53 protein-coding genes are annotated in these 56,339 nt (G+C 62.3%); 42 read left to right on the forward strand and 11 right to left on the reverse strand.

Going from position 1 to position 56,339, the window contains the following annotated elements:
- Nucleotides 1–109 precede the first annotated feature (109 nt).
- Genes dapC through map form a run of 3 tightly spaced genes read right to left on the reverse strand, consistent with a single transcriptional unit; the run spans nucleotide 110 to nucleotide 4,859 of the window.
- Nucleotides 110–1,306, reverse strand: a complete 1,197-nt coding sequence (gene dapC / locus AC5PZ0_RS21710; protein ID WP_186675975.1) for a succinyldiaminopimelate transaminase — start codon at nucleotides 1,304–1,306, stop codon at nucleotides 110–112.
- 30 nt (nucleotides 1,307–1,336) lie between these two features.
- A complete protein-coding gene (locus AC5PZ0_RS21715) occupies nucleotides 1,337–4,039 on the reverse strand; it encodes a [protein-PII] uridylyltransferase (protein WP_099428485.1) in 2,703 nt (900 codons plus the stop codon).
- Between the two features lie 37 nt (nucleotides 4,040–4,076).
- Nucleotides 4,077–4,859 (reverse strand): type I methionyl aminopeptidase, encoded by a 783-nt coding sequence (gene map, locus AC5PZ0_RS21720; RefSeq protein ID WP_027595791.1) that lies wholly within the window; start codon nucleotides 4,857–4,859, stop codon nucleotides 4,077–4,079.
- 346 nt (nucleotides 4,860–5,205) lie between these two features.
- Between map and rpsB the strand changes: the two genes are divergently transcribed.
- The 23 genes from rpsB (at nucleotide 5,206) to ispD (ending at nucleotide 31,329) form a co-directional block, all read left to right on the forward strand.
- A complete protein-coding gene (gene rpsB, locus AC5PZ0_RS21725) occupies nucleotides 5,206–5,943 on the forward strand; it encodes a 30S ribosomal protein S2 (protein WP_027595792.1) in 738 nt (245 codons plus the stop codon).
- 186 nt (nucleotides 5,944–6,129) lie between these two features.
- Nucleotides 6,130–6,993 (forward strand): translation elongation factor Ts, encoded by an 864-nt coding sequence (tsf, locus tag AC5PZ0_RS21730; RefSeq protein WP_027595793.1) that lies wholly within the window; start codon nucleotides 6,130–6,132, stop codon nucleotides 6,991–6,993.
- A 180-nt stretch (nucleotides 6,994–7,173) separates the two neighbouring features.
- Complete coding sequence (gene pyrH / locus AC5PZ0_RS21735; RefSeq protein WP_009686950.1) at nucleotides 7,174–7,917, forward strand: UMP kinase; 744 nt, start codon at nucleotides 7,174–7,176, stop codon at nucleotides 7,915–7,917.
- Nucleotides 7,914–8,471: a ribosome recycling factor gene (gene frr / locus AC5PZ0_RS21740; protein ID WP_027595794.1), complete on the forward strand. Its 558-nt coding sequence runs from the start codon at nucleotides 7,914–7,916 to the stop codon at nucleotides 8,469–8,471. The genes pyrH and frr overlap by 4 nt, the downstream gene beginning before the upstream one ends.
- 15 nt (nucleotides 8,472–8,486) lie before the next feature.
- Nucleotides 8,487–9,242, forward strand: a complete 756-nt coding sequence (uppS, locus tag AC5PZ0_RS21745) for a polyprenyl diphosphate synthase (RefSeq protein ID WP_027595795.1) — start codon at nucleotides 8,487–8,489, stop codon at nucleotides 9,240–9,242.
- Nucleotides 9,242–10,057: a phosphatidate cytidylyltransferase gene (locus tag AC5PZ0_RS21750; RefSeq protein WP_027595796.1), complete on the forward strand. Its 816-nt coding sequence runs from the start codon at nucleotides 9,242–9,244 to the stop codon at nucleotides 10,055–10,057. The genes uppS and AC5PZ0_RS21750 overlap by 1 nt, the downstream gene beginning before the upstream one ends.
- Nucleotides 10,054–11,244 carry a 1-deoxy-D-xylulose-5-phosphate reductoisomerase gene (ispC, locus tag AC5PZ0_RS21755; protein WP_027595797.1) on the forward strand — a complete coding sequence of 397 codons (1,191 nt, stop codon included), beginning with the start codon at nucleotides 10,054–10,056 and terminating at the stop codon, nucleotides 11,242–11,244. Before AC5PZ0_RS21750 ends, ispC begins: the two co-directional genes overlap by 4 nt.
- 60 nt (nucleotides 11,245–11,304) lie before the next feature.
- Nucleotides 11,305–12,657: an RIP metalloprotease RseP gene (gene rseP / locus AC5PZ0_RS21760; protein ID WP_252826947.1), complete on the forward strand. Its 1,353-nt coding sequence runs from the start codon at nucleotides 11,305–11,307 to the stop codon at nucleotides 12,655–12,657.
- Nucleotides 12,658–12,727: 70 nt separating this feature from the next.
- Entirely contained in the window at nucleotides 12,728–15,091 is a 2,364-nt protein-coding gene (bamA, locus tag AC5PZ0_RS21765; protein ID WP_265968616.1) for an outer membrane protein assembly factor BamA, read from the forward strand.
- A gap of 44 nt (nucleotides 15,092–15,135) precedes the next feature.
- On the forward strand, nucleotides 15,136–15,639 hold the full coding sequence (locus tag AC5PZ0_RS21770; RefSeq protein ID WP_027595800.1) for an OmpH/Skp family outer membrane protein: 504 nt from the start codon (nucleotides 15,136–15,138) through the stop codon (nucleotides 15,637–15,639).
- A gap of 1 nt (nucleotide 15,640) precedes the next feature.
- A complete protein-coding gene (gene lpxD / locus AC5PZ0_RS21775; protein ID WP_027595801.1) occupies nucleotides 15,641–16,696 on the forward strand; it encodes a UDP-3-O-(3-hydroxymyristoyl)glucosamine N-acyltransferase in 1,056 nt (351 codons plus the stop codon).
- Between the two features lie 113 nt (nucleotides 16,697–16,809).
- The gene (gene fabZ, locus AC5PZ0_RS21780; protein WP_003252314.1) at nucleotides 16,810–17,250 is read left to right on the forward strand and encodes a 3-hydroxyacyl-ACP dehydratase FabZ; all 441 of its coding nucleotides are present in this window, start codon (nucleotides 16,810–16,812) and stop codon (nucleotides 17,248–17,250) included.
- A complete protein-coding gene (gene lpxA, locus AC5PZ0_RS21785; RefSeq protein ID WP_099428489.1) occupies nucleotides 17,247–18,023 on the forward strand; it encodes an acyl-ACP--UDP-N-acetylglucosamine O-acyltransferase in 777 nt (258 codons plus the stop codon). The genes fabZ and lpxA overlap by 4 nt, the downstream gene beginning before the upstream one ends.
- Before the next feature lies 1 nt (nucleotide 18,024).
- A complete protein-coding gene (gene lpxB, locus AC5PZ0_RS21790; RefSeq protein ID WP_027595803.1) occupies nucleotides 18,025–19,152 on the forward strand; it encodes a lipid-A-disaccharide synthase in 1,128 nt (375 codons plus the stop codon).
- 1 nt (nucleotide 19,153) lies between these two features.
- The gene (gene rnhB, locus AC5PZ0_RS21795; protein WP_085272748.1) at nucleotides 19,154–19,777 is read left to right on the forward strand and encodes a ribonuclease HII; all 624 of its coding nucleotides are present in this window, start codon (nucleotides 19,154–19,156) and stop codon (nucleotides 19,775–19,777) included.
- Nucleotides 19,778–19,964: 187 nt separating this feature from the next.
- Nucleotides 19,965–23,489, forward strand: coding sequence for a DNA polymerase III subunit alpha (dnaE, locus tag AC5PZ0_RS21800; protein ID WP_493855720.1), 3,525 nt, complete (start codon nucleotides 19,965–19,967; stop codon nucleotides 23,487–23,489).
- A gap of 105 nt (nucleotides 23,490–23,594) precedes the next feature.
- Nucleotides 23,595–24,542, forward strand: coding sequence for an acetyl-CoA carboxylase carboxyltransferase subunit alpha (locus tag AC5PZ0_RS21805; protein ID WP_099428491.1), 948 nt, complete (start codon nucleotides 23,595–23,597; stop codon nucleotides 24,540–24,542).
- A gap of 158 nt (nucleotides 24,543–24,700) precedes the next feature.
- Complete coding sequence (gene tilS / locus AC5PZ0_RS21810; RefSeq protein WP_099428492.1) at nucleotides 24,701–25,984, forward strand: tRNA lysidine(34) synthetase TilS; 1,284 nt, start codon at nucleotides 24,701–24,703, stop codon at nucleotides 25,982–25,984.
- A 268-nt stretch (nucleotides 25,985–26,252) separates the two neighbouring features.
- A complete protein-coding gene (gene pyrG / locus AC5PZ0_RS21815) occupies nucleotides 26,253–27,881 on the forward strand; it encodes a CTP synthase (protein WP_493855721.1) in 1,629 nt (542 codons plus the stop codon).
- Between the two features lie 3 nt (nucleotides 27,882–27,884).
- On the forward strand, nucleotides 27,885–28,730 hold the full coding sequence (gene kdsA, locus AC5PZ0_RS21820; protein WP_027595809.1) for a 3-deoxy-8-phosphooctulonate synthase: 846 nt from the start codon (nucleotides 27,885–27,887) through the stop codon (nucleotides 28,728–28,730).
- Between the two features lie 154 nt (nucleotides 28,731–28,884).
- Entirely contained in the window at nucleotides 28,885–30,174 is a 1,290-nt protein-coding gene (gene eno / locus AC5PZ0_RS21825) for a phosphopyruvate hydratase (protein WP_454242393.1), read from the forward strand.
- Nucleotides 30,175–30,343: 169 nt separating this feature from the next.
- Nucleotides 30,344–30,625, forward strand: coding sequence for a cell division protein FtsB (gene ftsB, locus AC5PZ0_RS21830; protein WP_004375443.1), 282 nt, complete (start codon nucleotides 30,344–30,346; stop codon nucleotides 30,623–30,625).
- A complete protein-coding gene (gene ispD, locus AC5PZ0_RS21835; protein ID WP_238216380.1) occupies nucleotides 30,622–31,329 on the forward strand; it encodes a 2-C-methyl-D-erythritol 4-phosphate cytidylyltransferase in 708 nt (235 codons plus the stop codon). The genes ftsB and ispD overlap by 4 nt, the downstream gene beginning before the upstream one ends.
- A gap of 157 nt (nucleotides 31,330–31,486) precedes the next feature.
- Here ispD and AC5PZ0_RS21840 read toward each other — a convergent pair whose 3' ends face one another.
- Nucleotides 31,487–32,383: a LysR substrate-binding domain-containing protein gene (locus tag AC5PZ0_RS21840; protein WP_493855722.1), complete on the reverse strand. Its 897-nt coding sequence runs from the start codon at nucleotides 32,381–32,383 to the stop codon at nucleotides 31,487–31,489.
- A gap of 107 nt (nucleotides 32,384–32,490) precedes the next feature.
- On the opposite strand from AC5PZ0_RS21840, the gene AC5PZ0_RS21845 reads away from it, so the two are divergent.
- The 8 genes from AC5PZ0_RS21845 to rpoS all read left to right on the forward strand — a co-directional run bounded on the left by AC5PZ0_RS21845 (nucleotide 32,491) and on the right by rpoS (nucleotide 39,631).
- Nucleotides 32,491–33,603, forward strand: a complete 1,113-nt coding sequence (locus AC5PZ0_RS21845) for an S-(hydroxymethyl)glutathione dehydrogenase/class III alcohol dehydrogenase (protein ID WP_027595813.1) — start codon at nucleotides 32,491–32,493, stop codon at nucleotides 33,601–33,603.
- Between the two features lie 8 nt (nucleotides 33,604–33,611).
- Nucleotides 33,612–34,466, forward strand: coding sequence for an S-formylglutathione hydrolase (gene fghA, locus AC5PZ0_RS21850; protein WP_493855723.1), 855 nt, complete (start codon nucleotides 33,612–33,614; stop codon nucleotides 34,464–34,466).
- 65 nt (nucleotides 34,467–34,531) lie between these two features.
- The gene (gene ispF, locus AC5PZ0_RS21855) at nucleotides 34,532–35,005 is read left to right on the forward strand and encodes a 2-C-methyl-D-erythritol 2,4-cyclodiphosphate synthase (protein WP_027595815.1); all 474 of its coding nucleotides are present in this window, start codon (nucleotides 34,532–34,534) and stop codon (nucleotides 35,003–35,005) included.
- Entirely contained in the window at nucleotides 35,002–36,060 is a 1,059-nt protein-coding gene (gene truD, locus AC5PZ0_RS21860; protein ID WP_493855724.1) for a tRNA pseudouridine(13) synthase TruD, read from the forward strand. Before ispF ends, truD begins: the two co-directional genes overlap by 4 nt.
- Nucleotides 36,048–36,797, forward strand: coding sequence for a 5'/3'-nucleotidase SurE (gene surE / locus AC5PZ0_RS21865; RefSeq protein ID WP_099453148.1), 750 nt, complete (start codon nucleotides 36,048–36,050; stop codon nucleotides 36,795–36,797). The genes truD and surE overlap by 13 nt, the downstream gene beginning before the upstream one ends.
- Before the next feature lie 35 nt (nucleotides 36,798–36,832).
- A complete protein-coding gene (locus tag AC5PZ0_RS21870; RefSeq protein WP_172960402.1) occupies nucleotides 36,833–37,471 on the forward strand; it encodes a protein-L-isoaspartate(D-aspartate) O-methyltransferase in 639 nt (212 codons plus the stop codon).
- A gap of 186 nt (nucleotides 37,472–37,657) precedes the next feature.
- Nucleotides 37,658–38,515, forward strand: coding sequence for a peptidoglycan DD-metalloendopeptidase family protein (locus AC5PZ0_RS21875; RefSeq protein WP_493855725.1), 858 nt, complete (start codon nucleotides 37,658–37,660; stop codon nucleotides 38,513–38,515).
- A gap of 108 nt (nucleotides 38,516–38,623) precedes the next feature.
- The gene (gene rpoS, locus AC5PZ0_RS21880) at nucleotides 38,624–39,631 is read left to right on the forward strand and encodes an RNA polymerase sigma factor RpoS (protein ID WP_027595820.1); all 1,008 of its coding nucleotides are present in this window, start codon (nucleotides 38,624–38,626) and stop codon (nucleotides 39,629–39,631) included.
- A 646-nt stretch (nucleotides 39,632–40,277) separates the two neighbouring features.
- On the opposite strand, the gene fdxA is transcribed toward rpoS, so the two are convergent.
- Nucleotides 40,278–40,601: a ferredoxin FdxA gene (gene fdxA / locus AC5PZ0_RS21885; RefSeq protein ID WP_027595821.1), complete on the reverse strand. Its 324-nt coding sequence runs from the start codon at nucleotides 40,599–40,601 to the stop codon at nucleotides 40,278–40,280.
- 140 nt (nucleotides 40,602–40,741) lie between these two features.
- The gene (gene mutS, locus AC5PZ0_RS21890; RefSeq protein WP_027595822.1) at nucleotides 40,742–43,315 is read right to left on the reverse strand and encodes a DNA mismatch repair protein MutS; all 2,574 of its coding nucleotides are present in this window, start codon (nucleotides 43,313–43,315) and stop codon (nucleotides 40,742–40,744) included.
- A gap of 132 nt (nucleotides 43,316–43,447) precedes the next feature.
- Here mutS and AC5PZ0_RS21895 point away from each other — a divergent pair, with 132 nt between their 5' ends.
- The 4 genes from AC5PZ0_RS21895 (at nucleotide 43,448) to recX (ending at nucleotide 46,769) form a co-directional block, all read left to right on the forward strand.
- Entirely contained in the window at nucleotides 43,448–44,569 is a 1,122-nt protein-coding gene (locus tag AC5PZ0_RS21895) for a hypothetical protein (protein WP_493855726.1), read from the forward strand.
- A 54-nt stretch (nucleotides 44,570–44,623) separates the two neighbouring features.
- On the forward strand, nucleotides 44,624–45,106 hold the full coding sequence (locus AC5PZ0_RS21900; RefSeq protein ID WP_085272752.1) for a CinA family protein: 483 nt from the start codon (nucleotides 44,624–44,626) through the stop codon (nucleotides 45,104–45,106).
- Nucleotides 45,107–45,209: 103 nt separating this feature from the next.
- On the forward strand, nucleotides 45,210–46,277 hold the full coding sequence (recA, locus tag AC5PZ0_RS21905; protein ID WP_027595825.1) for a recombinase RecA: 1,068 nt from the start codon (nucleotides 45,210–45,212) through the stop codon (nucleotides 46,275–46,277).
- Nucleotides 46,278–46,298: 21 nt separating this feature from the next.
- Entirely contained in the window at nucleotides 46,299–46,769 is a 471-nt protein-coding gene (gene recX, locus AC5PZ0_RS21910; RefSeq protein ID WP_027595826.1) for a recombination regulator RecX, read from the forward strand.
- A gap of 270 nt (nucleotides 46,770–47,039) precedes the next feature.
- Here the strand turns inward: recX and AC5PZ0_RS21915 are convergent, their stop codons facing one another.
- Nucleotides 47,040–48,158, reverse strand: coding sequence for an LOG family protein (locus AC5PZ0_RS21915; protein WP_085272753.1), 1,119 nt, complete (start codon nucleotides 48,156–48,158; stop codon nucleotides 47,040–47,042).
- Nucleotides 48,159–48,462: 304 nt separating this feature from the next.
- Here AC5PZ0_RS21915 and AC5PZ0_RS21920 point away from each other — a divergent pair, with 304 nt between their 5' ends.
- On the forward strand, nucleotides 48,463–48,675 hold the full coding sequence (locus AC5PZ0_RS21920; protein WP_274884071.1) for a hypothetical protein: 213 nt from the start codon (nucleotides 48,463–48,465) through the stop codon (nucleotides 48,673–48,675).
- A gap of 2 nt (nucleotides 48,676–48,677) precedes the next feature.
- On the opposite strand, the gene AC5PZ0_RS21925 is transcribed toward AC5PZ0_RS21920, so the two are convergent.
- Complete coding sequence (locus tag AC5PZ0_RS21925) at nucleotides 48,678–49,097, reverse strand: quorum-sensing-regulated virulence factor family protein (protein WP_027595829.1); 420 nt, start codon at nucleotides 49,095–49,097, stop codon at nucleotides 48,678–48,680.
- A 217-nt stretch (nucleotides 49,098–49,314) separates the two neighbouring features.
- On the opposite strand from AC5PZ0_RS21925, the gene AC5PZ0_RS21930 reads away from it, so the two are divergent.
- From AC5PZ0_RS21930 to AC5PZ0_RS21940, 3 genes are all read left to right on the forward strand, one after another.
- Nucleotides 49,315–50,025, forward strand: coding sequence for a tRNA-uridine aminocarboxypropyltransferase (locus tag AC5PZ0_RS21930; protein WP_027595830.1), 711 nt, complete (start codon nucleotides 49,315–49,317; stop codon nucleotides 50,023–50,025).
- A 222-nt stretch (nucleotides 50,026–50,247) separates the two neighbouring features.
- Nucleotides 50,248–50,898 (forward strand): response regulator transcription factor ErdR, encoded by a 651-nt coding sequence (erdR, locus tag AC5PZ0_RS21935; RefSeq protein ID WP_027595831.1) that lies wholly within the window; start codon nucleotides 50,248–50,250, stop codon nucleotides 50,896–50,898.
- Between the two features lie 73 nt (nucleotides 50,899–50,971).
- Nucleotides 50,972–51,334, forward strand: a complete 363-nt coding sequence (locus tag AC5PZ0_RS21940; protein WP_027595832.1) for a diacylglycerol kinase — start codon at nucleotides 50,972–50,974, stop codon at nucleotides 51,332–51,334.
- Here the strand turns inward: AC5PZ0_RS21940 and finR are convergent.
- Nucleotides 51,331–52,257 (reverse strand): LysR family transcriptional regulator FinR, encoded by a 927-nt coding sequence (gene finR, locus AC5PZ0_RS21945; RefSeq protein ID WP_027595833.1) that lies wholly within the window; start codon nucleotides 52,255–52,257, stop codon nucleotides 51,331–51,333. The two genes, AC5PZ0_RS21940 and finR, sit on opposite strands and share 4 nt — an antisense overlap.
- 120 nt (nucleotides 52,258–52,377) lie before the next feature.
- Here finR and fpr point away from each other — a divergent pair, with 120 nt between their 5' ends.
- Nucleotides 52,378–53,157, forward strand: coding sequence for a ferredoxin-NADP reductase (fpr, locus tag AC5PZ0_RS21950; RefSeq protein WP_016501130.1), 780 nt, complete (start codon nucleotides 52,378–52,380; stop codon nucleotides 53,155–53,157).
- Between the two features lie 142 nt (nucleotides 53,158–53,299).
- Here fpr and AC5PZ0_RS21955 read toward each other — a convergent pair whose 3' ends face one another.
- Together AC5PZ0_RS21955 and AC5PZ0_RS21960 are read right to left on the reverse strand one after the other, a co-directional pair.
- Complete coding sequence (locus tag AC5PZ0_RS21955) at nucleotides 53,300–53,794, reverse strand: SprT family zinc-dependent metalloprotease (RefSeq protein WP_027595834.1); 495 nt, start codon at nucleotides 53,792–53,794, stop codon at nucleotides 53,300–53,302.
- 139 nt (nucleotides 53,795–53,933) lie between these two features.
- Nucleotides 53,934–54,533 carry a Yip1 family protein gene (locus AC5PZ0_RS21960; protein ID WP_027595835.1) on the reverse strand — a complete coding sequence of 200 codons (600 nt, stop codon included), beginning with the start codon at nucleotides 54,531–54,533 and terminating at the stop codon, nucleotides 53,934–53,936.
- Nucleotides 54,534–54,795: 262 nt separating this feature from the next.
- Between AC5PZ0_RS21960 and ttcA the strand changes: the two genes are divergently transcribed.
- Entirely contained in the window at nucleotides 54,796–55,620 is an 825-nt protein-coding gene (gene ttcA / locus AC5PZ0_RS21965; RefSeq protein WP_027595836.1) for a tRNA 2-thiocytidine(32) synthetase TtcA, read from the forward strand.
- Nucleotides 55,621–55,624: 4 nt separating this feature from the next.
- On the forward strand, nucleotides 55,625–56,296 hold the full coding sequence (locus AC5PZ0_RS21970; protein WP_265968601.1) for a DNA-3-methyladenine glycosylase I: 672 nt from the start codon (nucleotides 55,625–55,627) through the stop codon (nucleotides 56,294–56,296).
- The last annotated feature ends 43 nt before the right edge of the window (nucleotides 56,297–56,339 follow it).

Here is a 56,339-nt window from a genome sequence, read left to right on the forward strand (position 1 = left end):
AGCCCGCCACAGGGTCCTCACAAGGTCTGAGCCTGCGCAGTTACCTGTAGGAGCTGGCTTGTCGGGGCGCCGAACCGCTGCGATGGGGCGCAAAGCGCCCCCTGCCTAATCAGCGGTTCTGCAGGAACGCGCGAATCCGCTCGGCGGCCTCGATGCACTCGGCCAGCGGCGCAACCAGCGCCATGCGCACCCGGCCAGCGCCAGGATTCACGCCATCCACGTCACGCGACAGGTACGACCCCGGTACCACGGTCACATGCTGGGCTTCGAACAGGTCGCGGGTGAACGCGGCGTCGCAGCCCGGTACCTTGGCCCACAGGTAGAAGCTGCCATCCGGGCGTTGCACATCCATCACCGGCTGCAGGATATCCAGCACGGCATCGTACTTGGCGCGGTACTGGTCACGGTTTTCGCGCACGTGCGCCTCGTCCTGCCAGGCAGCGATGCTGGCCAGCTGGGTCTGCACGGGCATGGCGCAGCCGTGGTAGGTGCGGTACAGCAAAAATGGCTTGATGATCTCGGCATCGCCCGCGACAAAGCCCGAACGCAGGCCAGGCAGGTTGGAACGCTTGGACAGGCTGTGGAACACCACGCAGCGTTTGAAATCGCTGCGGCCCAGTTCGGCGCAGGCGCTGAGCAGGCCCGGTGGTGGGGCGTCTTCGTCGAAGTACAGCTCGCTGTAGCATTCGTCGGCGGCGATCACGAAATCATGCTCGTCGGCCAGGGCAATCAGCTTCTTCAGGGTGTCCATCGGCACCAGTGCGCCGGTAGGGTTGCCTGGCGAGCACAGGAAGAGGATTTGGCAACGCTGCCAGACATCTGCCGGCACGGCGTCGAAGTCAGGGTTGAAGCCGTTGTTTTCAAGGCACGGCAGGTAGTGCGGGGTGGCGCCTGCCAGCAGCGCCGCACCTTCGTAGATCTGGTAGAACGGATTAGGGCTGACCACCAGGCCATCATCGGCCCGGTTGACCACGGCCTGGGTGAAGGCGAACAGCGCTTCACGGGTGCCGTTGACCGGCAGGATGTGACGGTCGGCATCCAGCCAGCCGGTTGGCACGCCGAAACGGCGCTCGCACCACTGGCCGATGGCCTGGCGCAGCCCTGGCAGGCCGAGGGTGCTGGGGTACACCGCCAGCTTGTCGAGGTTGTCGGCCATGGCCTGGGCGACGAACGCCGGCGATGTGTGCTTCGGCTCACCGATCGACAGCGCGATGGCGCGCTTGTCTGCCGCTGGTTTCACACTGCCCAGCAGGGCGCGCAGTTTCTCGAACGGGTAGGGCTGAAGCTGGGTCAGGGCATGGTTCATCGGCGCAAGGTCTCGTCAATCGTCTAATCGTTAAAAGGTCACGCGGGTCGGGCTGGCGTCGCTCGCCTGGCCAGCCTGCAGCTGCTGGACGATAGCCTCCTGCAGGCGGCTGCACAGCTGCGGGTCGGACAGCGGCTGGTTGTCGGCATCGGTGATGAAGAACACGTCTTCCACGCGCTCGCCGAGGGTGGCGATTTTGGCGTTCTGCAACGACAGGTCGAACTCCAGGAAGATGCGGCCGATCCGGGCCAGCAGGCCCGGCCGGTCGGGCGCGGTGATCTCAAGGATGGTCACCGGCCGCTGGGCATCGTTGAGGATGGTCACCTGCGGCGGGAAATTGAAGTGCTTGAGCTGGCGTGGCACCCGGCGCTGAATGATCGTCGGGTAGTCCTCGGGGTTGCGCAGCGCTTCGGTGAGGCCATCGCGAATCTGCTTGACCCGCTGCGGGTTGTCGCCAATCGAGCCGCCGTCATTGTCGAGCACGATATAGGTGTCGAGGGTGAACTGGCTGCTCGAGGTGATGATGCGCGCGTCATGGATGTTCAGGTTCAACTGCGACATGGCCGCCACGGTCACGGCGAAGAAGTCGTGCTGGTCGGGGGCATAGATGAAGATCTGCGTACCGCCCTCGAACTCGCGCTGGGTGGTTTCCTTGATCAGCACCAGCGGCCCGCCGTCGGCCGGCTGCTGGAGGATGGCGTCGGTGTGCCAGGCCACATCGGCCGCGTTGTGCTTGAGGAAGTAGTCGTCACCCAACTGCGACCAGAGTTGCTCGACGTCGTCCGGGTCGACGCCCTCGCGCACGAGGATGTCCAACGCGGCGCTTTGGGTCTGGCGGATCTGCTCTTCGCGGTCCAGTGGGTTTTCCAGGCCACGGCGCAGGGCGCGCTTGGTCTCGGTGTACAGCTGGCGCAGCAGGCTGGCGCGCCAGGAATTCCACAGGCTGGGGTTGGTGGCGTTGATGTCGGCCACGGTCAGCACATAGAGGTAATCCAGGCGGGTCTCGTCCCCCACATGCAAGGCAAAGTCGTTGATCACCTGTGGGTCGGACAGGTCTTTGCGCTGTGCGGTGGTGGACATCACCAGGTGGTTCAGCACCAGCCAGACGATCAGGCGGCTGTCCCAGGCTGGCAGTTGGTGGCGCTCGCAGAACGTCTGTGCGTCCACCGCGCCCAGCTCCGAGTGGTCACCCTGGCGGCCCTTGCCGATGTCGTGGTAAAGCCCGGCCAGGTAGATCAGCTCGGGTTTGGGCAGGCGGCCCATGAGCTTGCTGGCCAGCGGGAATTTCTCGGAAACCGGCGTGTACTGCAGTTTGCGCAGGTGCTTGATCAGGTTGAGCGTGTGCGCATCGACCGTATAGATGTGGAACAGGTCATGCTGCATCTGCCCGACGATCAGGCCGAATTCCGGCAGGTAGCGGCCGAGGATGCCGTAGCGGTTCATCCGGCGCAGGTTGCGGTGGATGCCGATCTCGCACTTGAACAGCTCGATGAACAGGCTGGTGTTGCGGATATCGTGACGGAAGGTTTCGTCGATCAGGTGCCGGTGCTCGCGCAGCAGGCGCACGGTATCGGCGCGTACCCCTTTGATCTCCGGGTGCTGGGCCATCAGCACGAAGATCTCCAGCATGGCGAACGGCGTGCGTTTGAATACGTTCGGCTTGGCGGCTTCTATATAGCCGTCATGCAGGCGGAAGCGCGCATTCAAAGGTTGGGTGGTGCCACTGTCATCGTCGGCGAGGATGACTTCCTCGAAGTGCTGGATGATCAGGTCGCACAACTGGCTGATGCTCATCACCACCCGGTAGTACTGCTGCATGAACTGCTCGATCGCGCGCTTGGGGTTCTCGTCGCTGTAGCCCAGCAGGGCGGCGATGCTGCGCTGGTGATCGAACAGCAAACGGTCTTCCGAGCGCCCGGCCAGCATGTGCAGGGCATAGCGCACCTTCCACAGGAAGTCCTGGGAGGAGGCCAGCAGTTCGTTCTCGCTTTCCAGCAAAAAACCTTCGCCGGCCAGGGCGTGCAGGTTCAGCGTGCCGTATTGGCGGCGCGCCACCCACAACACGGTCTGAATGTCGCGTAGGCCACCAGGTGAGCCCTTGACGTTGGGCTCAAGGTTGTACTCGGTGTCGTTGTACTTGTGGTGGCGGGCCTTGAGCTCGGCGCGCTTGGCCAGGAAGAACTCCTTGCTCGGCCACATGTGCTCGGTGCTGGTGACGTCCAGCATGCGCTGGCGCAAGGCTTCGGGGCCGGCGACGGTGCGGCTTTCCATCATGTTGGTGATGACCGTCAGGTCGGCACGCGCCTGCTCGGCACATTCGTCGACGGTGCGCACACTCTGGCCCACTTCCAGGCCGATGTCCCAGAGCAGGGTGAGGAAGCGCTCGATGGCCTCGCGGTACTGCTCGTGTTCGGCAGCACCCAGCAAAATCAGCAGGTCGATGTCGGAATGCGGGTGCAGTTCACCGCGCCCGTAACCGCCCACCGCGACCAGGGCGATGCCGCTATGGTCGCCCCAGTCGAACTGGTTCCAGGCCTGCTGCAGGATGTTGTCGACGAGCCAGGCGCGGTCCTCGATCAAACGGCGGATTTCGCGGCCTTCGCGAAAACGCCGGTCGAGCACCTCGCCCGCCTGGCGGATGGCTTTCTTGAAGGCGGCGATAGGGCTCGCCTTGAGGGCCAGTTCCGCCTGGAACTGGCCGCGGTCGAACAGCTCGGGATCCACCTGGGGCATTGCGTCGCGTTCCTGTCGTGGGGTGCCTGGCGCGGACTCAGGCCGAGGTGCGCGCGATGGTATCGTCCTTGCGCAGGGTGAAGATCTCGTAACCGGTCGCCGTCACCACCAAGGTGTGCTCCCACTGGGCCGAGAGCTTGCGGTCCTTGGTGATGGCGGTCCAGCCGTCGCCCAGGACCTTGGTGTCGGCCTTGCCCTGGTTGATCATCGGCTCGATGGTAAAGGTCATGCCTTCTTTGAGCTCCATGCCAGTGCCGGCGCGGCCGTAGTGGAGGATCTGCGGTTCTTCGTGGAACACTTTGCCGATGCCGTGGCCGCAGAACTCGCGCACCACCGAGAAGCCGTTCTTTTCAGCGTGCTTCTGGATCACTTCGCCGATGTCGCCCAGGCGGCAGCCCGGCTTGACCAGCTCGATGGCCTTGTACATGCATTCCTGGGTGACCTTGGATAGGCGCTCGGCCCAGACCGGCACGTTGCCGACGTGGAACATGCGGCTGGTGTCGCCGTGGTAGCCGTCCTTGATCACGGTGACATCGATGTTGAGCGTGTCACCGTCCTTGAGCGGCTTGTCGTTGGGGATGCCGTGGCAGACCACATGGTTGATCGAGGTGCAGATCGACTTGGGGTAACCCTTGTAGTTGAGCGGCGCCGGGATGGCCTGCTGGACGTTGACGATGTAGTCGTGGCACAGGCGGTCCAGTTCTTCGGTGGTGACACCGGGCTTGACGTGCTCTTCGATCATTTCCAGCACCTCGGCGGCCAGGCGGCCGGCGATGCGCATCTTCTCGATGTCTTCTGCGGTCTTGATGGTGACGGTCATTACAGGCTCTCTACGGCGCCGTGCACGGCGCGAACAAACGGGAAAGGCCGGATTCTAGCAGAGCAGGGCGGCAATCGGTCGGGATAAAGCCGGCCATCCTGCTGTCTATAGAGGGCATTTTGGCCTGAAAGCCTGGGTGCTGCAAAAACCGCTGACGGACGCGACAGTATTCGGGTTCCGTTCGCTCGCGGTCTGTGGTATAAAATGCGCCGCTTTCGGGGTCGACCCCGTAAGCCCTAAACCCACACACGTGTCGACACGATGACCTGGGTGCCCCGGATTCTAGAATCTGTGGGTTGGTCATTGGGATGCGTGGAGGCCCAACCCGACTTATCAAGGAACTATCATGTCCCAAGTCAACATGCGCGATATGCTGAAGGCCGGTGTGCACTTCGGCCACCAGACCCGTTACTGGAACCCGAAAATGGGCAAGTACATTTTCGGCGCGCGTAACAAGATCCACATCATCAACCTGGAAAAAACCCTGCCAATGTTCAACGAAGCTCTGGCTTTCGTAGAGCGTCTGGCCCAGGGCAAGAACAAGATCATGTTCGTTGGCACCAAGCGTTCCGCCGGCAAGATCGTCGCCGAGCAAGCTGCTCGTGCCGGTTCGCCATACGTTGACCACCGCTGGTTGGGCGGCATGCTGACCAACTACAAAACCATCCGTGCTTCGATCAAGCGTCTGCGCGACCTGGAAACTCAGGCCGAAGATGGCACCTTTGCCAAGCTGACCAAGAAAGAAGCCCTGATGCGTTCGCGCGATCTGGAAAAGCTGGACCGCAGCCTGGGTGGTATCAAGGACATGGGCGGCCTGCCTGATGCCCTGTTCGTGATCGACGTTGACCACGAGCGCATTGCTATCACCGAAGCCAACAAGCTGGGCATCCCGGTTATCGGCGTTGTCGATACCAACAGCAGCCCGGAAGGTGTTGACTACATCATCCCAGGTAACGATGACGCCATTCGCGCTATCGAGCTGTACATGACTTCGATGGCCGACGCCATCATCCGCGGCCGCAACAACGTTGCTGGCGGCACCGAAGTCTACGCTGAAGAAGCGGCTGCACCTGCTGCTGAGTAATTGACGCCTGGCGTCTACTTGGCACGCAAAAAGGGGGCTTTGCCCCCTTTTTGCCACCTTGAAATCCTGCTGTCAGCAACCGCCCCGCACTATGGGCCTGCTGAGATAAACACAGCGGATTTGCAGAATTGAACGCCCGTGATGAGCGGGTGGAATGGTTGAAAAACTTTCCAAGAGGATTTTGAAATGGCAGCAATTACTGCAGCGCTGGTCAAAGAACTGCGCGAGCGTACCGGCGAAGGCATGATGGATTGCAAAAAGGCCCTGGAAAAGGCCGGCGGCGACATCGAAAAAGCCATTGACGACATGCGTGCCTCGGGCGCCATCAAGGCCGCCAAAAAGGCTGGCAACGTCGCTGCTGAAGGCGCTATCGCCGTCAAGACCGACGGCAAAGCCGCCGTTCTGCTGGAAGTCAACTCGCAGACCGACTTCCTGGCCCTGCAAGACGACTTCAAAAACTTCGTAGCCGAAAGCCTCGAAGAAGCCTTCGCCCAGAAGCTGACCGACGCTGCACCGCTGATCGCCTCGCGCGAAGCAGCCCGTGAAGCCCTGGTCGCCAAGTGCGGCGAAAACGTCAACATCCGCCGCCTGGCGCGCGTTGAGGGTGACGTTGTTGGTGCTTACCTGCACGGCAACAAGATCGGTGCCGTTGTTGTCCTGAAAGGCGGCGACGTCGAGCTGGCCAAGAACATCGCCATGCACGTTGCTGCTTCGAACCCGGAGTTCCTGGATGCATCGGAAATCTCCGCCGAGGCCATCGAGCGCGAGAAGAATGTCTTCCTGCAGCTGAACGCCGACAAGATCGCCGGCAAGCCGGAAAACATCGTTGAGAACATGATCAACGGCCGTATCACCAAGTTCAAGGCTGAAGCTTCGCTGAAAGAGCAAGCCTTCGTCATGAACCCGGAAGTCAAGGTTGGCGAGCTGGCCAAGAAAGCCGGTGCTGAAATCGTTTCCTTCACCTACTTCAAGGTCGGCGAAGGCATCGAGAAGCCAGTCGACAACTTCGCTGAAGAAGTTGCCGCTCAGGTAGCTGCTGCCAAGCAGTAAGACAGACACGTCTGTCGCCCCAAAGAGGCTGCCCGCTCACGCGCGCAGCCTCTTTGTCAAAGCGGGAGCGGTTTTCCAAACCGCTGTTCGCTGACGCAGTCGCTGCGTCACGTTAGAGTTACACGCAGGCTCAAGCAGCCCGCCAGAATTTTTTTACAAACGCCGCAGGAGAGATTCGCAATGGCTCAGCAGGGCAGTGGTCATCAGGCTCGCTATAAACGCATTCTACTCAAACTTAGCGGCGAGGCCCTGATGGGCTCGGAAGAGTTCGGGATCGACCCCAAGGTCCTGGATCGCATGGCGCTGGAAGTCGGTCAACTGGTCGGCATCGGTGTGCAAGTCGGTCTGGTGATCGGCGGTGGCAACCTGTTCCGTGGTGCGGCGCTCAGTGCAGCCGGCATGGACCGCGTCACCGGTGACCACATGGGCATGCTGGCGACCGTCATGAATGCCCTGGCCATGCGCGACGCGCTGGAGCGGGCAAACATTACCGCCATCGTCATGTCGGCGATTTCCATGGTAGGCGTGACCGATCACTATGATCGCCGCAAAGCCATGCGCCACCTGAACGCCAAAGAAGTCGTAATCTTCGCTGCCGGTACCGGCAACCCGTTCTTCACCACCGACTCCGCCGCTTGCCTGCGCGCCATCGAAATCGATGCCGACGTGGTATTGAAGGCAACCAAGGTCGATGGTGTATACACTGCAGATCCATTCAAGGACCCGCATGCCGAGAAGTTCGATCATCTGACCTACGATGAAGTGCTGGATCGCAAGCTGGGTGTGATGGATCTGACGGCAATTTGCCTTTGCCGCGACCACAAGATGCCGCTGCGCGTCTTCAACATGAACAAGCCGGGCGCCCTGCTGAACATCGTGCATGGCGGCGCGGAAGGAACCCTGATCGAGGAAGTTCAAAAATGATCAACGCTATCAAGAAAGATGCCCAGGACCGCATGGGCAAGTCCATCGAGGCGCTGGGTCGCCACCTGGCTGCCATCCGCACCGGCCGTGCCCACCCAAGCATCCTGGACAGCGTCAGGGTCACTGCCTGGGGTAGCGAAATGCCGCTGAACCAGGTGGCCGCGATTACCGTCGAGGACGCGCGCACCCTGAAGATCGTTGCGCACGACAAGAACCTCAGCGCTGCCATCGAAAAAGCCATCCTGACCTCCGACCTGGGCCTGAACCCGTCCAGCGCCGGTACCACCATCCGCGTCCCGATGCCGGCCCTGACCGAGGAAACCCGCAAGGGTTACACCAAGCAGGCCAGCGGCGTTGCCGAAGATGCCAAGGTAGCCGTGCGTAACGTGCGCCGTGACGCACTCGCCGACCTGAAGAAGCTGACCAAGGACAAGGAAATCAGCGAAGACGAAGAACGTCGCGCCGCTGACGAGATCCAGAAGCTGACCGACAAGTTCGTCGCCGAAATCGACGCTGCGTTCAAGGCCAAGGAAAAGGACCTGTTGGCCGTCTAAGGCCGAGGTTTTTTAATGGAAAAGACCAAGCCAGCGGCGCCGTCCTCGGTGCCGCGACACGTCGCGATCATCATGGATGGCAACAACCGCTGGGCGAAGAAGCGCTTGCTGCCCGGCGTTGCCGGGCACAAGGCTGGCGTCGATGCCGTGCGTGCGGTCATCGAAGTCTGCGCCGAATCGGGGGTCGAGGTACTGACCCTGTTCGCCTTCTCCAGCGAAAACTGGCAGCGCCCCGCCGAAGAGGTCGGTGCGCTGATGGAGTTGTTCTTCTCGGCCCTGCGCCGTGAGGCGCGTCGCCTCAACGAGAACAACATCAGCTTGCGCATCATTGGTGATCGCTCGCGCTTTCACCCTGAGCTGCAGGCTGCCATGCGTGAGGCCGAGGCACTGACCGCCGGCAACAACCGCTTCATCCTGCAGATCGCGGCCAACTACGGTGGCCAGTGGGATATCGCCCAGGCTGCCCAGCGCCTGGCGCGGGAAGTACAGGCGGGCCATCTGCGTCCGGACGATATCACGCCGGGTCTGCTGCAGACGTGCCTGTCCACCGGTGAGTTGCCGTTGCCGGACCTGTGCATCCGCACCGGGGGCGAACGCCGCATCAGCAATTTCCTGCTGTGGCAGCTGGCCTATGCCGAGCTGTATTTCTCCGACCTGTACTGGCCGGACTTCAAACACGAGGCCATGCGCAATGCCCTGGCCGATTTCGCTTCGCGCCAGCGCCGCTTCGGTAAGACCAGCGAGCAGGTCGAGGCTGGAGCTCGTGCTTAATGCTTAAACAACGCATCATTACCGCGCTGATCCTGCTGCCGGTCGCGCTGGGTGGCTTCTTCCTGCTCAACGGTGGGGATTTCGCCCTGTTCATCGGCTTCGTGGTCACCCTCGGCGCCTGGGAGTGGGCGCGCCTGGCGGGGTTGATGACCCAGCCACTGCGCATTGCCTACGCCGCAGTCGTCGCCGGAGCGCTGATGCTGCTGCACCTGATGCCCGACCTGGCACCCTGGGTGCTGGGTGCGTCAGTGATCTGGTGGGGGCTGGCCACCTGGCTGGTGCTGACCTATCCGCGCAGCAGCGAGCTATGGGCCAGTGCGGCCTGCCGCTTGCTGATCGGCCTGCTGGTGTTGCTGCCGGCGTGGCAAGGCCTGGTGCTGCTCAAGCACTGGCCGCTCGGCAACTGGCTGATTCTGTCGGTCATGGTGCTGGTGTGGGCCGCCGACATCGGTGCCTACTTCTCCGGCCGTGCTTTCGGCAAGCGTAAGCTGGCGCCGCAGGTCAGCCCTGGCAAAAGCTGGGAAGGCGTCTATGGCGGCCTGGCTGTCAGCTTGGTCATTACGCTGGTGGTCGGTATCAGTCGCGACTGGGGTGTTGGCCAGATCCTGCTGGGCCTGATGGGCGCGGCACTGGTGGTCATGGCCTCGGTGATCGGTGACCTGACCGAAAGCATGTTCAAGCGCCGCTCGGGCATCAAGGACAGCAGCAACCTGCTGCCCGGCCATGGTGGCGTGCTTGACCGCATCGACAGCCTGACGGCGGCCATCCCGCTCTTTGCCGTGCTGTTGTGGGCTGCCGAATGGGGTGTGATGTGAGTACGTTGCAGCGCATTACCGTGCTGGGCGCCACGGGCTCCATTGGCCTGAGCACGCTGGATGTGATTGCACGTCACCCTGAGCGTTATTCGGTATTCGCCCTGAGCGGTTACTCGCGCATCGACGAGCTGCTGGCGTTGTGCGTTCGGCATCGCCCGGAGTACGCGGTAGTGCCGAATGCCGAAGGCGCTGCGCGCTTGCGCGACGGCCTGGCGGCCGTCGGCTGCGCTACCCAGGTGCTGGAAGGCGAGGCGGGGCTTTGCCAGGTTGCCGCAGCGCCTGAGGTGGATGCGGTGATGGCCGCCATCGTGGGTGCGGCAGGGCTGCGACCGACCTTGGCTGCCGTCGAGGCGGGCAAGAAAGTGTTGCTGGCCAATAAAGAGGCGCTGGTGATGTCTGGCGCGCTGTTCATGGAGGCGGTGCGGCGCAGTGGTGCCGTGCTGCTGCCGATCGACAGCGAGCACAATGCAATCTTCCAGTGCCTGCCCGGCGACTATGCCCGCGGCCTGAGCCAGGTGGGGGTGCGCCGCATCCTGCTGACGGCATCGGGTGGCCCGTTCCGCGAAACACCGTCCGCCGCATTGGCCGATGTCACGCCGGAGCAGGCGTGCGCGCACCCTAACTGGTCCATGGGGCGCAAGATTTCCGTGGATTCGGCCAGCATGATGAACAAAGGGCTCGAGTTGATCGAGGCCTGCTGGCTGTTCGATGCCTCGCCCGCCAAGGTCGAGGTGGTGGTGCACCCGCAGAGCGTGATCCACTCGCTGGTGGATTACGTGGACGGCTCGGTGCTCGCCCAGTTGGGTAACCCAGACATGCGCACGCCGATCGCCAATGCGCTGGCCTGGCCAGAGCGCATTGATTCTGGCGTCGCACCGCTGGACCTGTTTGCCATCGCACGCCTGGATTTCCAGGCACCCGACGAACAGCGCTTCCCGTGCCTGCGCCTGGCGCGGCAGGCTGCCGAGGCCGGCAACAGTGCACCTGCCGTGCTCAATGCGGCCAACGAAGTGGCTGTCGAGGCATTTCTCCAGCGGCGTATCCGCTTCCCGGAGATCGCGGGTATGATCGAACAAGTGCTCGATCAGGAGCCTGTAGTGCCACTGGCCTCGTTGGACGCGGTATTTGCCGCCGACCAGCGTGCCCGGGAGCTGTCCCGTGAGTGGTTGCGGCGTCACGGTCGATGATGCAGGCCTGCCAGGGCTTGTGCGAAAAGTCGTTCTGCTGAACGTCATCTGGAGAAAGATATGACTGCGCTCTACATGATTGTCGGCACCCTGGTGGCCTTGGGTGTTCTGGTCACGTTCCACGAATTCGGCCACTTCTGGGTGGCCCGACGCTGCGGCGTCAAGGTGCTGCGTTTTTCGGTGGGCTTCGGTACGCCGTTGTTGCGCTGGCATGACCGCCAGGGCACCGAATTCGTGGTGGCGGCGATTCCGCTGGGCGGCTACGTCAAGATGCTCGATGAGCGTGAAGGCGATGTGCCGCCTGCGTTGGCCGACCAATCGTTCAACCGAAAAAGCGTGCGTCAGCGTATCGCCATCGTCGCCGCCGGCCCGATTGCCAACTTCTTGCTGGCCATCGTGTTCTTCTGGCTGTTGGCCATGCTCGGCACCCAGCAGATTCGCCCGGTCATCGGTGCAGTCGAAGCGGGCAGCCTGGCAGCGTCGGCAGGCCTGACCGCAGGTCAGGAAATTGTATCCATCGATGGCAAGGCGACCAGCGGTTGGTCTGCGGTCAACCTGCAACTGGTTCGCCGTCTGGGCGAGAGCGGCACCCTGCAGGTAGGCGTGCGCGACGAAGGCGCCAGCGCCGAGCAGCACTTGCAGATCAAGCTGGACCACTGGCTGAAAGGCGCCGACGAGCCAGACCCTATCCAGTCCCTGGGTTTGCGCCCATGGCGCCCGGTGATCGTGCCGGTGCTGGCCGAAATCGATTCGAAAGGGCCGGCCGCTGCCGCCGGCTTGAAGACAGGCGACAAGCTGCTGGCCCTCGATGGCGTGGCAGTGAACGACTGGCAGCAGGTGGTCGACACCGTGCGCGCCCACCCGCAAGCCAAGGTCGTGGTGCGTGTCGAACGCGATGGTGCTGCGCTGGATGTACCGGTAACCCTGGCCCGCAAGGGTGAGGGCAAGGCCGCGGGCGGTTACCTGGGCGCGGGGGTAAAAGGTGGCGAATGGCCTGCCAACATGCTCCGCGAAGTCAGCTATGGCCCGCTGGACGCGGTAGGTGAGGGCTTGTCGCGTACCTGGAACATGAGCGTCCTGACGCTCGAGTCGCTGAAGAAAATGCTGTTCGGAGAGCTCTCGGTAAAAAACTTGAGCGGACCGATAACCATTGCTAAAGTGGCGGGCGCTTCAGCCCAGTCCGGCGTGGGGGATTTCCTGAATTTCCTGGCCTACCTGAGCATAAGCCTGGGGGTTCTTAACCTGCTGCCCATTCCAGTACTGGATGGGGGGCATTTGCTGTTTTACCTGGTCGAGTGGGCGCGCGGTCGTCCGCTGTCAGATCGGGTGCAAGGTTGGGGGGTCCAGATCGGTATCAGTTTGGTCGTAGGGGTGATGTTGCTCGCCCTGATCAACGATCTGGGTCGACTATAAAGCTTCGCATTGCGAACCTGCCGCCACTTCGCGGCGGGTTGTTTATTGCCAGTTGGAATAAAAGGACTTCATGAAACGTCTGCTGCTAACTGCGGTCCTCTCCGCACTGATGATCGCTGAAGTTCACGCCGAGTCCTTCACCATCTCCGATATTCGTGTCAACGGCCTGCAGCGGGTTTCCGCCGGCAGCGTCTTCGGTGCCTTGCCGCTCAACGTCGGCGATCAGGCCGATGATCGGCGCCTGGTGGATTCGACCCGTTCCCTGTTCAAGACTGGCTTCTTCCAAGACATCCAGCTGAGCCGCGATGGCAATGTCCTGATCATCAACGTGGTCGAGCGCCCGTCGGTTTCCAGCATCGAGATCGAAGGCAACAAGGCGATCAGCACCGAAGACCTGATGAAGGGTCTGAAGCAGTCTGGCCTGGCCGAAGGTGAAATCTTCCAGCGCGCCACCCTTGAAGGTGTGCGTAACGAGCTGCAGCGCCAGTACGTGGCCCAGGGTCGCTACTCGGCCGAGGTCGACGCCGAAGTCGTGCCGCAGCCGCGCAACCGCGTCGCGCTGAAAATCAAGATCAACGAAGGCACCGTCGCTGCCATTCAGCACATCAACGTGGTGGGCAACAACGTCTTCGACGACGAAGAGCTGTCGCAGCTGTTCGAGCTGAAAACCACCAACTGGCTGTCGTTCTTCAAGAACGACGACAAGTACGCCCGTGAAAAACTCTCCGGTGACCTGGAGCGTCTGCGTTCCTACTACCTGGACCGTGGCTACATCAACATGGATATCGCCTCTACCCAGGTATCCATCACGCCAGACAAGAAACACGTCTACATCACCGTCAACATCAACGAAGGCGAGAAGTACACCGTCCGTGACGTGAAGCTCTCCGGTGACCTCAAGGTGCCGGAAGACCAGGTCAAGTCGCTGCTGCTGGTGCAGCCGGGCCAGGTATTCTCGCGCAAGGTGATGACCACCACGTCCGAGCTGATCACCCGTCGTCTGGGTAACGAAGGCTACACCTTCGCCAACGTCAACGGCGTGCCACAGCCGAACGACCAGGACCACACCGTCGATATCATGTTCGTGGTCGACCCGGGCAAGCGTGCCTACGTCAACCGCATCAACTACCGCGGCAACACCAAGACCGAAGACGAAGTGCTGCGTCGCGAAATGCGCCAGATGGAAGGCGGCTGGGCGTCGACCTACCTGATCGACCAGTCCAAGACCCGTCTGGAGCGCCTGGGCTTCTTCAAGGAAGTCAACGTCGAGACCCCGCCGGTGCCTGGCACCGATGACCAGGTCGACGTCAACTACAGCGTCGAGGAACAAGCGTCCGGCTCCATCACGGCGTCGGTCGGTTTCGCTCAGAGCGCCGGTCTGATCCTGGGTGGTTCGATCAGCCAGAGCAACTTCCTGGGTACCGGTAACAAGGTCTCCATCGGCCTGACTCGTTCCGAATACCAGACCCGCTACAACTTCGGCTTCGTGGACCCCTACTTCACGGCTGACGGTGTCAGCCTGGGTTACAACGCCTTCTACCGCAGCACCGACTACGACGACCTCGATGTCGACGTTGCCAGCTATGCGGTCGACAGCCTGGGCGCCGGTGTCAGCCTGGGTTACCCGATCAGCGAAACCTCGCGCCTGACCTATGGCCTGAGCGTTCAGCAGGACAAGATCAAGACCGGTAAATACACCGTTGACGAGATCTTCGACTTCCTCGATCAAGAGGGTGACAACTTCCTGAACTTCAAGGCGTCGATCGGCTGGTCCGAATCGACCCTGAACAAAGGCGTGCTGGCGACTCGCGGTCATTCGCAAAGCCTGACCCTGGAATCGACCATTCCGGGCAGCGACCTGTCGTTCTTCAAGCTCGACTACCGTGGTCAGCTGTTCAAGCCGATCACCAACGACTACACCCTGCGCCTGCACACTGAACTGGGCTATGGTGATGGCTACGGCAGCACCTCGGGCCTGCCGTTCTACGAGAACTACTACGCGGGCGGCTTCAACTCTGTCCGTGGCTTCAAGGACAGCAGCCTGGGCCCACGCAGTACGCCTAGCCGTGGTGAAGGTAACGAAGGCGGCAAGCCGGGTACCATCCGCGACCCGGATCAGGATCCGCTGCCGTTCGGTGGCAACGTGTTGGTCCAGGGTGGTGTCGAGTTGCTGTTCCCACTGCCGTTCGTCAAGGACCAGCGTTCGCTGCGCACGTCGGTATTCTGGGACGTGGGTAACGTGTTCGATACCAACTGCGGCAGCAAGCCAGATTGCGAGAAGGTCGGTTTCTCGGGTATGGCCAGTTCGGTGGGTCTGGGTGTGACCTGGATCACTGCACTGGGCCCGTTGAGCTTCAGCCTGGCGATGCCGGTCAAGAAGCCGGACGATGCCGATACCCAGGTGTTCCAATTCTCTCTGGGCCAGACCTTCTAAGGTCGGCCCTTGCATAACGACAACGGTTTATCCAGGAGTGCATCGTGCGTAAGTTGACTCAACTGGCCATTTTGGCCGCGGCGCTGGTCGCCACCCCGGCTTTCGCCGAAATGAAGGTTGCCGTCCTGAACTATCAGATGGCCCTGCTGGAATCGGATGCCGCCAAGAAGTATGCGGTTGATGCAGAGAAAAAATTCGGCCCGCAACTGACCAAGCTGAAAAGCCTGGAAAGCAGCGCCAAGGGCATCCAGGACCGCCTGATCAAAGGTGGCGACAAGATGCAGCAGCAGGAGCGTGAGCGCCTGGAGCTCGAGTTCAAGCAAAAGGCCCGCGACTTCCAGTTCCAGTCCAAGGAATTGAACGAAGCCAAGGCCGTTGCGGACCGTGACATGCTCAAGCAACTCAAGCCGAAGCTGGACGGCGCTGTCGAGGAAGTGATCAAGAAGGGCGGTTTCGACCTGGTTCTCGAGCGTGGCGCGGTCATCGATGTCAAACCTCAGTACGACATCACCCGCCAAGTCATCGAGCGCATGAACCAAGCCCGTTGATATGACCTTGAACATGACGCTTGGCCAGTTGGCCGAAGCCCTCGGCGCCACCCTCAAGGGGCCCGAGGCGCTGCAGATTACCGGGCTGGCCACCTTGCAGGAGGCCGGCCCCGGTCAATTGAGCTTCCTCGCCAACCCGCAGTACCGCAAATTCCTGGATAACAGCCAGGCGGCAGCGGTGCTGCTCAAGGCTGCGGATGCTGAAGGCTTTGCTGGCAATGCACTGATCGTCGCTGATCCGTACTTGGCCTATGCGCGCATTTCCCACCTGTTCGATCCCAAGCCCAAGGCTGTGGCGGGAATTCATCCCAGCGCCGTAGTGGCTGAAGATGCCCAGGTGGATGCCAGTGCGAGCATCGGCCCGTTCGTCGTCATCGAAAGTGGTGCGCAGGTTGCTGCCAATGTCAGCATCGGTGCCCACTGCGTGGTCGGTGCCCGTTGCGTCATCGGTGAGGGCGGCTGGCTGGCGCCACGGGTCACCCTGTACCATGACGTGACCATCGGCAAGCGTGTGGTGATCCAGTCTGGCGCAGTGATCGGTGGCGAGGGCTTCGGCTTCGCCAACGAGAAGGGCGTATGGCGCAAGATTGCCCAGATCGGCGGCGTGACCATCGGCGATGATGTAGAAATCGGTGTCAACACGGCAATCGACCGTGGTGCGCTGTCGGACACGCGCATTGCCGACGGGGTCAAGCTCGACAACCAGATCCAGATCGCCCATAACGTTCAGATCGGTGAGCACACGGCCATGGCCGCCTGTGTCGGGATTTCCGGCAGCACGCGCATTGGCAAGCACTGCACCATTGCTGGCGGTGTCGGCATGGTGGGTCATATTGATGTCTGTGATAACGTTTTCGTGTCCGGGATGACCATGGTGACCCGATCGATCACCGAACCGGGTGCCTATTCTTCCGGCACAGCCATGCAGCCATTGGCTGACTGGCGCAAGAGCGCCGCGCGTATCCGCCACCTGGACGACATGGCCAAGCGTCTCCAGCAGGTGGAAAAGCGCATCGATACCGTGACCTCAGGTGGCCAGCCGGCATCAGAAGGCTGATACCATTCCCTGAGCAAGAGTGAACAGACGCTAGCTGGCTCCTCTTTGGACTGCAAAAGGAGCGCGTGGTCAGCACCTGCGCTCCCTATTCTTATTACAGGCTTCCCCCCGAAATGATGGACATCAACGAGATTCGCGAATACCTGCCTCACCGTTACCCGTTCCTGCTGGTGGATCGCGTGACGGATCTGGACTTCGAGGCCCAGAGCATTCGTGCCTACAAGAATGTCAGCATCAACGAGCCGTTCTTCAATGGCCACTTCCCGGCCCACCCGATCATGCCGGGCGTTCTGATCATCGAGGCCATGGCCCAGGCGGCCGGCATCCTCGGTTTCAAGATGCTCGATGCCAAGCCGGCGGATGGCACCCTGTACTACTTTGTCGGGTCCGACAAATTGCGTTTCCGTCAGCCGGTATTGCCGGGTGACCAGCTTGTGCTGGAAGCCAAGTTCCTCAGCCGCAAGAGCATGATCTGGAAATTCGAGTGCCGCGCCCTGGTCGACGGCAAGCCTGTCTGCTCGGCAGAAATCACCTGCGCGGAACGCTCCCTATGAATTTGATTGATCCTCGGGCCATCATCGACCCGTCGGCCAAGCTGGCCGACGGTGTCGAGGTGGGCCCCTGGTCGATCGTTGGCCCTGATGTCGAAATCGGGGAGGGCACCGTCATTGGCCCGCATGTGGTGCTCAAGGGGCCGACCCGTATCGGCAAGCACAACCGCATCTACCAGTTTTCCTCGATCGGCGAAGACACCCCTGACCTCAAGTACAAGGGTGAGCCGACGCGCCTGGTGATCGGTGATCACAATGTGTTCCGCGAAGGTGTGACCATTCACCGCGGTACCGTTCAGGACCGTGCAGAAACCACCGTCGGCGATCACAACCTGATCATGGCCTACGCCCACATCGGTCACGACAGTGTCATCGGCAATCATTGCATTCTGGTGAACAACACCGCGTTGGCGGGGCATGTTCATGTGGGTGACTGGGCAATTCTGTCCGGGTACACCCTGGTGCACCAGTACTGCCATATCGGTGCACATGCGTTTTCCGGCATGGGCACGGCGATCGGCAAAGACGTACCGGCTTTCGTCACGGTGTTCGGCAGCCCGGCCGAAGCACGCAGCATGAACTTCGAAGGCATGCGTCGTCGGGGTTTCAGCGACGAGGTCATTCATATCCTGCGTCGTTGCTACAAGATCGTCTACCGTCAGGGCCTGACCGTCGAAGATGCGATCAAGGCGCTGGACGAACTGGCAGCCCAGCACCCTGAGGTCGATCTGTTCCGTCAGTCGATCCTGAATTCTGCCCGCGGCATCACCCGCTGACATGGCCCAGCTTTGCGTAGCCCTGGTCGCGGGTGAGGCCAGCGGCGATATTCTCGGGTCTGGCTTGATGCGCGCCCTCAAGGCGCGCCATCCCGACGTCCGCTTTATCGGCGTTGGCGGCCCCTTGATGGAAGCCGAAGGCCTGCAATCCTACTTCCCCATGGAACGTCTGGCGGTCATGGGCCTGGTCGAGGTACTGGGACGGCTGCGTGAGCTGCTCAAGCGCCGCAAGTTGTTGATCCAGACCCTCATCGCCGAAAAGCCCGATGTGTTCATCGGCATCGACGCCCCGGATTTCACCCTCAACATCGAATTGAAACTGCGTCAGGCCGGTATCAAGACCGTGCACTACGTCAGCCCATCCGTATGGGCGTGGCGGCAGAAGCGCGTGCTGAAGATCCGCGAAGGCTGCGACCTGATGCTGACGCTGTTGCCGTTCGAAGCCCGGTTCTACGAGGAGCAGGGGGTGCCGGTGCGTTTCGTCGGCCACCCACTGGCCGATACCATTCCGCTCGAGGCCGACCGACTGGCAGCACGCACTGCGCTTGGCCTGGGCCCAGGCCCGGTGGTCGCGTTGATGCCTGGCAGCCGCGGCGGCGAAGTCGGGCGCCTGGGGGCGCTGTTCCTCGATGCCGCCGAGCGCTTGCGCGAACGAGTACCGGGTGTGCGCTTCGTGCTGCCCTGCGCCAACGCCGCACGGCGTGCCCAGGTCGAGCAGATGCTCGAAGGGCGCGCGCTGCCGCTGACCCTGCTCGACGGCCAGTCGCACCAGGCCCTGGCGGCCTGCGATGCGGTGCTTATCGCGTCGGGTACCGCCACCCTGGAGGCACTGCTGTACAAGCGCCCCATGGTGGTGGCTTATCGCCTGGCGCCGTTGACCTACTGGATTCTCAAACGCCTGGTCAAAAGCCCTTACGTGTCGTTGCCCAACCTGCTGGCCCAGCGCGAACTGGTGCCTGAACTGCTGCAGGATGACGCCACCAGCGAAGCCCTGGCGCAAACCTTGGCCCCCTTGGTGGCCGATGGCAGCCAGCAGACCGAACGTTTCGACGAGATTCACCGCACCCTGCGCCGGGATGCTTCCAACCAGGCCGCCGAGGCGGTACTGGCCTTGCTCAAGGACCGCTGAGATGCAAATAGGACTGGATTTCAACCTGGTCGAAGACCTGGTCGCCGGGGTCGATGAAGTCGGCCGTGGCCCGTTGTGTGGCGCGGTGGTGACGGCTGCAGTGATCCTCGACCCGGCACGGCCGATCCTCGGCCTCAACGATTCGAAGAAACTCACCGAAGCCAAGCGCGAGGCGTTGTTCGACGAAATCTGCGAGAAGGCGCTGAGCTTTTGCATTGCCCGCGCCGAGGTCGAAGAAATCGACCGCCTGAACATTCTTCAGGCCACCATGCTGGCCATGCAGCGTGCGGTCGAGGGGCTGCATGTCACGCCCAAGCTGGCACTGATCGACGGCAACCGCTGCCCCAAGCTGGCGGTGCCCGCGGCACCAGTCGTAAAAGGTGACAGCCAGGTACCGGCCATCGCGGCTGCGTCGATCCTGGCCAAGGTGACGCGTGATCGGGAGATGAGTGCGTTCGAGCTGATCTACCCCGGTTACGGCATCGGTGGGCACAAGGGTTATCCGACGCCGGTGCACCTTGAAGCCCTGGCCCGGCTTGGGCCTACGCCCATTCACCGACGCTCCTTTGCGCCGGTACGGGCGGCCTGGGAGGCCCGTGAGGGTGTTGTTGACTCCTTGATTTAGCCTAATTGGGGCCGCTGTGCGGCCCATTCGCGGGCAAGCCCGCTCCCACAGGGCGCGCACAGTATTCAAGCTGGGTGCAGAACCTGTGGGAGCGGGCTTGCCCCGCGAATGGGCTGCACAGCAGCCCCAAAATCCCCCCGCTTTTACGCTACAATCCCGCCCTTGTCGTTCTGCTACAGGATCACCCATGTCGGTTCCCTTCGTTCACCTTCGCGTGCACTCCGAATTCTCGCTGGTCGACGGCCTGGTGCGGATCAAACCGCTGGCCAAGGCACTGGCGGGGATGAACATGCCGGCGGTGGCGATCACCGACCAGAGCAACATGTGCTCGCTGGTGAAGTTCTACAAGACCGCCATGGGCGCCGGGATCAAGCCGATCTGTGGTGCCGACCTGTGGCTGGCCGGGCCTGACCCGGAAGCCCCGTTGTCGCGTATCTGCTTCCTGGCGATGAACCCCCAGGGCTATCGCAACCTCACCGAGCTGATTTCGCGTGGTTGGGTTGAAGGCCAGCGCAATGGCCTGGTGATTTTGCAGCGCGAGTGGATCGCCCCCGCCAGCGAAGGCCTGATCGCCTTGTCCGCTGGCAAGGAAGGCGACATTGGCGCCGCGCTGCTCTCTGGCCGGGTTGAAGAAGCCGAAGCGCTGTTGCGCGACTGGATGGGCATGTTCCCCGAGCGCTTCTACGTTGAAGTGCAGCGCACCAACCGCGCCCGCGACGAAGAATACGTGCACGCTGCTGTGGCCCTGGCCGACAAGGTCGGCGCGCCGCTGGTGGCGACCAACGATGTGCGCTTCATCAAGCAGGCCGACTACGATGCCCACGAAACCCGTGTCTGCATTGGCGAGGGCTGGACCCTGGACGACCCGCGTCGCCCGCGCAACTACAGCGATCAGCAGTACCTCAAGAGCGCGGACGAAATGGCCGAGCTGTTCAGCGACTTGCCCGACGCCATCGCCAACACTGTCGAGATCGCCAAGCGCTGCAACATCCAGGTTCAATTGGGCAAGCACTTCCTGCCCGATTTCCCGACGCCCAATGGCATGGGCATCGACGATTACCTGCGCCATGTCTCCCATGAAGGCCTGGAGGAGCGCCTGGCGGTGCTCTGGCCCAAAGAGACCACGCCAGACTATGAGGAAAAGCGCCAGGTCTACCTGGACCGCCTGAAGTTCGAGCTGGATATCATCATCCAGATGGGCTTCCCCGGCTACTTCCTGATCGTTATGGACTTCATCAAGTGGGCCAAGAGCAACGGCGTGCCGGTCGGCCCAGGCCGAGGCTCGGGTGCCGGTTCGCTGGTCGCCTACGTGTTGAAGATCACCGACCTCGACCCGCTGGCCTATGACCTGCTGTTCGAGCGCTTCCTCAACCCTGAACGGGTATCCATGCCCGACTTCGACGTCGACTTCTGCATGGATGGCCGTGACCGGGTCATCGAATACGTGGCTGATGCCTACGGGCGCAACGCGGTCAGCCAGATCATCACCTTCGGTACCATGGCCGCCAAGGCGGTGGTGCGCGACGTGGCGCGGGTGCAGGGCAAGTCCTACGGCCTGGCCGATCGCCTGTCGAAGATGATCCCCTTCGAAGTCGGCATGACCCTGGAAAAAGCCTACGAGCAGGAAGAGATCCTGCGCGACTTCCTCAAGGGCGACGAAGATGCCCGCGAGATCTGGGAGATGGCCCTCAAGCTCGAAGGTGTCACGCGGGGTACCGGCAAGCACGCCGGTGGTGTGGTCATCGCCCCGACCAAGCTCACCGACTTCTCGCCGATCGCCTGTGACGAAGAGGGCGGCGGCCTGGTAACCCAGTTCGACAAGGACGATGTCGAGGCCGCCGGGCTGGTCAAGTTCGACTTCCTCGGCCTGCGTACGCTCACCATCATCAAGTGGGCGATGGAGACGATCAACCGCGAGCAGGCCAAGCAGAACCTGCCGGACTTGAACATCGACTTCATTCCGCTGGATGACCGCAAGACCTACGAGTTGCTGCAAAAAGCCGAGACCACGGCGGTGTTCCAGCTCGAATCGCGCGGCATGAAGGAGCTGATCAAGAAGCTCAAGCCGGACTGCCTGGAAGACCTCATCGCACTGGTGGCGCTGTTCCGCCCAGGCCCGCTGCAGTCGGGCATGGTGGACGACTTCATCAACCGCAAGCACGGCCGCGCCGAGCTGGCCTACCCGCACCCGGACTACCAGTATGACGGCCTGCAGCCGGTATTGGCGCCGACCTACGGCATCATCCTGTATCAAGAGCAGGTGATGCAGATTGCCCAGGTCATGGCCGGCTATACCCTGGGCGGTGCCGACATGCTGCGGCGGGCCATGGGTAAGAAAAAGCCTGAAGAGATGGCCAAGCAGCGCGGCGGCTTCATCGAAGGTTGCGCGAACAACGGCATCGATGGCGATCTGGCAGGTAACATCTTTGACCTGGTAGAGAAATTCGCCGGTTACGGCTTCAACAAATCTCACTCTGCCGCCTATGGCCTGGTGTCCTACCAGACCGCCTGGCTGAAAACCCACTACCCGGCGCCGTTCATGGCCGCGGTACTGTCGGCGGACATGCACAACACCGACAAGGTGGTGGTGCTGATCGAGGAAGTGCGCAGCATGAAGCTGCGCCTCGATGCGCCCGATGTGAACACTTCCGATTTCAAGTTCACCGTCAATGACGATGGCCGTATCGTCTATGGCCTGGGTGCGATCAAGGGCGTGGGCGAGGGGCCGGTGGAGGCCATCGTCGAAGTGCGTGCGCAGGGCGGGCCGTTCAAGGACCTGTTCGATTTCTGCGAGCGCGTCGACCTCAAGCGCGTCAACAAGCGCACCCTCGATGCGTTGATCCGCAGTGGTGCACTGGACCGTCTGGGCCCGTACTTCCATGACGAGATCAAGGCCTACCAGGCCAACATCGACCGTAACCGTGCAACCTTGCTGGCGGCACTGGAAGAGGCGATCAAGTCGGCTGAGCAGACCGCGCGTACCGCCGACAGCGGCCATGTCGACCTGTTTGGCGGCTTGTTCGTCGAGGCAGACTCGGACGTCTATGCCAACCACCGCAAGGTCCGCGAGCTGACCCTCAAAGAGCGCCTCAAAGGCGAGAAGGACACGCTGGGCCTGTACCTGACCGGTCACCCGATCGACGAGTACGAAAGCGAGATTCGCCGTTTTGCCCGGCAGCGCATCATCGACCTGAAGCCGTCCCGTGAGTCTCAGACGATCGCCGGCATGATCATTGCGTTGCGGGTCATGAAGAACAAGAAGGGGGACAAGATGGGCTTCGTCACCCTCGATGACCGCTCGGGGCGCATCGAGGCGTCGCTGTTTGCCGACTCCTTCATGGCGGCCCAGTCATTGCTGCAGAACGACGCCATGGTCGTGGTCGAAGGGGAGGTCAGTAACGATGACTTCTCGGGCGGCCTGCGCCTGCGGGTGAAGCAGGTAATGACCATGGAAGACGCGCGCACGCGCCTGGCCGAAAGCCTGCGCTTGAAAGTCGCCCATGACGCGCTCAAGGGCGACCGCCTGAACTGGCTGGGTGAGCTGATCACCCGTCACCGCGGCGGCTGCCCGATTACCCTGGAATACACCGGCAGTGACGCCAAGGCCATGCTGCAGTTTGCCGATGAGTGGTCAATCGACCCGGCTGACGGCCTGATTCAGGCACTGCGTGACCAGTTCGGACGTGAGAACGTCTTCCTGCAATATCGTTGAATCGACGAATTTTAATCTCGACCTGAATGCGCCCGATCCCTTAAGGTAGGGCGCCAAACGGATCAACCGGCCGGCCGCCTGGCCGTAGACCCAAGACGGATGCCTATGAACCCGAATTTCCTCGATTTCGAACAGCCGATTGCCGACCTGCAAGCCAAGATCGAAGGCCTGCGCCTGGTGGGTAACGACAACTCGCTGAACATCAGCGATGAAATTGCCCGTCTGCAAGACAAGAGCAATACCCTGACCGAAAGCATCTTCGGCAACCTGACCAGCTGGCAGATCGCCCGCCTGGCGCGTCACCCGCGTCGTCCTTACACCTTGGACTACCTGCAGCACATCTTCACTGAATTCGAAGAGCTGCACGGTGACCGCCATTTCTCCGATGATGCCGCGATCGTGGGCGGTACCGCCCGCCTGGATGGCAAGGCAGTGATGGTCATCGGCCACCAGAAGGGCCGCGAAGTACGTGAGAAGGTGCGCCGCAACTTCGGCATGCCGCGCCCTGAGGGCTATCGTAAGGCGTGCCGCCTGATGGAAATGGCCGAGCGCTTCAAAATGCCGATCCTGACGTTCATCGATACCCCAGGTGCCTACCCAGGTATCGACGCCGAAGAGCGCAACCAGAGCGAGGCGATTGCCTGGAACCTGCGTGTCATGGCGCGCCTGAAGACGCCAATCATCGCCACCGTGATCGGTGAGGGTGGTTCTGGCGGTGCACTGGCCATTGGTGTGTGCGACCAGCTGAACATGCTGCAGTATTCCACCTACTCGGTGATTTCGCCGGAAGGCTGCGCCTCGATCCTGTGGAAGACCGCCGACAAGGCTGCCGATGCCGCCGAGGCCATGGGTATCACGGCCGAACGCCTGAAGAGCCTGAACATCGTCGACAAGGTCATCTCGGAGCCGCTGGGCGGCGCCCACCGTGACCCGGCCGCCATGGCTGAAAGCATCCGTGCCGACCTGGTGCAGCAACTGGACATGCTGGGCAAGCTCGACAATGACGCGCTGCTGGCACGCCGTTACGAGCGCCTGATGAGCTACGGCCTCTGATACACCCCGGGGCCGCTCTGCGGCCCCTGTGGGAGCGGGCTCGACCCGCGAAGAGGCCGGCTCTGGCAACGGAGTCGTATGGCAAGGGCTTCGCCCTTGTTCGCGGGGCAAGCCCGCTCCCACAGTGCCCCGGCGATTCCGAATCATGTGAGGCGCCCTTGATCAACCTCACCCCCTGGCTCCAAGCCCCCGCCTGGCACATCGCCTTCTCTGGCGGCCTGGACTCCACCGTACTGCTGCACCTGCTGGCCGATTACGCCCGCACCCATCCCGCGCCCCCGTTGCGCGCCATCCATATCCATCACGGCCTGCAGCCCGCCGCTGACGCGTGGCCAGCCCACTGCGAGCACGTCTGCGCCAACCTCGGCGTCGAACTTCGTGTGGTCCACGTCCAGGTTGCCCCCGGCGCCAGTCTCGAACAGGCGGCCCGCGATGCCCGTTACGCGGCATTCACGAAGGTAGTCGGCCCCGGTGAGGTGCTGTTCACCGGCCAGCACCGCGATGACCAAGCCGAAACCCTGCTGTTTCGTTTGCTGCGCGGTGCCGGGCTACGTGGCCTGACCGCGATGCCGGCGCAGCGTCCGCTGGGGCAGGGCAGCCTGGCCAGGCCGTTGCTGGCGATAGCCCGCCAGCAGCTGCACGCGTATGCCCAGGCCCAAGGCTTGACCTGGATCGAAGACCCCTCGAACAGCGACACCGCCTTTGCCCGCAACTATTTGCGCGGCGAAGTGTTCCCGGTGTTGCAGCAGCGTTGGCCCCAAGCCAGCCAGAACCTTGCCCGTTGCGCAGAGCACCTGGGCGAAGCGCAGAGTTTGCTGGACGAGGTGGCTCAGGCTGATCTGGCCAAGGCCGAGGAGGGGGCTGCCGCTGCATGGGTGGGGCTGGACTCCCTGGCGCTTGCGGTGCTCGCGGCGTTGTCACCCGCTCGTCAGCGCAATGCCCTGCAATACTGGCTCAGCCATCGCACCCGGCTGCCGGATGCGCGCCATTGGGCTGGCTGGGCCGACCTGCGCGATGCCGCAGCCGACGCCCAGCCGACCTGGCGCTTAGCCGACGGCCGGTTGCTGCGCAGCAACGGCCGTATCTGGTGGCTGAGCGGTGACTGGCTGCAGGCGCCGCAAGGCGAATTCGCCTGGGCAGACTCGGCTTGCGAGCTGGCCTTGCCGGGCAACGGCAGCGTTCGGCTGACTGCGCCCAAGCCCCTGGCGGGCCTGACTGTCCGCTATCGCCAGGGCGGTGAAGTGCTTGAGCTTGCCGGGCGCGGTCGACGCGACCTCAAGCGCCTGCTCAACGAGCTGCAGGTGCCGCCTTTCGTGCGTTCGCGCCTGCCATTGCTGTATCAGGGCGAGCGCTTGCTGGCCGTGGCCAACCTGCCGGCGCTGGGGCAGGCAGATTGCCAACTGCACTGGCAGTTACCGACGAACGCGCAAGGTTTGAGCTGAAGGGTACATTCCGGTAGACTACCCTCCCTTCTTGATACAACTTCTGTGGGTTCCTCGAAAACACAGCAGTTGCCGATTACCACGCAGTTTTTTGCTGGGCTGATTCTGGAAATGACGAGCGAGCTCCATGCCGGGGATACCCTGGTTTGTACAGACGCGGCAGTTTTTCGAGATGCACTGTGATTGACGCAGGTGATCGGGGGCTTCGGCCTTCCTTCGCTTTCTCCGGCGGCGCTGGCCGCCTTAACGCAGACTTCTAGGGTTTTTCATGACGCGCTACATATTCGTCACGGGCGGTGTTGTTTCTTCATTGGGGAAAGGCATTGCCTCGGCTTCCCTGGCGGCCATCCTGGAAGCGCGGGGACTCAAGGTCACCATGCTCAAGCTGGATCCGTACATCAACGTCGATCCTGGCACCATGAGTCCGTTCCAGCACGGTGAAGTCTTCGTCACCCAGGACGGCGCCGAGACTGACCTTGACCTGGGCCACTACGAGCGGTTCATCCGCACGACCATGACCCAGAACAACAACTTCACCACCGGCCGTATCTACGAGCACGTGCTGCGCAAGGAGCGCCGTGGTGACTACCTGGGCGCGACCATCCAGGTCATCCCGCACATCACCGACGAGATCAAGCGTCGCATCATCAAGGGCGCCGGCGATGCCGACGTGGCCCTGGTTGAAATCGGCGGTACGGTCGGCGACATCGAGTCGCAGCCGTTCCTCGAGGCCATCCGCCAGTTGCGTTTCGAAGTCGGCGCCAAGCGCGCGATGCTGATGCACCTGACCCTGGTCCCGTACATCGCTACCGCAGGTGAAACCAAGACCAAGCCAACCCAGCACTCGGTCAAGGAGCTGCGCTCCATCGGCCTGCAGCCTGACGTGCTAGTGTGCCGCTCCGATCACCCCATCGATAGCTCGTCACGCCGCAAGATCGCCCAGTTCACCAACGTCGAAGAGCGTGCGGTGATCGCCCTGGAAGACGCAGATACCATCTACAAGATTCCGGGCATCCTGCATGCCCAGGGCCTGGATGATTTCGTCACCGAGCGCTTCGGCCTGCAGTGCGACAGCGCCGACCTGTCCGAGTGGGACAAGGTCGTCGATGCCAAGCTCAACCCAGAGCACGAAGTGACCATCGCCATGGTCGGCAAGTACATGGAGCTGCTGGATGCGTACAAGTCGCTGATCGAAGCGATGAGCCACGCCGGCATCACCAACCGTACCAAGGTCAACCTGCGCTACATCGACTCCGAAGACATCGAGAACCAAGGCACCAGCCTGCTCGAAGGCGCCGACGCCATTCTGGTACCGGGCGGTTTCGGCCTGCGCGGTGTCGAAGGCAAGATCACTGCGGTGCAATACGCCCGTGAGAACAAAGTGCCTTACCTGGGTATCTGCCTGGGCATGCAAGTTGCCGTGATCGAGTTCGCCCGTAACGTGATGGGCTGGAAAGACGCCAACTCCACCGAGTTCGACCGCAACAGCGGCCACCCGGTTGTCGGCCTGATCACCGAGTGGGCCGACTCTACCGGCGCCGTCGAGACCCGTACCGAAGCTTCCGACCTGGGCGGCACCATGCGCCTGGGCGCGCAGGACTGCCAGATCGTCTCGGGCTCCAAGGTTCACGATTGCTACGGCAAGGACGTGATCACCGAGCGTCACCGTCACCGCTACGAAGTGAACAACAACCTGCTGCCACAACTGATCGATGCTGGCCTGGTGGTTTCCGGTCGTTCCGAAGACGGCGCGCTGGTTGAGGTGGTCGAGTCCAAGGACCACCCATGGTTCGTCGCTTGCCAGTTCCACCCAGAGTTCACCTCGACCCCGCGTGACGGCCACCCGCTGTTCAGTGGTTTCGTCAAGGCAGCCCTGGCTCAGAAGAACAAGGCCTGATCAATGACCCAGAAGATCATTCGCGTCGGTAACATCGAGATCGCCAACGACAAGCCGTTCGTCCTGTTCGGCGGCATGAACGTCCTGGAATCCCGTGACCTGGCAATGAAGGTCTGCGAAGAGTACGTGCGGGTCACCGAGAAGCTCGGTATCCCGTATGTGTTCAAGGCCAGCTTCGACAAGGCTAACCGTTCGTCGGTGACGTCCTACCGTGGCCCAGGCATGGAAGAGGGGCTGAAGATCTTCGAGGAGATCAAGCGCACCTTCAACGTGCCGGTGATCACCGACGTGCACGAGCCTTACCAGGCCGAGCCGGTGGCCAAGGTCTGCGACATTATCCAGTTGCCGGCCTTCCTGTCGCGCCAGACTGACCTGGTGGTGGCCATGGCCAAGACCGGCGTGGTGATCAACATCAAGAAGGCCCAGTTCCTCGCGCCCCAGGAGATGCAACACATCCTGGCCAAGTGCGAAGAGGCGGGTAACGACCAGTTGATCCTCTGCGAGCGTGGTTCGAGCTTCGGCTACAACAACCTGGTGGTGGACATGCTCGGCTTCGGCATCATGAAGCAGTTCGAGTACCCGGTCTTCTTCGACGTGACCCATGCCCTGCAGATGCCGGGCGGTCGCTCGGACTCTGCCGGTGGCCGTCGTGCCCAGGTCACCGACCTGGCCAAGGCTGGCATGAGCCAAGGCCTGGCCGGCCTGTTCCTCGAGGCTCACCCTGATCCGGACAATGCCAAGTGCGATGGCCCTTGCGCCTTGCGCCTGGACAAGCTGGAGCCGTTCCTGACCCAGCTCAAGCAACTGGACGAGCTGGTGAAAAGTTTTCCGACGGTAGAAACCGCGTAAAGCTCATTTCTCGGGTAAAGTACCGCCCGTTCTCTCCCTGACCAAACGGTCAGGGAGCGCTTTCATCAGGCCTGCCTGCTGCATACCCTGCCTGATGAAGTGCAAGGATTTCCTAAGCTGCGTTGTTTTCGTCAATTCTGGAGTGCTTACAACAATGGCAAAAATCGTCGACATCAAAGGTCGTGAAGTTCTCGATTCGCGTGGCAACCCCACCGTGGAAGCCGATGTACTGCTCGACAACGGCATCATCGGCAGTGCTTGCGCGCCGTCCGGTGCTTCCACCGGCTCGCGCGAAGCGCTGGAGCTGCGTGATGGCGACAAGAGCCGTTACCTGGGCAAGGGCGTGCTGAAAGCCGTCGCCAACATCAACGGCCCGATTCGCGACCTGCTGCTGGGCAAGGACCCTTCCGACCAGAAGGCTCTGGACCGCGCCATGATCGACCTGGACGGTACCGAGAACAAAGCCAAGCTGGGCGCCAACGCCATCCTGGCTGTTTCCCTGGCTGCCGCCAAGGCCGCTGCCCAGGACCAGGACCTGCCGCTGTACGCGCACATCGCCAACCTGAACGGCACCCCGGGCCAGTACTCGATGCCGGTTCCGATGATGAACATCATCAACGGTGGCGAGCACGCCGACAATAACGTCGACATCCAGGAGTTCATGGTGCAGCCGGTTGGCGCCAAGACCTTCTCCGATGGCCTGCGCATGGGCACCGAAATCTTCCATCACCTGAAGGCTGTACTGAAGGCTCGCGGCCTGAACACTGCCGTCGGTGACGAAGGTGGCTTTGCGCCGAACCTGGCGTCTAACGAAGACGCGCTGGCCGCCATCGCCGAAGCCGTTGAAAAAGCCGGCTACAAGCTGGGCACCGACGTGACCCTGGCCCTGGACTGCGCAGCGTCCGAGTTCTATGAAGACGGCAAGTACAACCTGTCTGGCGAAGGCAAGTCGTTCGACGCCGAAGGCTTTGCCGAGTACCTGAAAGGCCTGACCGAGCGCTTCCCGATCATCTCGATCGAAGACGGCTTGGACGAGTCCGACTGGGCTGGCTGGAAGATCCTCACCGACAAGATCGGCGAGAAGGTGCAACTGGTCGGTGACGACCTGTTCGTGACCAACACCAAGATCCTCAAGGAAGGCATCGAGAAGGGCATCGGTAACTCGATCCTGATCAAGTTCAACCAGATCGGCTCGCTGACCGAGACCCTGGAAGCCATCCAGATGGCCAAGGCTGCAGGCTACACCGCGGTGATTTCGCACCGTTCCGGTGAAACCGAAGACTCGACCATTGCCGACCTGGCTGTAGGTACCGCTGCTGGCCAGATCAAGACCGGCTCGCTGTGCCGTTCCGACCGCGTCTCCAAGTACAACCAACTGCTGCGCATCGAAGAGCAACTGGGTGCCAAGGCGGTTTACCGTGGTCGTACCGAGTTTCGCGGTTAAGCAAGAGATGGTAAAAAGACAGCAGCCGGAGCTGTAGGAGCTTTCGTACTGAATTTTCCTACACTTGCAAAGGGTTTCTGTCGACGAAGCCTGGCCTCGGCCAGGCTTCGTGCTATTCGAGGCCCCGAAGTGAACAGTAAGCGGCGGTCTTTTTAACCTGGATACCTTGATGCGCAGTCCCTATTGGTTGTTCCTCGTTCTGCTTCTGCTGTTGGGTGGCCTGCAGTACCGCCTGTGGGTGGGCAATGGCAGCCTGGCGCAAGTGACCGAGCTCAAGCAGCAGATCGCCGAGCAGCACGCCGAAAACGAGCGTCTGCTTGAGCGTAACCGCGTGCTTGACGCAGAAGTCCTGGAGTTGAAGAAAGGTATGGAGACCGTGGAAGAACGGGCTCGTCATGAATTGGGGATGGTCAAAGAGGGTGAAACCCTCTTCCAGTTGCCGCAAAAATGACTGACACATTACCGGCCTTCTGGGCCGTGATTCCTGCTGCGGGCGTGGGTGCCCGCATGGCTGCCGACCGCCCCAAGCAGTACTTGCAACTGGGTGGGCAGACCCTTCTCGAGCATAGCCTCGACTGTTTTCTTGGCCATCCAACGCTCAAGGGCGTGGTGGTCAGCATTGCCGCAGACGACCCTTACTGGCCCAGCCTGCGCTGTGCCAGCGACCCGCGCATCCAGCGCGCGGCGGGCGGTCGCGAGCGTGCCGACTCGGTACTCAACGCGTTGCTGTTGCTGCATGCCCAAGGGGCTTCGGACAGCGACTGGGTGCTGGTGCACGATGCCGCGCGGCCGAACCTGGCGCGCAGTGACCTGGACAAGCTGTTGTCCGAGCTGGCAGATGACCCGGTGGGTGGCCTGTTGGCGGTGCCAGCGCGCGATACGTTGAAGCGTGCCGACAGCCATGGCCGGGTGAGCGCTACCGTAGACCGCAGCACCATCTGGCAGGCGTATACGCCGCAGATGTTCCGCCTGGGGGCCTTGCACCGCGCGTTGGCCGAGTGCCTGGTGTCGGATGTGGTGGTCACCGACGAGGCTTCGGCCATCGAGTGGTCCGGCCAGGCGCCGCGGCTGATCGAAGGGCGCAGCGATAATATCAAGGTGACCCGGCCGGAAGACCTTGAGTGGTTGCGCCAGCGCTGGGCGGGGCGCCGCTGACACTGTAATCCTGTGCTGGCCTCTTCGCGGGCAAGCCCGCTCCCACAAGGATCGCCTAGGCTTCAGGTGCGGCTCAGCGGCGCTAGCCTTGGCGGCTACACAGTTCGGGTGGGAGCGGGCTTGCCCGCGAAGAGGCCGGTACTGGCGACACATTCCCTCAGCCCAGTCGATACTCCGGCAACCCCGCCAACCCTTCCTTCAGATAATCCACCAGCCGCCTTACCTTCGGCGAAAGATGCCGCTGCTGCGGGTACAACGCCCACACCGCCGTATTCGGCGGCTGATGCCCCTCCAGCAGCGATACCAGTGCCCCCGTGTTCAGGTGCTCCAGCACGTAATAGTCCGGCAACTGGCACAAGCCCATCCCCAGCAACGCGGCGTCTAGTACGGCCTGCCCGCTGTTGCAACGCCAGTTTCCCTGCACCCGCTGGCTGATCTCGCGGCCATCCTGCTGCAGTGCCCACAAGTCCGAACTGCCAATCAGGCAGTTGTGCCGCGCCAGTTCCGACAGGCTGTGCGGCCTGCCGTAACGCTCCAGATACGCCGGTGAGGCGCACAGGTACATGCGCCGCGGCGCCAGGCGGGCGGCAACCAGCCTGGAGTCGGCAAGCCGGCCAAGGCGAATGGCCAGGTCCATGCCTTCATGCAGCAAGTCCAGCGTGCGGTTGCTCAGTTCCACTTCCACCCTCAACTGCGGGTACAGCGCCATGAAGCGCGTCACCAGCGGCACGATGAAGCGCTCGCCATAGGCCACCGCACAGGTCATGCGCAGCAGCCCCTTGGGCTCGCTAGCCAGGTCGCCCATTGCCCGCAGGGCTTCTTCACGGCCATCTTGCAGGCGTTGGCAATGCTGCAGAAAGGTCTGCCCGGCCTCACTCAGGGTGACGCGCCGGGTGCTGCGGTACAGCAGCCGCGTCTGCAGACGTTCTTCCAGGCGGGCGATCTGCCGGCTGATGTGCGAAGACGATACGCCCAGGCGCTCCGCCGCCGCGGTGAACTGGCCAGACTCGGCCACCGCCACGAATTCGTCGATGCCTTCCCAGCGGCTACTCATTGATTGTCCCTGTGCAGCAATAATGTTTTGTCTTTGCTTGGATTATTCATCAAAACACCCTGAATTACACTGCAAGACTGAATTGACCCCTTGTCTGGAGACCGTTGATGATCAAGTCCCGTGCTGCCGTAGCCTTCGAAGCCAAGAAACCCCTGGAAATCGTCGAAGTGGACGTGGCCATGCCCAAGGCCGGCGAAGTGCTGCTGCGCGTGGTTGCCAGCGGTGTCTGCCATACCGACGCCTACACCCTGTCCGGCGCCGACCCGGAGGGTATCTTCCCGTCGATCCTTGGCCACGAAGGCGGCGCGATCGTCGAGGCAGTGGGCGAGGGCGTGACCTCGGTGGCCGTGGGTGACCATGTGATCCCGCTGTACACCCCTGAGTGCGGCCAGTGCAAATTCTGCCGTTCGGGCAAGACCAACCTGTGCCAGGCCATCCGCGCCACCCAGGGCAAGGGCCTGATGCCAGACGGCACCACGCGCTTCTCGTATAAAGGCCAGCAGCTGTTCCACTACATGGGCACCTCGACCTTCTCCGAGTACACCGTGCTGCCAGAAATCTCCGTGGCCAAGATCCAAAAGGAGGCCCCGCTGGAGAAGGTCTGCCTGCTCGGCTGTGGCGTCACCACCGGTATCGGCGCGGTCATCAACACCGCCAAGGTCCAGCCGGGTGACACCGTGGCCATCTTCGGCCTCGGCGGCATCGGCCTGTCGGCGATCATTGGCGCCGTCAAGGCCAAGGCCTCGCGCATCATCGCCATCGACATCAACCCAGCCAAGTTCGAGATCGCTCGTCAGCTGGGTGCCACCGATTGCATCAACCCGAAAGAATACGACCGCCCGATCCAGGAAGTGATCGTCGACCTCACCGACGGCGGCGTGGACTTCTCCTTCGAGTGCATCGGCAACGTCCAGCTGATGCGTGCGGCCCTGGAATGCTGCCACAAGGGGTGGGGCGAGTCGGTCATCATCGGCGTTGCCGGTGCCGGCCAGGAAATCGCCACCCGTCCGTTCCAGCTGGTCACCGGTCGCGTCTGGCGCGGCTCGGCGTTCGGTGGCGTACGCGGCCGCAGCGAGCTGCCAAGCTATGTCGAAATGGCCGAGAAGGGCGAGATCCCGCTGGACACCTTCATCACCCACACCATGGGCCTGGAAGACATCAACAAGGCCTTCGACCTGATGCATGAAGGCAAGAGCATCCGCAGCGTGATCCACTTCTGAGGTCTGCCATGAACCTGGACAACATTTCTTGCCAGAAAAGCTTTGGCGGCTGGCACAAGCGGTACCGGCACCCGTCCAAGGTGCTCGGCTGCGACATGGTGTTCGCAGTGTATCTGCCTCCTCAGGCCGAACAGGGGGCCAAGCTGCCGGTGCTGTACTGGCTGAGCGGCCTGACCTGCACCGACGAAAACTTCATGCAGAAGGCCGGCGCCCAGCGCCTGGCCGCCGAGCTTGGGTTGATCATCGTTGCGCCCGACACCAGCCCGCGTGGCGAGCAGGTGCCGGGCGACCCGGATGGCGCCTGGGACTTTGGCCTGGGGGCCGGCTTCTACCTTAATGCCACCCAGCAGCCGTGGGCGCAGCACTACCGCATGCATGACTACGTGGTAGAGGAGTTGCCCGCGCTGATCGAGGCGCACTTCCCGGCCTCGGACCAGCGCAGCATCAGTGGCCACTCGATGGGCGGGCATGGCGCATTGGTGTGCGCCTTGCGTAACCCGGGGCGCTACCGTTCGATCTCGGCGTTCTCGCCGATCAGCAACCCGATGGACTGCCCGTGGGGTGAAAAGGCCTTCAGCCGCTACCTGGGCGAGGACCGTGCGCGTTGGCGCGAGTGGGATGCCAGCGTGCTGCTGGCCGAGACACCCGCGGGCAGCTGCCCGCCGTTGCTGGTGGACCAGGGCGACCGTGATGACTTCCTCGAGAAGCAGCTCAAGCCTGAGGCACTGGAGCAGGCCGCGCGCAAAGGGGGGCATGCACTGACCCTGCGCCTGCAGCCTGGCTACGACCATAGCTACTACTTCATCGCCAGCTTCATCGAAGACCACGTGCGCCATCATGCGAAGGCGCTGGGCCGGGTGTAAGGCGCAGCCCCAATACCGCACAAAGCAGGTAGAATCACGCCCTGACTCAATCAGGGCGTTTTTCTATGCGTATTGGCCACGGCTACGATGTGCACCGTTTCTGCGACGGTGATTTCATTACCCTGGGCGGGGTCCGTATCCCCCACAAACACGGCCTCCTGGCCCACTCCGACGGTGACGTGCTGCTGCACGCCCTGAGCGATGCCTTGCTGGGCGCTGCGGCGCTGGGTGATATCGGCAAGCACTTCCCCGACACCGACCCGCAGTTCAAGGGTGCCGATAGCCGTGCCTTGCTGCGTCATGTGGTCGCTATCGTCCAGGCCAAGGGCTGGAAGGTGGGCAATGTCGACGCCACCATCGTTGCCCAGGCGCCGAAAATGGCGCCGCACATCGAGACCATGCGCCAACTGATCGCCGAAGACCTGCAAGCTGAGCTCGACCAGGTCAACGTCAAAGCGACCACCACTGAAAAGCTGGGCTTCACCGGCCGTGAGGAGGGGATTGCCGTGCATGCGGTCGCCCTGTTGCTGCCAGCATGACCGAACTGGAACTGCTGGGCCCGCGTGCATCGGGTGAAGCGCTGGGCACTGCGGTGCTCAAGGCCGTGGCTGAAGACTTCCAGGTCGACGAGGTGCTGGATATCCCGCTGTCGGGCCAGGGTGAGCACCTATGGCTGTGGGTCGAAAAGCGCGAGCTCAACACTGAAGAAGCGGCCCGCCGACTGGCCCGCGCCGCAGGCGTCCCGGCCCGTTCGATCAGCTATGCCGGCCTCAAGGACCGCCAGGCCCTGACCCGTCAGTGGTTCAGCCTGCACCTGCCCGGCAAGGCCGACCCGGACCTGTCGCGTGCCGAGGATGCCAGCCTGCGCGTGCTCAAGCAGGTGCGTCACCAGCGCAAGCTGCAGCGTGGCGCGCATTCGGCCAACGGCTTCACCCTGCGCCTGACGGCCCTGGCGGCCGATCACGCTGCACTGGACGCGCGCCTGGAGGCGCTCAAACAGCACGGCGTGCCGAACTACTTCGGCAGCCAGCGGTTTGGCCATGGCGGCGGCAACGTCCATGACGCCCTCGACTGGGCGGCCCGCAAGGCGCTGCCAGAGCAACGCAATGTGCGTTCGCGTTTGCTTTCGGCAGGGCGCAGCTACCTGTTCAACCAGATTCTCGCCGCCCGGGTTGCCGACGGCAGCTGGGCCCGTGCGCAAGTCGGGGACCTGTTGGCCTTCACCGATAGCCGTAGTTTCTTTCCCGCGACCGAGCAGGAATGTTCCGATCCGCGCTTGGCGATTCTCGACCTGCATCCCACCGGTGCGCTGTGGGGCGAGGGCGAAACCCCCGCCGCAGGTGCCACTGCCGCGTTGGAAAGCGCAGTCGCCGCGCGGCAGCCGGCACTGTGCCATTGGCTGGCCCAGGCGGGCATGGATCACGAACGGCGCATTCTGCGGCTCCCTATTGGCGGCCTGACGTGGCATTATCCCGAGCCTGATATCCTGCAACTGGAATTCGTCCTTCCGGCCGGATGCTTCGCCACCGTGGTGGTGCGCGAAGTCGTGGATCTGGTGTCGGCAGGGCAGACGGACAGCCCATGCGTATTCTGATTTCGAACGACGACGGTGTTACCGCACCTGGCCTCGCCGCGCTGCACGCTGCGCTGGTGGATTATGCCGAGTGCGTGGTAATCGCCCCGGAGCAAGACAAGAGCGGCGCCAGCAGTTCGCTGACGCTGGACCGGCCGCTGCATCCGCAGACCCTGGCCAACGGTTTCATCAGCCTCAATGGCACGCCCACCGATTGCGTGCACCTGGGGCTCAATGGCCTGTTGCCGCAGACCCCAGACATGGTGGTGTCGGGGATCAACCTGGGCGCGAACCTGGGCGACGACGTGCTGTATTCGGGCACCGTCGCCGCTGCGTTGGAAGGCCGCTTTTTGGGCAACACGTCGCTGGCGTTTTCGTTGCTCTCGCGCCAGCCGGACAACCTGCCCACGGCGGCCTACATCGCCCGCCGGCTGGTGGAGGCGCAGTCGCGTCTCGCACTGCCGCCGCGCACCGTGCTCAACGTCAATATCCCCAACCTGCCGCTGGAGCACATCCGCGGCATCCAGCTCACCCGCCTCGGTCACCGGGCGCGGGCGGCGGCGCCGACCAAGGTGGTCAACCCGCGCGGCAAGGAGGGGTACTGGATTGCCGTGGCCGGCGATGCCGAAGACGGTGGCCCGGGCACGGACTTCCACGCGGTGATGCAAGGCTATGTATCGATCACACCGCTGCAGCTTGACCGCACCTTCAACGATGCTTTCGAACAGCTCGACGGTTGGCTGGAGGGCCTGCTCTGATGCGTGAGGACGATATGTTGCGCCGGGGTATCGGCATGACCTCCCAACGGACCCGGGAGCGGCTGATCCAGCGCCTGTGCGAAGAAGGCGTGGCGAACCCCAAGGTGCTCGACGCGATCCGCCGCACCCCGCGCCACCTGTTCGTCGACGAGGCCCTGGCGCATCGCGCCTACGAAGACACGGCGCTGCCGATCGGCCACAACCAGACCATCTCGCAGCCGTTCATGGTTGCGCACATGAGCGAGCTGCTGCTTGAGGCCGGGCCGCTCGACAAGGTGCTGGAGATCGGCACAGGCTCCGGCTACCAGACGGCGATACTTGCCCAGCTGGTGGAGCGGGTGTTCTCGGTGGAGCGCATCAAGGTGCTGCAGGATCGCGCCAAGGAGCGCCTGGTAGAGCTGAACCTGCGTAACGTGGTGTTTCGCTGGGGCGATGGTTGCGAGGGCTGGCAGGCGCTGGCGCCCTACAACGGCATCATCGTCACTGCCGTGGCGCCCGAGGTGCCACAGGCACTGCTCGATCAACTGGCGCCGGGGGGGCGCATGGTGATTCCGGTGGGCCCGGCAGGCGAGACACAGCAGTTGATGCTGATCGTGCGTGAGGAGCATGGGTTCTCCCGGCGTGTGCTAGGCGCTGTGCGCTTCGTGCCATTGCTCAATGGCCCGCTGGCCTGAACCACGGAATATTTACGCCAGCGACGAATTCTTGCGCCATTGCCCTGTCTATCTGGCGGGGTGATCTGCTATAGCTCTAGTGGCCTTTGCAGCCGTCCACCCAATACAGGTGGGCTCGGTTATAATTGCAACAATATTGCATTTCTTATCGTTATTTCGGTATTCGGCACCATGAGGGGAGCGCGGGTGGGTCACACAGTCATTCGGCAGCGCAAGGATTGGGCGGGTTTCAAGCTTCTGGTGATTGCACTGGCCATGGGCACCTTGCTGGCGGGTTGTTCCAACACCAGCTCGACAAGCGCGCGGGTGGTCGACCGTAACAATGCAGCGCCCAAGCGGCCGACGGTGACTTCCGGTCAGTACATCGTCAAGCCGGGCGATACGTTGTTCTCCATCGCCTTCCGTTACGGCTGGGACTACAAGGAGCTGGCCGCCCGCAACGGCATCCCGGCGCCTTACACCATTCGCCCTGGCCAGCCGATTCGCTTCAGCAGCGGCGCCGCGGGTAGCACCACGGTGGTGTCCAACCCTTCGTCTTCGAGCAAAACCACGGTCATTCGTCGCCCCGTCGGTAGCACCGGCACCGCCCCCAGCGGTAGCACCAAGCCGGCTACGACGGCCCCGACAACCAGTGCGCCGGTGGTCGCCACCGTGCCGGCAGCAGAGCGCGCGGTAGGCGGTTGGACCTGGCCGGCCAATGGCGTGCTAATTGGAAAATTTGCTTCAAACGGTAGTTTGAATAAAGGCATTGATATCGCCGGTGATTTGGGACAGCCTGTTTTTGCTGCGTCTGATGGTGCAGTGGTCTACGCCGGGAGTGGCTTGCGGGGCTACGGCGAGCTGATCATCATCAAGCACAGCGATACCTACGTCAGTGCCTACGGTCACAACCGCAGGCTGTTGGTTCGGGAGGGGCAGCAGGTCAAGGCTGGGCAGTCGATTGCTGAAATGGGGTCCACGGGCACTGATCGGGTGAAGCTGCATTTCGAGATTCGCCGCCAGGGCAAACCCGTCGATCCGCTCCAGTTCCTGCCACGTCGTTGATTGTTGTACCTGGCCTGTTCCTCTGATGTAGAGGGGACAGGCTCCAGCGCTGCCAGGGATACAGGTGCCGCTCGAGTCTGAGTTCGAACTCAGCAAAGGACTATAACAATGGCTCTCAATAAAGAAGCGCCGGAGTTTGACATCGACGATGACGTCCTCCTGATGGAGACGGGCATCGTTTTGGAAACGGATGTGGTGTCAGACGAACCTGCTGTATCTTCGGTTCGGACAAGGGCCAAGACCGGCTCTTCGCTCAAGCAGCACAAGTACATCGATTACACTCGGGCACTTGATGCTACTCAGTTGTACCTCAATGAGATTGGATTCTCGCCTCTGCTGTCGCCAGAAGAGGAAGTGCATTTTGCGCGCCTGTCGCAAAAAGGCGACCCCGCCGGCCGCAAGCGCATGATCGAAAGCAACCTGCGCCTGGTTGTGAAAATTGCCCGTCGTTATGTGAATCGTGGCCTGTCGTTGCTCGACCTGATCGAGGAGGGCAACCTGGGGTTGATTCGTGCGGTCGAGAAATTCGACCCGGAACGTGGTTTCCGTTTCTCGACCTATGCGACGTGGTGGATTCGCCAGACCATCGAACGGGCGATCATGAACCAGACCCGTACCATTCGCCTACCGATCCATGTGGTCAAGGAGCTCAACGTCTACCTGCGCGCTGCGCGGGAGCTGACCCAGAAGCTCGATCACGAGCCCTCGCCAGAAGAAATCGCCACCTTGCTGGAGAAGCCTGTCGCTGAGGTCAAGCGGATGCTGGGGCTGAACGAGCGGGTGTCTTCGGTGGATGTTTCGCTCGGGCCGGACTCGGACAAGACCCTGCTCGATACCCTTACCGATGACCGCCCAACCGACCCGTGTGAGCTGCTGCAGGACGACGACCTGTCGCAGAGCATTGATCAGTGGCTGGGTGAGCTGACCGACAAGCAGCGTGAGGTGGTGGTGCGCCGCTTTGGCCTGCGTGGGCATGAGAGCAGCACCCTGGAAGATGTTGGCCTGGAGATCGGCCTGACGCGTGAGCGTGTACGGCAGATCCAGGTAGAGGGGCTCAAGCGCTTGCGCGAGATCCTCGAGAAGAATGGCCTGTCTAGCGAGTCGTTGTTCCAGTAACAAGCTGTTCGCCAGCATAAGACGCCCCGATAGCCTCGGGGCGTTTTTGTGTGCGCGGTGCAGCCAGAATAACGCGCCTCCCTGTAAATGCGCCTCCCTGTAGGAGCAGCCTTGTGCTGCGAAGAGGCCGGTGGCAACAGTGCAAATTCCCGCTGGGATCACTGGCCTCTTCGCAGCACAAGGCTGCTCCTACAGGGGTGATGCACAGGGCAGAAGCCAGATTCGCCATCCAGCATTTGTGTACCGCGCCACCCCAGTAACATCGCGTGTAAGAGATCGCTTACTTGTTTTGTAAGCTATCTATGCAACCAACAGTAAATCATTGTCGTTTTCAGCTCCGCCGTAATCCCAACTCACTGAAAATCATAGATTATTTGGATGTGAGGAAAAGTGTCCGCGGTAATATCTTGAGAGGTGCCTCGGTTGTCTCGCCCGCTGAAGTCGCTAGTATTCGAACTGTGCACACGGACATGCACAGGCTTTCAGGGAGAAAGCCAAGGACATCGCAAGAAGCGATTTCATCAGGATGATGTTTGGGACAATCAGGGACTACGGAAAAAAATGTGGGCGGGTCATACCGCCCCTTTTTTTTGCTTGCTGAAAATGAAAAAAGGCCCGAATGGGCCTTTTTCGTATCCGCGCGCTATCAGCGCTCCAGATCTGCAATCTTGCCAGTCTTGCCATCCCACTCTTCAGCGTCCGGCAGGGCGTCCTTACGCTCGGTGATGTTTGGCCAGATTTCCGCCAGTTCGGCGTTCAGCTCGATGAAGTTCTCCATGCCCGATGGCACTTCGTCTTCCGAGAAGATGGCTTGCGCTGGGCATTCCGGCTCGCACAGTGCGCAGTCGATGCACTCGTCCGGGTGGATGACCAGGAAGTTCGGGCCTTCGTAGAAGCAGTCCACCGGACAGACTTCCACGCAGTCGGTGTATTTGCATTTGATGCAGTTGTCGGTGACGACGAAGGTCATTTCTAGTTCTCTCCTCAGGCGACGGCGGCGGCCCTTCCTCTCGGGGCCGCGCGGTTTACGGGTATGTGGCTGCAGGCCAGGCTAATAACCTGCAGCACCAGCAAACCGCGGCGGATTCTACCAGCTTGTAGTGGGCGCCGTTATAACAGGTTCTTTAGTTGATATAGCATTTCGATAGCTTGGCGCGGGGTCATGTCGTCCAGGTCCAGCTTGCCCAGCTTCTCGATGGCCGGGTGTGGCAGGCTGGCGAACAGATCGCTCTGGTGCGGGACGTGTGGCTCATCCTTGGCCTGCTTGCCCAACGGCTGCTCGTGCGGCAGGCTCGCGGTTTCCAGGCGGCCCAGGTGCTCGCGGGCGCGCTGAATGACCGGTGTGGGCACGCCGGCCAGTTGGGCCACGGCCAGGCCGTAGCTTTGGCTGGCAGGGCCTGGCAGCACATGGTGCAGGAAGACGATGCGCTCGTTGTGCTCGGTGGCGTTCAGGTGCACGTTGGCCACCAACGGCTCGTTTTCCGGCAGTACAGTGAGCTCGAAGTAGTGCGTGGCGAACAGCGTGTAAGCACGCAACTGGGCCAGGCGCTCGGCGGCGGCCCAGGCCAGCGACAGGCCATCGAAGGTGCTGGTGCCGCGGCCGACTTCGTCCATCAGCACCAGGCTGCGGTCGGTGGCGTTGTGCAGAATGTTGGCGGTTTCACTCATCTCGACCATGAAGGTCGAGCGCCCGCCGGCCAGGTCGTCACTCGAGCCGATGCGGGTGAAGATGCGGTCGACCAGCGACAGCTCGCACTGGGCTGCCGGCACGAAACTGCCGATGTGCGCCATCAGCACGATCAAGGCGGTCTGGCGCATGTAGGTAGATTTACCGCCCATGTTCGGGCCGGTAATGATCAGCATGCGGGTGCTGTTGTCCAGGTTCAGGTCGTTGGCCACGAACGGCGTGGTCAGCACCTGCTCGACCACCGGGTGACGGCCCTGGTCGATGCGCAAGCACGGCTCGTCGACGAAGCGAGGGCAGTTCAGGTCGAGGTTCAGGGCACGCTCGGCGAGGTTGCTCAGCACATCCAGTTCGGCCAAGGCGGCAGCGCTGTCTTGCAGCGGTGCCAGGTGGCTGATCAGGGTTTCGAGCAGGGCATCGTAAAGCATCTTCTCGCGGGCCAGGGCGCGGCTCTTGGCCGACAGTGCCTTGTCCTCGAACGCCTTGAGCTCTGGGGTGATGAAGCGCTCCGCACCCTTGAGGGTCTGGCGGCGAATGTAGTCGCCCGGGGCTTGTTCGGCCTGCTTGGTCGGCAGCTCGATGAAGTAGCCATGCACGCGGTTGTAGCCGACCTTGAGATTGGCCAGGCCGGTACGGGCTTTTTCACGGGCTTCCAGGTCGATCAGGAACTGGCCAGCGTTCTCGCTGATCGCCAGCAACTCGTCCAGCTCATTGTCGTAGCCGGCCTTGAGCACGCCGCCATCACGGATTACCGCGGGCGGGTTGTCGATGATCGCCCGCTCCAGCAGGCTGGCCAGCTCTGGGTAGGTGCCGGTAATGGCGGCCAGGCGCGCCAGGTGCGGGGCTTCCAGCTCGGCCATGGCGTTTTGCAGCTCGGGCAGGGCGCCGAGGGCATCACGCAGGCGTGCGAGGTCGCGTGGGCGGGCATTGCGCAGGCCGATACGGGCGAGGATCCGCTCGATATCGCCAATTTCCTTGAGCTGCGGCTGCAGTTTTTCGAAACGGTAGCCGTCGAGCAGGCAACGGATCGAATCCTGGCGCGCCTGCAGGACCTTGAGGTCACGCAGTGGGCGGTTCAGCCAGCGGGTCAGCAAGCGGCTGGCCATGGCGGTCTGGCAGCGGTCGATCACCGACTGCAGGGTATTGTCGCGCCCGCCCGCCAGGTTGACGTCCAGCTCCAGGTTGCGGCGGCTGGCGCCATCCAGGATGACCGTGTCGTCCAGGCGCTCGTGGCGCAGGCTGCGCAGGTGCGGCAGGGCGGTGCGCTGGGTTTCCTTGGCGTAGGTCAGCAGGCATCCGGCGGCGCCGATGGCCAGGGTCAGCTTGTCGCAGCCAAAGCCTTTGAGGTCCTTGGTCGCGAATTGCTGGCACAGGGCCTTGCGCGCCGAATCGCGGTCGAAGTCCCACGGGGCGCGGCGGCGCGCGCCAGGGCGTTTTTCGGCCGGCAGGTCGCGTGGCCAGTCGTCGGGGATCAGCAGTTCGACCGGGTTGAGGCGGTCGAGCTCGGCCAGCAGGTTTTCCCAGCCTTTGATCTCTTGCACGCCGAAGTTGCCACTGGTGATGTCCAGCACCGCCAGGCCAAACAGGCGCTCATCGCCCAGCAGCGCGGCAATCAGGTTGTCGCGGCGCTCGTCGAGCAGTGCTTCGTCGCTGACCGTGCCAGGGGTAATGATGCGCACCACCTGGCGCTCCACCGGGCCCTTGCTGGTTGCCGGGTCGCCAATCTGTTCGCAGATCACCACCGATTCGCCGAGCTTGACCAGTTTGGCCAGGTAGCCTTCCAGCGAATGGAACGGAATGCCGCACATGGGGATGGACTGGCCGGCCGACTGGCCGCGCGCGGTCAGGGTGATATCCAGCAGTTTTGCGGCTTTCTTCGCATCTTCGTAGAAGATCTCGTAGAAATCGCCCATGCGGTAGAACATCAGCTGGTCCGGGTGCTGGTTTTTCAGCTTCCAGTACTGCTGCATCATCGGGGTGTGTGCGGAGAGATCTGACATTCAGGGCCTTACAGCGGGTGATCTGGTTGGCGATGGTAAAACCGGCAATGGTACAGGCTTTTTCATCCAGATGCAGGCGGCCGCAGTGGGGCATGTGCGCGCAGTTCGGCGGGCCATCATGGAGCTTCGTCCTTGACTGCACTAGAATGCGCGGCCTTTTTGAATGCCCCTAGCCGTGACGTAGTGATGAACCTGTCCAGCCGTATCCCTTATGTAAAGCAGCAACTGATCTACCTCCTGTACGGTGATCGGCGGATTTACCAGCTGGAAGCCAAGCTCAGCATCCTGACCGCCCTGGCGCGCTGCAAGCCGGCGGAGCTGCCAGTGATTCGTGTGTTGACCGACCAGCCGCAGGCATTCGCCGGTTGGCCGGTTGAGGTGATCGCGCTGGATGACGTGACCCTGCAGGCCTGGACCGGGGAGGGCGGCTACACCCATCGGCGCAAGGCCTGCGCCATTGCGCAGGCGGGGCAGTGGGCGGACAAGACTGTTTTCATCGACACCGACACGGTGTTCCTGCAGTCACCGCTGAAGCTGTTTGGCCAGGTGGATGCTGGGCAGTACCTGGTGGACGAGGTCGAGATGAGCTGGGCCGAGGCGTCGCACCGTGAGGACTACCTCGGCTTCAGCGCAGGGCTTGCGCGTGCGGGCGCTGTGCCGAGCGACGACCTGCGGCTGTGCAACAGCGGTGTCCTGGGCTTCACCCGTGAGAATGCCGGCATTGCCGAACGTGCCATCCAGCGCATCGATGCGTGGACGCCTTACGCCCGTGAGTTGCACACCATCGAGCAGATCGCCTTTTCGTTCGAGTTGCAGGGCGCGCAGATCAACCAGGCGCGTGGCGTGATCAGCCACTACTTTGCGATGAAGCAGTACATCCACGCCATTCTGGAGATTTTCTTCGCCCGCCACGGCGAGCGCTTTACGGCGAAGATGCCTGGCCTGGCCTTGAAGGTGCCTGCGCATCGCCCGGTGCCATCCTGGCTCAACCGCCTTTCGGTCAAGTGGAGCCTTACGCGCGTGCCCCCAGAGCTCCGGGGTGTCGGCCGCAAGCTTTTATATGGCAGTGTCATCGGCAGCGACGATTACCAGCGCGCCTGCAAGGTGGTCTGGTGGCGTTCGGCGATTGAGGACATGCGCCATTTGCGTGGCCTGGACTGGACCCAGGGCTGGCCAGCCGGCCTACCGCGTCTTGGGCGGCGCGACGAGCGTGCGTTTAGCGCCATTGCCCGCGATAGCCTGAAGGTTTCCTGAAGCCGCGCCGCGCATGGGGTGGTAGGGTAGTGCGCAGTCTTCAAGGAGCCTGACATGGACCCGATCACCGCACTTTCCGCCCGCCTGGGCGAGCACCTGCGCCGCTTCAATGCCCAGGTGACCACCGCCGAATCCTGCACGGGCGGTGGCATCGCCGAGGCCATTACCCGCATCCCCGGCAGTTCGGCCTGGTTCGAGGCCGGGTACGTGACCTACTCCAATGCCCAGAAGACCCGCCAGCTGGGGGTGCCCGCGGCACTGTTCGGCCAGGTGGGTGCGGTTAGCCAGGAGGTGGTCGAAGCCATGGCCCGCGGGGCGCAGGCGGCCAGCGGCGCGCGCTTTGCGGTGGCGGTGAGCGGTGTGGCCGGGCCGGACGGTGGCTCGCCGGCAAAACCGGTGGGTACCGTATGGCTGGCCTGGGCCGATGGCAGCCGTGTCTTCAGCGAGCGCCGCCAGTTCGACGGCGACCGTGATGCGGTGCGCCGACAAACGGTGATCGCCGCGTTAGACGGCTTGTTACAGCTTGGTGCCGAGTAAATCGACGACAGGGGTTTGCGCGCGCGCTTCGCTGTGGAATAATACTGGCTACTTATACAGGTATTCCGGCCATCAGGGCCAAGTCGAACACGTGAGGGTTTCAATGGACGACAACAAGAAACGCGCCTTGGCTGCGGCCCTGGGTCAGATCGAACGCCAATTCGGCAAAGGCGCAGTCATGCGCATGGGCGACCACGAGCGCACCGGCATCCCGGCTATCTCCACCGGTTCCCTGGGCCTGGACATCGCCCTCGGCATTGGCGGCCTGCCAAAAGGCCGTATCGTCGAAATCTACGGCCCGGAGTCCTCGGGTAAAACCACGCTGACCCTGTCGGTCATCGCCGAAGCCCAGAAGAACGGCGCCACCTGCGCCTTCGTCGACGCCGAGCACGCCCTTGACCCGGAATACGCCGGCAAGCTGGGCGTCAATGTCGACGACCTGCTGGTGTCGCAGCCAGACACCGGTGAGCAGGCGCTGGAAATCACCGACATGCTGGTGCGCTCCAACGCGGTCGACGTGATCATCGTCGACTCCGTGGCAGCCCTGGTGCCCAAGGCCGAGATCGAAGGCGAGATGGGTGACATGCACGTGGGCCTGCAGGCTCGTCTGATGTCCCAAGCGCTGCGCAAGATCACCGGTAACATCAAGAACGCCAACTGCCTGGTCATCTTCATCAACCAGATCCGTATGAAGATCGGTGTGATGTTCGGCAGCCCGGAAACCACCACCGGCGGTAACGCCCTGAAGTTCTACGCCTCTGTGCGCCTGGACATCCGCCGTACCGGCGCGGTCAAGGAAGGCGACGAGGTGGTCGGCAGCGAAACCCGCGTCAAGATCGTCAAGAACAAGGTCTCGCCGCCGTTCCGTCAGGCTGAGTTCCAGATCCTCTACGGCAAGGGTATCTACCGCAACGGCGAAATCATCGACCTGGGTGTTTCTCAGGGGCTGGTGGAGAAATCCGGTGCCTGGTACGCCTACCAGGGCAACAAGATCGGCCAAGGCAAAGCCAACGCCGCCAAGTACCTGGCTGAGAACCCGGCCATTGGTGCCGAGATCGAGAAGCAGATCCGCGAGAAGCTGCTCAAAGCCGGTGCTGCCGCCGAAGCGGGCAAGGCTGCCGCTGCCGAAGCCAGTGCCGACGACGTGGCTGATGCCGACGCCGGTTATTGATCACTGTTGTAGATAGCGACTATGTCCGCCGTACTCGACACCCCCGTCGCCATTCGGCGGACAGCCATGGACCTGCTCGCGCGACGTGAGCATGGTCGCGTCGAGCTGACGCGCAAACTGCGTCAGCGAGGCGCTCTGGATGAGATGATCGAGCCTGAGCTCGATCGGCTCGCCGAAGAAGGGTTGCTCAGCGAAGCCCGCTACCTCGAAAGCTTCATCAGGTACCGCTCCAATTCCGGCTATGGCCCTGCGCGTATACGCGAAGAACTGGGCCAGCGTGGCCTGGACCGTGGCGATATCGATCAGGCGTTACGGGAAAGCGGTGTGGATTGGGCACAGCGTTTGATGGATGTCTGGCAACGCAAGTTTGCCGGGCAACGCCCGCATGACCCCCGCAGCCGTGCCCAGCAAACCCGATTCCTTGCCTACCGTGGGTTCTCCCTGGAAATGATCGGCCGCCTGCTCAGTGGTCGGGATCTCGACGACTACTAAAACGGTGTGAGAGCCGGCTTCGCCGGTGAATGAGGGCACGCCAGTCCCCACAGGTGCGGCGCTAGACTTGGGGGTTACACAGTTCGGGTGGGAGCGGCGGTGCGGCGATCCGACTTGTCCCGCGAATGCGGCTACGCGGTGCATGGCACCGGCTTCGCCGGTGTTCGCGGGGCAAGCCCGCTCCCACGTTACCTGTGGGAGCGGGCTTGCCCGCGAAGAGGCCGGAACAAGCACCACAAGACAGTTGCTCCCACAAGGTAGCGGTGAGTCTCAACTAACCTTCAATGCCTCCCTGGCCCGCTGAGTCGTGTGCATAGGCTGAGGCTTGGCCCAGTTTTCCGGCAGGTTGATAAAGTCCACCAGTTCGCGCAGGCGGCCCTGGTCGCGGCCGTTGAAGGCGAACGACAACCGGGTCAGATGGCTGAAATTACCCACCTCGTGTTCCGCGCCGCTGTCGGCGTGCTGGTGGTATTTGCCGCTCAGGCGCAGATCGGCGAAGCCCTCCTGGATGTCGTACAGCGCCGCCTCGCTGAGCGGGTGATGCATGCGGATCACGAACTGGTTTTTCAGCCAGCGGCTGGAGTGGTAGTTGCTGTAGAACTGGTTGATTTCCTCCACCGCCTCATCGGCGCTGTGCACCAGGCGCACCAGCTTGAGGTCGCTGGGCAGGATGTAGCGGTTTTCTTCGAGCTGACGGCTGATGAAGTCGAGGCAGTCGCGCCAGAAGGTGCCCCCGGGTGAGTCAAGCAACACCACCGGCACCAGCGGGCTCTTGCCGGTCTGGATCAGCGTGAGCACTTCGAGTGCTTCATCCAGCGTGCCGAAGCCGCCAGGGCAGAGCACCAGCCCATCAGCCTCCTTGACGAAGAACAGCTTGCGAATGAAGAAGAAGTGGAACGGCAGCAGTTTGTCGGTGCCGTCCACCGTGGGGTTGGCATGCTGTTCGAACGGCAGGGTGATGTTGAAGCCCAGGCTGTGATCGCTGCCGGCCCCTTCATGCGCTGCCGCCATGATGCCGCCGCCAGCGCCGGTGATGACCATCAGGTCGGAGCGTGCCAGGGTGGCGCCCAGTTCACGGGCCAAGGCGTACATTGGGTGTTCCAGCGGGGTTCGGGCCGAGCCGAACACCGTGACCTTGCGACGGCCCTTGTAGCGCTCCAGGGCGCGGAATGAATGATCAAGCTCGCGCAGCGCCTGCAGGGTGATCTTGGCGCTCCAGCGATCTGTGTCGTCGTGGGCCATGCGCAGGATGGTCAGCATCATGTCCCGGTACAGCGGCAAGTTGGGGCTGTTCGGTGCAACCAGTTGCAGCTGTTCGTCAATCTTGCTTAGGTCGATGTTGTTGTCCCTGAAGTGATTGAACAACAGCTCGTTGGGTTGGTAAGGCATTCAACGTCTCCTTCTGCAGCAAAACCTCTGACCGGGTCGATGGTGTGTCCCGGCCGCGACACTGCGTGCGTCGCTGGCTGCTCAGGCTCGAGTGTGTACCCCGAGCGTTGCAGTAGGCCTTCAAGGCCATGGTGCAGTGGCAAAAATCCATCTGGGCGTTTTTTGGCGCTCTCGCTATCAATCTAGACCGTTGCGCCTGATCGTGCCGAAGTGATGGCGAACGCCGCTCGTCGGCGCGCAGCCTATGGGGGTGAGGGTTTGATTAACTGGGAAAGCGAATCGTATCGATGCAGGAGGTGGCGGTATGCATCGCTTGACCATCGAAGTGGACCGGCAGCTGTATCAGCAGCTGGAACATGCAGCTCAGGCGCATCACCTGAGCCTTGAGGCAGAGTGCCGTCGCAGGCTTTCGGGGCTGGAGTGCCAGTCACGCTACCTGCAAGCGCTTCTGGCAGAGTTGCGCGCCGATGCCGAGGAGGAGCAGTGGCGCGCCCCTGATGACCACCCCGTGGTCTAGGTTTACTTCTTCTTGCTGCCCGCGACGCAGCTGGCGGCGTCAAATGCCTGGTCCATGACTGGCTGGTTGGTCTTGTAGACCGTGAAGCGATAGACCATGACGGCGCCCTTGGACATCAGGTTGCGGAAGCCGCTGTTACGGCAGACGCTGTCGCCCAACTGGCTGCGCACTTGCTCGGGGTTGGCCTGCATGCGCTCGGCGTGGCTCTGGCGCACGCTCAGGTGGTTGACCAGCGCCTTGCCTTCGACGGTATAACCCTGGTCGAGGATGTCTTCGTTGATGGCGCGCGGCGTGCCGACGCTGCTTTCCGTAGCGACCTTCTGCAGCATCTTGTTCAGGTCGTAGTCCTGTTTGGACGCCGCCTGGGCCGCCAGGGGCAGGGTGAGCAGAAGGCTCAGGGTCGGGACGATAAGACGCAGCATGTATCTCTCCTGGTTCAATGACTGGCGGTTTGACATGCGCCGGCAGGTGGCGTTCCCTGATGCGCGCTTTTGCGCGCGTCAGGCTCGCCAAAGTGTCGATTATAAGGGGCCAGCCCGTCCCGCTGCACGGCAAATGACGCCTGCTCTGGTAGACTTGCGTTTTGTGTATCCGAGCCGTCGCAGTGTGCATTTTCAACCTGTTCAAAGGCCTGCCAGCATGAGCCACGCGGTAGCGCGCTTGCGCGCCGAACGCCTGGCCCGCAGCAACAAGCCGTTCATTGCCCGTGGTTCACGGGCCGTCCGTTGCCCGCATTGCCGGGTCATTGCCAGCCATTGCCTGTGCGCCTGGAAGCCCCGGGTGCCGGCGGAGTCGGGCGTGTGCCTGCTGATGCACGACACCGAGCCACTGAAGCCGACCAACACCGGTTGGCTGATCGCCGACCTGGTCGAGGACACCTCGGCCTTCGGCTGGCAGCGTACTGCGGTGGACGACAACCTGCTGGCGCTGCTCGAACAGCCCCAGTGGCAGCCCTATATCGTCTTCCCTGGCGAGTTCGTTGCCCAGGAACGGGTGGTCAACGAGGTGGTGCGCGAACCCGGCAAGCGGCCGTTGTTCATCCTGCTCGACGCCACCTGGACCGAGGCGCGCAAGATGTTCCGCAAGAGCCCCTACCTGGACCGCTTCCCGGTGTTGAGCCTGGAGGCCGAGCAGATGTCGCGCTACCGCCTGCGTCGTTCCAAACGTGACGATCACTTCTGCACGGCGGAAGTGGCGGCCATGTGCCTGGAACTGGCCGGCGACCAGCGCGCCTCCCAGGCCCTGGACGCTTACCTGGACGTGTTCAGCCTGCACTACCTGAGCGCCAAGCGGCATTTGCCGCTGGATGAACAGGACGACGCGCATCAGCGTTTGCATACCTTCCTATAGTCCAAGGGGCAGTCGGGCCGGTTTGGTTCATAATGTCGGGGCTGGCAGCCAGGGTGGGCGAGTGCGGCAGGGCAATTGGCTTGACCACCCCGACCGTGCTCGGCATCCTTGGCGCCGATTCGGGCACGCCGAAGGTGCCGTTACCCCGGACTTCGCCGTGCCTTTCCGCCAAGCGCCCTTACTACCCCGCAGCGCCTGGCACAGAACAGGATCCTTAGATCGATGGCCACTTACGAAATCCTGATTGCCGATGACCACCCACTGTTTCGTGGCGCCCTGCGCCAGGCTGTTACCCTCGGCCTTGGCGCCGATGTACGCCTGGTTGAAGTGGCGAGCATTGCCGAACTGGAAACCCGACTGAGCGAAAAAGCCGACTGGGATCTGGTCCTGCTGGACCTGAACATGCCGGGCGCCTACGGGTTCTCCGGGCTGGTCCTGCTGCGTGGGCAATACCCGCAGATCCCCGTGGTCATGGTGTCGGCGCAGGAAGAGGCAGCCGTCGTGGTGAAGTCCCGCGAGTTTGGTGCCAGTGGTTTCATTCCCAAATCCAGCCCGCTGGAAGTGATTCAGGACGCCGTGCGCAAGGTGTTGGACGGTGAGGTCTGGTGGCCGCCGCAAGCCTTCGAGAAAGTCGACGTTTCGGCTGAAGCCAAAGCGGCCAGCGAAGGGCTGGCCAGCCTCACGCCCCAGCAGTTCCGCGTGCTGACCATGGTCTGCGAAGGCTTGCTGAACAAGCAGATCGCCTATGAGCTGAGTGTCTCGGAGGCCACCATCAAGGCCCACGTGACGGCGATATTCCGCAAGCTGGGCGTGCGCACGCGCACCCAGGCGGCCTTGCTGCTGCAACAACTTGAATCGGTTGCCAGCCACTAACTGGCTGCTTCTTCACGCTTTTTTGACCCCAGCTGGACTAGTCTGCCGGCCTTTCATCGGTGAAGTGACGCACATGTCGCCATTCAAAGGCCAGACCGGCCTCAAACGTATCTTCAACGCCGCCGGCTATTCGCTGGATGGTTTGCGCGCCGCCTTCAAGGGCGAGGCCGCGTTCCGTCAACTGGTACTGCTCAATGTGCTGCTGATCCCGACCGCCTTCTGGCTGCCGGTCAGCCGCGCGGAGCGGGCGATCATGATCGCGGTGTGCCTGCTGGGCTTGATCGTCGAGCTGTTCAACTCGGCGGTAGAGGCTGCCATCGACCGCATTTCGCTTGAGCGTCACCCCTTGTCGAAAAACGCCAAGGACATGGGCAGCGCCGCGCAGTTGGTGGCACTCACCATGGTTGCGCTGGTCTGGGGCGTTATTCTGCTCTAGGCAATAGGCGGTAGCACGATCTCATCACTGCGGGTGAAGCCCGCGGTGAAGTTGCGGCATAGCTCCAGAAACTCGCGCATGGCCGAGGTCTGGTACTTCTGCTTGTGCCAAATGAAATAGAACTGACGCATCAGGTCCAGCTCCGGGGTTTCGACCGGTACCAGGCTGCCGCGGCGGAAGGCATCGCGCAGGGCCAGGCGCGAAATGCAGCCGATGCCCAGGCCAGATTCCACAGCACGCTTGATGGCCTCGGTGTGTTCGAGCTCCAGGCGAATGTTCAGGTTGGCGCGGTGGTGGCGCATGGCTTGGTCAAAGGTCAGGCGCGTGCCGGAGCCTTGCTCGCGAAGGATCCAGGCCTCCTGCGACAATGTCTGAATGTTCGCGCTGCCCAGCGTTGCCAGTGGGTGCTGGGGCGCGCAGAACACGACCAGCTCGTCTTCGACCCAAGGCTGAACCTCCAGGTCCGGGTGGTTGCAATCACCTTCGATCAGACCCAGATCAATTTCGTAATGGGCGACCTGTTGCACAATATGCGCAGTGTTCTGCACATGCAGCTTGACCTGGCTTTCCGGGTGCACCTGCATGAAGCTGCCGATCAGCAGGGTCGCCAGGTAGTTGCCGATGGTCAGCGTGGCGCCCACCGCCAGCGAGCCGAAGGCGGACTTGCCGTTGAGCAAGTCTTCGATTTCCTTGGCCTGGTCGAGCAGGGCGACAGCCTGTGGCAGCAGCTGATGGCCCAGGGCGTTGAGGCTCAGGCGTTTACCGGCGCGGTCGAACAGCTGGCAGCTGGATTGGCGCTCGAGTTCGGTGATGGACGTGCTGGCGGCCGACTGCGAGAGCGCAAGCAGGCCAGCGGCCCGCGAGACGCTTTGATGCTGGGCTACGGCGACGAACACCTGAAGCTGACGGAGAGTGAATCGCATATCTATATAACCGATAACACATATCTTGATAATTCAGTTAACAGATATTGTCGCTGCCCCTAAACTATCGCGCAACTGCGCGTCTTGCGCGCGCTGCGTCTTTCTTCAGGAGCCCCATCGATGAGCAACATGAACCACGAACGTGTCCTCAGTGTGCACCACTGGAACGACACCCTGTTCAGCTTCAAGTGCACCCGTGATCCGGGCCTGCGCTTCGAGAACGGTCAGTTCGTGATGATCGGCCTGCAGCAGGAAAGCGGCCGCCCGCTCATGCGCGCCTATTCCATCGCCTCGCCGAACTGGGAAGAGCACCTGGAATTCTTCAGCATCAAGGTGCCGGACGGCCCGCTGACTTCCCAGTTGCAGCACCTGAAGGAAGGCGACGAGATCATCATCAGCAAGAAGCCTACCGGCACCCTGGTCCTCGACGACCTGAACCCGGGCAAGCACCTGTACCTGCTGAGCACCGGTACTGGCCTGGCGCCGTTCATGAGCGTCATCCAGGACCCGGAAACCTACGAGCGCTTCGAAAAAGTGATCCTGGTTCACGGCGTGCGTTACGTGAACGAAGTGGCCTATCGCGAGTTCATCACCGAGCACCTGCCGCAGAACGAGTTCTTCGGTGAGTCGGTGCGTGACAAGCTGATCTACTACCCGACCGTGACCCGCGAGCCGTTCGAGAACCAGGGCCGCCTGACCGACCTGATGCGCAGCGGCAAGCTGTTCAGCGACATCGGCCTGCCGCCGATCAACCCGCAGGACGACCGTGCGATGATCTGCGGTAGCCCAAGCATGCTGGACGAAACCAGCGAAGTGCTCGACAGCTTCGGCCTGAAAGTCTCTGCCCGCATGCGTGAGCCGGGTGACTACCTGATCGAGCGCGCCTTCGTCGAGAAGTAACCCGCCGTTAAGCTTCATCAGCTGGAATTGGGGCTGCTGCGCAGCCCATCGCAGGCAAGCCAGCTCCTACAGGATCGTACATACCTGTAGGAGCTGGCTTGCCTGCGATGGGCCGCGCAGCGGCCCCCTTGGCCTGTCTGGCCTATTCGACACGGGTCTCGCCGCTGTATTCCAATATCGCCCGACACCGCCTGCACAGGTAGCGCCGCCCCTGGCGCACCAGCTTGTGCCGCTGTGCAGTAAACGGGAAGTCGCTCTGCGGGCAGGGGCAGCGGTAGATGTAGCGCGTGACCACCCGCCGTTGCACTGCGTAGTTATGGCAGCGGTTGGGCGGCAATTCATATACCCCGCGCATGATCAATTGCCATTCCTCGCCATGGGCCTGGATGCGCTCGCCAAACAGCTGGTGAGCCACCAGGTGCGCCACCTCGTGGGCCACGGTCTGGCGCAGGAAGTCCTCCTGGTTTTCGCGGTACAACTGCAGGTTGAAGCGCAGCAGGTTCTCGTGCAGGTGAGCGACGCCGGCCTTCTGGCCGCGCAGCTTGAAGCTGATTTCCGGGCGCGGGAAGGGGCGTTTGAAGAAGGTTTCGGCTTGCTGGTAACAGGTTTCGACGCGTTGTTTGAGCAGCTCGGGCATGGCGGGGTAATTCTCCTGACCAGGCATTATGCCGCAAGCCCTGGCGGCTTGCCGAGCCACCGGTCAGCACACAGCCAGAAGCCGCCTTGCGGCGGCCTCTGACTTGATGCCCCAGTGTTGGTTCTGTGTAGTTATCGCGCTAGTTGGTATAGACGGGCCCCACGCCCAGTCCCCAGATGATCACGGTAGCGGCCATGATCGCTACCAGCACCACAAGGCCCACCGCCAGCACCGAGCTGGAAAACAGGAAGCCTTCATCGGACGGAATGTTCATGAACGTCGGCAAGCCGACATACAGCAGGTACACGGTATAACAAATGGCCGCAGTGCCGATCAGCATGCCCAGCCACAGGTGCGGGTAAAGGGCTGCCAGGCCGCCAAGGAACAACGGGGTGGCGGTGTAGGTGGCAAAGGCAATGCACTGCGCCATGGAGGGGTTGGCATCGTAGGTGCGGGCCATCCAGTGGATGAACGCGCCCATCACCGCCACCCCGGCGAGCATCGCCAGGTAGGACATGATGCTCATCCAGATTGCGCTTTCCATGGTCAGCATCACTGCCGGCCGGTCGCCAATCACCCAGCCCACCTGGGTAGTACCGATAAATGCGGAAACGGCAGGGATCGCCGCCAGGATCAAGGTGTGCGTCAGGTACATGTGGCTGATGGTTTCTTCTTCGCCACGAATCTCCCGCCACTCCTGATCGGGATGGGTAAACAGCCCCACAACGTGATGAATCATGCCGATCACTCCTCTCAATGTTGCCAAACGCCCCCCAGATGGAGCGCAAGCGGCCCGAGGCCCGAACACCGATGCAAGCGGTAATGTGGCCTTATGTCGCAGTATAGGAAGCGGTTACCGGCACAAACCGTGCTTTTTAGAGCAAATTGCGCTGTAAGGCGTGCTGTTGATTACAACGAAGTCTTTATCGGAATGCCTACAGCGCCGCGTAGTTTGTGCGTAAAATAGCCGGCTTTTGTCACACCTCGCGGATCCAAGCGCTATGGGCACCCTCTCGGTCAACCAGAACAAACTGCAAAAACGCCTGCGTCGTCTCGCCGGCGAAGCCATCACCGACTTCAACATGATCGAGGATGGCGACAAGGTCATGGTCTGCCTGTCCGGCGGCAAGGACAGCTACACCATGCTCGACGTTCTGTTGCACCTGCAGAAGGTGGCACCGATCAAGTTCGAGATCGTGGCGGTGAACATGGACCAGAAGCAGCCGGGTTTCCCCGAGCACGTGCTGCCGGCCTACCTCAAGGAGTTGGGCGTCGAGTACCACATCGTCGAGAAAGACACCTATTCGGTGGTCAAGGAACTGGTGCCCGAGGGCAAGACCACCTGCTCGCTGTGCTCGCGCCTGCGCCGTGGCACCCTGTACACCTTCGCCGACGAAATCGGCGCGACCAAGATGGCCCTGGGGCACCACCGCGACGACATCGTCGAGACGTTCTTCCTCAACATGTTCTTCAATGGCTCGCTCAAGGGCATGCCGCCCAAGCTGCGTGCTGACGATGGCCGTAACGTGGTGATTCGCCCGCTGGCCTACTGCAGCGAGAAGGATATCCAGGCCTACTCGGACATGCGTGAATTCCCGATCATCCCGTGCAACCTGTGCGGCTCGCAAGAGAACCTGCAGCGCCAGGTGGTCAAGGACATGCTGGTGGAGTGGGAGCGCAAGCACCCGGGCCGCACCGAAAGCATCTTCCGCGCGCTGCAGAACGTCGCGCCGTCGCAGTTGGCGGACCGCAACCTGTTCGACTTCACCAGCCTGAAGATCGACGAAAACGCCACGCCGCGTTTCCTCGATGTGCTGAACATCTGACCCCATGCGCGATTATCAGTGGCTGTATGAGTACTGCCTGAACCGCTTCGGCTCGGCCCAGGCCCTCGAGGCTTTTCTGCCGCAGCCACGCACGCCTGCGCAACTGCGCGACATCAGCGACGACCGCTACCTGTCGACCCTGGCCCTGCGCGTGTTCCGCGCCGGGCTCAAGCACAGCCTGGTGGATGCCAAATGGCCGGCGTTCGAGCAGGTGTTCTTCGGTTTCGACCCGGAGAAGGTGGTGCTGATGAGCGCCGAGCACTTGGAGCGGTTGATGCAGGACGAGCGCATCATCCGCCACTTGGGCAAGCTCAAGAGCGTGCCGCGCAATGCGCAGATGGTGCTGGATGTGGCGAAGGAGAAGGGCAGTTTCGGTGCGTTCATCGCCGACTGGCCGGTGACCGATATCGTCGGCCTGTGGAAGTACCTGGCCAAGCATGGCAACCAGCTGGGTGGCCTATCGGCGCCGCGGTTCTTGCGCATGGTCGGCAAGGACACGTTTATCCCGACCGAGGATATGGCGGCAGCGTTGATTGCGCAGAAAGTGATCGACAAGCAGCCGACCAGCCAGCGTGACCTGGCGTTGGTGCAGCAGGCGTTCAACCAGTGGCATGCCGAGAGTGGGCGGCCACTGTGCCAGCTGTCGGTGATGCTGGCGCATACCGTCAACCACTGAGATTGCTGCGGCCGCGTTGCGGCCTCTGTGGGAGCGGGCTTGT

This window comes from Pseudomonas sp. 5.2 (assembly GCF_059025405.1).

Coding starts and splice junctions, on each gene's coding strand:
- dapC (WP_186675975.1), bottom strand. CDS start 1,306: ATGAACCATGCCCTGACCCAGCTTCAGCCCTACCCGTTCGAGAAACTG.
- AC5PZ0_RS21715 (WP_099428485.1), bottom strand. CDS start 4,039: ATGCCCCAGGTGGATCCCGAGCTGTTCGACCGCGGCCAGTTCCAGGCG.
- map (WP_027595791.1), bottom strand. CDS start 4,859: ATGACCGTCACCATCAAGACCGCAGAAGACATCGAGAAGATGCGCATC.
- rpsB (WP_027595792.1), top strand. CDS start 5,206: ATGTCCCAAGTCAACATGCGCGATATGCTGAAGGCCGGTGTGCACTTC.
- tsf (WP_027595793.1), top strand. CDS start 6,130: ATGGCAGCAATTACTGCAGCGCTGGTCAAAGAACTGCGCGAGCGTACC.
- pyrH (WP_009686950.1), top strand. CDS start 7,174: ATGGCTCAGCAGGGCAGTGGTCATCAGGCTCGCTATAAACGCATTCTA.
- frr (WP_027595794.1), top strand. CDS start 7,914: ATGATCAACGCTATCAAGAAAGATGCCCAGGACCGCATGGGCAAGTCC.
- uppS (WP_027595795.1), top strand. CDS start 8,487: ATGGAAAAGACCAAGCCAGCGGCGCCGTCCTCGGTGCCGCGACACGTC.
- AC5PZ0_RS21750 (WP_027595796.1), top strand. CDS start 9,242: ATGCTTAAACAACGCATCATTACCGCGCTGATCCTGCTGCCGGTCGCG.
- rseP (WP_252826947.1), top strand. CDS start 11,305: ATGACTGCGCTCTACATGATTGTCGGCACCCTGGTGGCCTTGGGTGTT.
- bamA (WP_265968616.1), top strand. CDS start 12,728: ATGAAACGTCTGCTGCTAACTGCGGTCCTCTCCGCACTGATGATCGCT.
- lpxD (WP_027595801.1), top strand. CDS start 15,641: ATGACCTTGAACATGACGCTTGGCCAGTTGGCCGAAGCCCTCGGCGCC.
- fabZ (WP_003252314.1), top strand. CDS start 16,810: ATGATGGACATCAACGAGATTCGCGAATACCTGCCTCACCGTTACCCG.
- lpxA (WP_099428489.1), top strand. CDS start 17,247: ATGAATTTGATTGATCCTCGGGCCATCATCGACCCGTCGGCCAAGCTG.
- lpxB (WP_027595803.1), top strand. CDS start 18,025: ATGGCCCAGCTTTGCGTAGCCCTGGTCGCGGGTGAGGCCAGCGGCGAT.
- rnhB (WP_085272748.1), top strand. CDS start 19,154: ATGCAAATAGGACTGGATTTCAACCTGGTCGAAGACCTGGTCGCCGGG.
- dnaE (WP_493855720.1), top strand. CDS start 19,965: ATGTCGGTTCCCTTCGTTCACCTTCGCGTGCACTCCGAATTCTCGCTG.
- AC5PZ0_RS21805 (WP_099428491.1), top strand. CDS start 23,595: ATGAACCCGAATTTCCTCGATTTCGAACAGCCGATTGCCGACCTGCAA.
- pyrG (WP_493855721.1), top strand. CDS start 26,253: ATGACGCGCTACATATTCGTCACGGGCGGTGTTGTTTCTTCATTGGGG.
- kdsA (WP_027595809.1), top strand. CDS start 27,885: ATGACCCAGAAGATCATTCGCGTCGGTAACATCGAGATCGCCAACGAC.
- eno (WP_454242393.1), top strand. CDS start 28,885: ATGGCAAAAATCGTCGACATCAAAGGTCGTGAAGTTCTCGATTCGCGT.
- ftsB (WP_004375443.1), top strand. CDS start 30,344: ATGCGCAGTCCCTATTGGTTGTTCCTCGTTCTGCTTCTGCTGTTGGGT.
- ispD (WP_238216380.1), top strand. CDS start 30,622: ATGACTGACACATTACCGGCCTTCTGGGCCGTGATTCCTGCTGCGGGC.
- AC5PZ0_RS21840 (WP_493855722.1), bottom strand. CDS start 32,383: ATGAGTAGCCGCTGGGAAGGCATCGACGAATTCGTGGCGGTGGCCGAG.
- AC5PZ0_RS21845 (WP_027595813.1), top strand. CDS start 32,491: ATGATCAAGTCCCGTGCTGCCGTAGCCTTCGAAGCCAAGAAACCCCTG.
- fghA (WP_493855723.1), top strand. CDS start 33,612: ATGAACCTGGACAACATTTCTTGCCAGAAAAGCTTTGGCGGCTGGCAC.
- ispF (WP_027595815.1), top strand. CDS start 34,532: ATGCGTATTGGCCACGGCTACGATGTGCACCGTTTCTGCGACGGTGAT.
- truD (WP_493855724.1), top strand. CDS start 35,002: ATGACCGAACTGGAACTGCTGGGCCCGCGTGCATCGGGTGAAGCGCTG.
- surE (WP_099453148.1), top strand. CDS start 36,048: ATGCGTATTCTGATTTCGAACGACGACGGTGTTACCGCACCTGGCCTC.
- AC5PZ0_RS21870 (WP_172960402.1), top strand. CDS start 36,833: ATGACCTCCCAACGGACCCGGGAGCGGCTGATCCAGCGCCTGTGCGAA.
- rpoS (WP_027595820.1), top strand. CDS start 38,624: ATGGCTCTCAATAAAGAAGCGCCGGAGTTTGACATCGACGATGACGTC.
- fdxA (WP_027595821.1), bottom strand. CDS start 40,601: ATGACCTTCGTCGTCACCGACAACTGCATCAAATGCAAATACACCGAC.
- mutS (WP_027595822.1), bottom strand. CDS start 43,315: ATGTCAGATCTCTCCGCACACACCCCGATGATGCAGCAGTACTGGAAG.
- AC5PZ0_RS21900 (WP_085272752.1), top strand. CDS start 44,624: ATGGACCCGATCACCGCACTTTCCGCCCGCCTGGGCGAGCACCTGCGC.
- recA (WP_027595825.1), top strand. CDS start 45,210: ATGGACGACAACAAGAAACGCGCCTTGGCTGCGGCCCTGGGTCAGATC.
- recX (WP_027595826.1), top strand. CDS start 46,299: ATGTCCGCCGTACTCGACACCCCCGTCGCCATTCGGCGGACAGCCATG.
- AC5PZ0_RS21915 (WP_085272753.1), bottom strand. CDS start 48,158: ATGCCTTACCAACCCAACGAGCTGTTGTTCAATCACTTCAGGGACAAC.
- AC5PZ0_RS21920 (WP_274884071.1), top strand. CDS start 48,463: ATGCATCGCTTGACCATCGAAGTGGACCGGCAGCTGTATCAGCAGCTG.
- AC5PZ0_RS21925 (WP_027595829.1), bottom strand. CDS start 49,097: ATGCTGCGTCTTATCGTCCCGACCCTGAGCCTTCTGCTCACCCTGCCC.
- AC5PZ0_RS21930 (WP_027595830.1), top strand. CDS start 49,315: ATGAGCCACGCGGTAGCGCGCTTGCGCGCCGAACGCCTGGCCCGCAGC.
- erdR (WP_027595831.1), top strand. CDS start 50,248: ATGGCCACTTACGAAATCCTGATTGCCGATGACCACCCACTGTTTCGT.
- AC5PZ0_RS21940 (WP_027595832.1), top strand. CDS start 50,972: ATGTCGCCATTCAAAGGCCAGACCGGCCTCAAACGTATCTTCAACGCC.
- finR (WP_027595833.1), bottom strand. CDS start 52,257: ATGCGATTCACTCTCCGTCAGCTTCAGGTGTTCGTCGCCGTAGCCCAG.
- fpr (WP_016501130.1), top strand. CDS start 52,378: ATGAGCAACATGAACCACGAACGTGTCCTCAGTGTGCACCACTGGAAC.
- AC5PZ0_RS21955 (WP_027595834.1), bottom strand. CDS start 53,794: ATGCCCGAGCTGCTCAAACAACGCGTCGAAACCTGTTACCAGCAAGCC.
- AC5PZ0_RS21960 (WP_027595835.1), bottom strand. CDS start 54,533: ATGATTCATCACGTTGTGGGGCTGTTTACCCATCCCGATCAGGAGTGG.
- ttcA (WP_027595836.1), top strand. CDS start 54,796: ATGGGCACCCTCTCGGTCAACCAGAACAAACTGCAAAAACGCCTGCGT.
- AC5PZ0_RS21970 (WP_265968601.1), top strand. CDS start 55,625: ATGCGCGATTATCAGTGGCTGTATGAGTACTGCCTGAACCGCTTCGGC.